Source organism: Delftia sp. JD2 (genome assembly GCF_001682645.1).
Taxonomy (GTDB): Bacteria; Pseudomonadota; Gammaproteobacteria; order Burkholderiales; family Burkholderiaceae_C; genus Comamonas; species Comamonas acidovorans.
The window spans coordinates 1-54,019 of the sequence record NZ_LFJT01000043.1 but is presented as its reverse complement, the minus strand read 5'-3'; the positions used below and the strand labels follow the sequence as shown (position 1 = coordinate 54,019).

The 54,019-nt window shown below is 66.9% G+C and carries 57 protein-coding genes (1 of these 57 cut by a window edge); 28 read left to right on the top strand and 29 right to left on the bottom strand.

Annotated features, from left to right (window positions below; genetic code table 11):
* The 3 genes from ACM14_RS30850 to ACM14_RS21035 form a co-directional block, all read right to left on the bottom strand.
* Window positions 1-892: the beginning of a hypothetical protein gene (locus ACM14_RS30850; protein ID WP_254662112.1), read on the bottom strand. The gene continues 899 nt to the left of window position 1, outside the view; the window shows 892 of its 1,791 coding nt (coding positions 1-892); it begins with the start codon at window positions 890-892; its stop codon lies off the left edge, out of view.
* Window positions 893-930: 38 nt separating this feature from the next.
* A complete protein-coding gene (locus ACM14_RS21040; protein WP_065347220.1) occupies window positions 931-1,527 on the bottom strand; it encodes a hypothetical protein in 597 nt (198 codons plus the stop codon).
* A gap of 233 nt (window positions 1,528-1,760) precedes the next feature.
* Complete coding sequence (locus tag ACM14_RS21035; RefSeq protein ID WP_065347219.1) at window positions 1,761-2,069, bottom strand: helix-turn-helix domain-containing protein; 309 nt, start codon at window positions 2,067-2,069, stop codon at window positions 1,761-1,763.
* 143 nt (window positions 2,070-2,212) lie between these two features.
* Here ACM14_RS21035 and ACM14_RS21030 point away from each other — a divergent pair, with 143 nt between their 5' ends.
* Window positions 2,213-2,584: a hypothetical protein gene (locus ACM14_RS21030; RefSeq protein WP_065347218.1), complete on the top strand. Its 372-nt coding sequence runs from the start codon at window positions 2,213-2,215 to the stop codon at window positions 2,582-2,584.
* Window positions 2,585-2,629: 45 nt separating this feature from the next.
* Here ACM14_RS21030 and ACM14_RS21025 read toward each other — a convergent pair whose 3' ends face one another.
* Genes ACM14_RS21025 through fepB form a run of 3 tightly spaced genes read right to left on the bottom strand, consistent with a single transcriptional unit; the run spans window position 2,630 to window position 5,745 of the window.
* The gene (locus ACM14_RS21025; protein ID WP_065347217.1) at window positions 2,630-3,670 is read right to left on the bottom strand and encodes an iron chelate uptake ABC transporter family permease subunit; all 1,041 of its coding nucleotides are present in this window, start codon (window positions 3,668-3,670) and stop codon (window positions 2,630-2,632) included.
* Entirely contained in the window at window positions 3,667-4,731 is a 1,065-nt protein-coding gene (locus ACM14_RS21020; protein ID WP_065347216.1) for an iron ABC transporter permease, read from the bottom strand. Before ACM14_RS21020 ends, ACM14_RS21025 begins: the two co-directional genes overlap by 4 nt.
* Before the next feature lie 3 nt (window positions 4,732-4,734).
* Entirely contained in the window at window positions 4,735-5,745 is a 1,011-nt protein-coding gene (gene fepB, locus ACM14_RS21015) for a Fe2+-enterobactin ABC transporter substrate-binding protein (protein ID WP_065347215.1), read from the bottom strand.
* Between the two features lie 119 nt (window positions 5,746-5,864).
* Between fepB and ACM14_RS21010 the strand changes: the two genes are divergently transcribed.
* Window positions 5,865-6,680: an ABC transporter ATP-binding protein gene (locus ACM14_RS21010; RefSeq protein ID WP_065347214.1), complete on the top strand. Its 816-nt coding sequence runs from the start codon at window positions 5,865-5,867 to the stop codon at window positions 6,678-6,680.
* A gap of 30 nt (window positions 6,681-6,710) precedes the next feature.
* Here ACM14_RS21010 and ACM14_RS21005 read toward each other — a convergent pair whose 3' ends face one another.
* Window positions 6,711-7,502, bottom strand: a complete 792-nt coding sequence (locus ACM14_RS21005) for an IclR family transcriptional regulator (protein ID WP_012204987.1) — start codon at window positions 7,500-7,502, stop codon at window positions 6,711-6,713.
* Window positions 7,503-7,860: 358 nt separating this feature from the next.
* Between ACM14_RS21005 and ACM14_RS21000 the strand changes: the two genes are divergently transcribed.
* Both ACM14_RS21000 and ACM14_RS20995 read left to right on the top strand, forming a co-directional pair.
* Complete coding sequence (locus ACM14_RS21000) at window positions 7,861-9,810, top strand: TonB-dependent receptor (protein WP_254662110.1); 1,950 nt, start codon at window positions 7,861-7,863, stop codon at window positions 9,808-9,810.
* A 19-nt stretch (window positions 9,811-9,829) separates the two neighbouring features.
* Window positions 9,830-11,140, top strand: a complete 1,311-nt coding sequence (locus ACM14_RS20995; protein WP_065347212.1) for an NtaA/DmoA family FMN-dependent monooxygenase — start codon at window positions 9,830-9,832, stop codon at window positions 11,138-11,140.
* A gap of 27 nt (window positions 11,141-11,167) precedes the next feature.
* Here ACM14_RS20995 and ACM14_RS20990 read toward each other — a convergent pair whose 3' ends face one another.
* The 4 genes from ACM14_RS20990 to ACM14_RS20975 all read right to left on the bottom strand — a co-directional run bounded on the left by ACM14_RS20990 (window position 11,168) and on the right by ACM14_RS20975 (window position 14,806).
* Window positions 11,168-11,863, bottom strand: a complete 696-nt coding sequence (locus tag ACM14_RS20990; RefSeq protein ID WP_012204984.1) for a response regulator — start codon at window positions 11,861-11,863, stop codon at window positions 11,168-11,170.
* A complete protein-coding gene (locus ACM14_RS20985) occupies window positions 11,860-13,485 on the bottom strand; it encodes an ATP-binding protein (protein WP_065347211.1) in 1,626 nt (541 codons plus the stop codon). The genes ACM14_RS20990 and ACM14_RS20985 overlap by 4 nt, the downstream gene beginning before the upstream one ends.
* A gap of 12 nt (window positions 13,486-13,497) precedes the next feature.
* Window positions 13,498-14,424 carry an intradiol ring-cleavage dioxygenase gene (locus tag ACM14_RS20980; RefSeq protein ID WP_065347210.1) on the bottom strand — a complete coding sequence of 309 codons (927 nt, stop codon included), beginning with the start codon at window positions 14,422-14,424 and terminating at the stop codon, window positions 13,498-13,500.
* Window positions 14,425-14,506: 82 nt separating this feature from the next.
* On the bottom strand, window positions 14,507-14,806 hold the full coding sequence (locus ACM14_RS20975) for a hypothetical protein (protein ID WP_065347224.1): 300 nt from the start codon (window positions 14,804-14,806) through the stop codon (window positions 14,507-14,509).
* A 128-nt stretch (window positions 14,807-14,934) separates the two neighbouring features.
* Between ACM14_RS20975 and ACM14_RS20970 the strand changes: the two genes are divergently transcribed.
* On the top strand, window positions 14,935-15,378 hold the full coding sequence (locus tag ACM14_RS20970) for a hypothetical protein (protein WP_065347209.1): 444 nt from the start codon (window positions 14,935-14,937) through the stop codon (window positions 15,376-15,378).
* Here the strand turns inward: ACM14_RS20970 and ACM14_RS20965 are convergent.
* The 5 genes from ACM14_RS20965 to ACM14_RS20945 all read right to left on the bottom strand — a co-directional run bounded on the left by ACM14_RS20965 (window position 15,353) and on the right by ACM14_RS20945 (window position 20,122).
* Entirely contained in the window at window positions 15,353-16,411 is a 1,059-nt protein-coding gene (locus ACM14_RS20965; protein WP_254662109.1) for an Ldh family oxidoreductase, read from the bottom strand. The two genes, ACM14_RS20970 and ACM14_RS20965, sit on opposite strands and share 26 nt — an antisense overlap.
* The gene (locus ACM14_RS20960) at window positions 16,404-16,928 is read right to left on the bottom strand and encodes a gamma carbonic anhydrase family protein (RefSeq protein ID WP_065347208.1); all 525 of its coding nucleotides are present in this window, start codon (window positions 16,926-16,928) and stop codon (window positions 16,404-16,406) included. The genes ACM14_RS20965 and ACM14_RS20960 overlap by 8 nt, the downstream gene beginning before the upstream one ends.
* 4 nt (window positions 16,929-16,932) lie before the next feature.
* Entirely contained in the window at window positions 16,933-17,916 is a 984-nt protein-coding gene (locus tag ACM14_RS20955) for a tripartite tricarboxylate transporter substrate binding protein (RefSeq protein WP_065347207.1), read from the bottom strand.
* 77 nt (window positions 17,917-17,993) lie between these two features.
* On the bottom strand, window positions 17,994-19,139 hold the full coding sequence (locus ACM14_RS20950; protein ID WP_017407219.1) for a CoA transferase: 1,146 nt from the start codon (window positions 19,137-19,139) through the stop codon (window positions 17,994-17,996).
* Between the two features lie 29 nt (window positions 19,140-19,168).
* Complete coding sequence (locus ACM14_RS20945) at window positions 19,169-20,122, bottom strand: hydroxymethylglutaryl-CoA lyase (RefSeq protein WP_065347206.1); 954 nt, start codon at window positions 20,120-20,122, stop codon at window positions 19,169-19,171.
* 114 nt (window positions 20,123-20,236) lie between these two features.
* Between ACM14_RS20945 and ACM14_RS20940 the strand changes: the two genes are divergently transcribed.
* The 4 genes from ACM14_RS20940 to ACM14_RS20925 all read left to right on the top strand — a co-directional run bounded on the left by ACM14_RS20940 (window position 20,237) and on the right by ACM14_RS20925 (window position 23,076).
* The gene (locus tag ACM14_RS20940; RefSeq protein ID WP_012204975.1) at window positions 20,237-21,160 is read left to right on the top strand and encodes a LysR family transcriptional regulator; all 924 of its coding nucleotides are present in this window, start codon (window positions 20,237-20,239) and stop codon (window positions 21,158-21,160) included.
* A gap of 78 nt (window positions 21,161-21,238) precedes the next feature.
* On the top strand, window positions 21,239-21,883 hold the full coding sequence (locus ACM14_RS20935) for a cytochrome b/b6 domain-containing protein (protein WP_172642962.1): 645 nt from the start codon (window positions 21,239-21,241) through the stop codon (window positions 21,881-21,883).
* Window positions 21,880-22,671 (top strand): molybdopterin-dependent oxidoreductase, encoded by a 792-nt coding sequence (locus tag ACM14_RS20930; protein ID WP_043822678.1) that lies wholly within the window; start codon window positions 21,880-21,882, stop codon window positions 22,669-22,671. The genes ACM14_RS20935 and ACM14_RS20930 overlap by 4 nt, the downstream gene beginning before the upstream one ends.
* Window positions 22,672-22,776: 105 nt before the next feature.
* Entirely contained in the window at window positions 22,777-23,076 is a 300-nt protein-coding gene (locus ACM14_RS20925; RefSeq protein ID WP_065347205.1) for a pentapeptide MXKDX repeat protein, read from the top strand.
* A gap of 161 nt (window positions 23,077-23,237) precedes the next feature.
* Here the strand turns inward: ACM14_RS20925 and infA are convergent, their stop codons facing one another.
* Together infA and ACM14_RS20910 are read right to left on the bottom strand one after the other, a co-directional pair.
* A complete protein-coding gene (gene infA / locus ACM14_RS20920) occupies window positions 23,238-23,501 on the bottom strand; it encodes a translation initiation factor IF-1 (protein ID WP_012204971.1) in 264 nt (87 codons plus the stop codon).
* Between the two features lie 499 nt (window positions 23,502-24,000).
* On the bottom strand, window positions 24,001-25,389 hold the full coding sequence (locus ACM14_RS20910; protein ID WP_065347203.1) for a GntP family permease: 1,389 nt from the start codon (window positions 25,387-25,389) through the stop codon (window positions 24,001-24,003).
* 215 nt (window positions 25,390-25,604) lie between these two features.
* Between ACM14_RS20910 and ACM14_RS20905 the strand changes: the two genes are divergently transcribed.
* The 9 genes from ACM14_RS20905 to ACM14_RS20865 all read left to right on the top strand — a co-directional run bounded on the left by ACM14_RS20905 (window position 25,605) and on the right by ACM14_RS20865 (window position 33,474).
* Window positions 25,605-26,144, top strand: a complete 540-nt coding sequence (locus ACM14_RS20905) for a GNAT family N-acetyltransferase (protein WP_065347202.1) — start codon at window positions 25,605-25,607, stop codon at window positions 26,142-26,144.
* A gap of 25 nt (window positions 26,145-26,169) precedes the next feature.
* A complete protein-coding gene (locus ACM14_RS20900; RefSeq protein ID WP_065347201.1) occupies window positions 26,170-26,958 on the top strand; it encodes a nucleotidyltransferase domain-containing protein in 789 nt (262 codons plus the stop codon).
* Window positions 26,959-27,085: 127 nt separating this feature from the next.
* Complete coding sequence (locus ACM14_RS20895; protein WP_065347200.1) at window positions 27,086-28,075, top strand: LacI family DNA-binding transcriptional regulator; 990 nt, start codon at window positions 27,086-27,088, stop codon at window positions 28,073-28,075.
* A gap of 79 nt (window positions 28,076-28,154) precedes the next feature.
* Window positions 28,155-29,192, top strand: a complete 1,038-nt coding sequence (locus ACM14_RS20890; protein ID WP_012204963.1) for an ABC transporter substrate-binding protein — start codon at window positions 28,155-28,157, stop codon at window positions 29,190-29,192.
* Window positions 29,189-30,046 carry an ABC transporter permease gene (locus ACM14_RS20885; protein ID WP_065347199.1) on the top strand — a complete coding sequence of 286 codons (858 nt, stop codon included), beginning with the start codon at window positions 29,189-29,191 and terminating at the stop codon, window positions 30,044-30,046. Before ACM14_RS20890 ends, ACM14_RS20885 begins: the two co-directional genes overlap by 4 nt.
* A gap of 119 nt (window positions 30,047-30,165) precedes the next feature.
* Window positions 30,166-30,933: an ABC transporter permease gene (locus ACM14_RS20880; protein ID WP_065347198.1), complete on the top strand. Its 768-nt coding sequence runs from the start codon at window positions 30,166-30,168 to the stop codon at window positions 30,931-30,933.
* Window positions 30,923-31,984 (top strand): ABC transporter ATP-binding protein, encoded by a 1,062-nt coding sequence (locus ACM14_RS20875; RefSeq protein WP_065347197.1) that lies wholly within the window; start codon window positions 30,923-30,925, stop codon window positions 31,982-31,984. Before ACM14_RS20880 ends, ACM14_RS20875 begins: the two co-directional genes overlap by 11 nt.
* The gene (locus tag ACM14_RS20870; RefSeq protein ID WP_065347196.1) at window positions 31,971-32,831 is read left to right on the top strand and encodes a phosphodiesterase; all 861 of its coding nucleotides are present in this window, start codon (window positions 31,971-31,973) and stop codon (window positions 32,829-32,831) included. The genes ACM14_RS20875 and ACM14_RS20870 overlap by 14 nt, the downstream gene beginning before the upstream one ends.
* Before the next feature lie 52 nt (window positions 32,832-32,883).
* Window positions 32,884-33,474, top strand: coding sequence for an HD family hydrolase (locus tag ACM14_RS20865; RefSeq protein ID WP_065347195.1), 591 nt, complete (start codon window positions 32,884-32,886; stop codon window positions 33,472-33,474).
* Between the two features lie 25 nt (window positions 33,475-33,499).
* Here the strand turns inward: ACM14_RS20865 and ACM14_RS20860 are convergent, their stop codons facing one another.
* Window positions 33,500-34,729 carry a DUF11 domain-containing protein gene (locus ACM14_RS20860; RefSeq protein WP_065347194.1) on the bottom strand — a complete coding sequence of 410 codons (1,230 nt, stop codon included), beginning with the start codon at window positions 34,727-34,729 and terminating at the stop codon, window positions 33,500-33,502.
* A 332-nt stretch (window positions 34,730-35,061) separates the two neighbouring features.
* Window positions 35,062-35,547 carry a winged helix-turn-helix transcriptional regulator gene (locus tag ACM14_RS20855; RefSeq protein ID WP_013802900.1) on the bottom strand — a complete coding sequence of 162 codons (486 nt, stop codon included), beginning with the start codon at window positions 35,545-35,547 and terminating at the stop codon, window positions 35,062-35,064.
* A 114-nt stretch (window positions 35,548-35,661) separates the two neighbouring features.
* Here ACM14_RS20855 and ACM14_RS20850 point away from each other — a divergent pair, with 114 nt between their 5' ends.
* Window positions 35,662-36,960: a D-amino acid dehydrogenase gene (locus ACM14_RS20850; RefSeq protein WP_065347193.1), complete on the top strand. Its 1,299-nt coding sequence runs from the start codon at window positions 35,662-35,664 to the stop codon at window positions 36,958-36,960.
* A 56-nt stretch (window positions 36,961-37,016) separates the two neighbouring features.
* On the opposite strand, the gene ACM14_RS20845 is transcribed toward ACM14_RS20850, so the two are convergent.
* On the bottom strand, window positions 37,017-37,913 hold the full coding sequence (locus tag ACM14_RS20845; protein WP_065347192.1) for a LysR family transcriptional regulator: 897 nt from the start codon (window positions 37,911-37,913) through the stop codon (window positions 37,017-37,019).
* A 150-nt stretch (window positions 37,914-38,063) separates the two neighbouring features.
* Here ACM14_RS20845 and ACM14_RS20840 point away from each other — a divergent pair, with 150 nt between their 5' ends.
* Window positions 38,064-39,386 (top strand): arylsulfatase, encoded by a 1,323-nt coding sequence (locus tag ACM14_RS20840; protein WP_063327938.1) that lies wholly within the window; start codon window positions 38,064-38,066, stop codon window positions 39,384-39,386.
* Window positions 39,383-40,405 carry a tripartite tricarboxylate transporter substrate binding protein gene (locus tag ACM14_RS20835; protein WP_065347191.1) on the top strand — a complete coding sequence of 341 codons (1,023 nt, stop codon included), beginning with the start codon at window positions 39,383-39,385 and terminating at the stop codon, window positions 40,403-40,405. The genes ACM14_RS20840 and ACM14_RS20835 overlap by 4 nt, the downstream gene beginning before the upstream one ends.
* Before the next feature lie 48 nt (window positions 40,406-40,453).
* On the opposite strand, the gene ACM14_RS20830 is transcribed toward ACM14_RS20835, so the two are convergent.
* The 3 genes from ACM14_RS20830 to nikR all read right to left on the bottom strand — a co-directional run bounded on the left by ACM14_RS20830 (window position 40,454) and on the right by nikR (window position 43,809).
* On the bottom strand, window positions 40,454-41,170 hold the full coding sequence (locus tag ACM14_RS20830) for a DUF4198 domain-containing protein (protein WP_065347190.1): 717 nt from the start codon (window positions 41,168-41,170) through the stop codon (window positions 40,454-40,456).
* Window positions 41,171-41,180: 10 nt separating this feature from the next.
* On the bottom strand, window positions 41,181-43,205 hold the full coding sequence (locus tag ACM14_RS20825) for a TonB-dependent receptor (protein ID WP_254662108.1): 2,025 nt from the start codon (window positions 43,203-43,205) through the stop codon (window positions 41,181-41,183).
* A gap of 127 nt (window positions 43,206-43,332) precedes the next feature.
* Window positions 43,333-43,809: a nickel-responsive transcriptional regulator NikR gene (nikR, locus tag ACM14_RS20820; protein ID WP_065347188.1), complete on the bottom strand. Its 477-nt coding sequence runs from the start codon at window positions 43,807-43,809 to the stop codon at window positions 43,333-43,335.
* Between the two features lie 246 nt (window positions 43,810-44,055).
* Between nikR and ACM14_RS20815 the strand changes: the two genes are divergently transcribed.
* Window positions 44,056-44,415, top strand: a complete 360-nt coding sequence (locus ACM14_RS20815) for a hypothetical protein (RefSeq protein WP_043825588.1) — start codon at window positions 44,056-44,058, stop codon at window positions 44,413-44,415.
* Here ACM14_RS20815 and ACM14_RS20810 read toward each other — a convergent pair.
* A complete protein-coding gene (locus ACM14_RS20810) occupies window positions 44,408-45,961 on the bottom strand; it encodes an MFS transporter (protein WP_065347187.1) in 1,554 nt (517 codons plus the stop codon). The two genes, ACM14_RS20815 and ACM14_RS20810, sit on opposite strands and share 8 nt — an antisense overlap.
* Window positions 45,962-46,100: 139 nt before the next feature.
* Here ACM14_RS20810 and ACM14_RS20805 point away from each other — a divergent pair, with 139 nt between their 5' ends.
* Window positions 46,101-46,988 (top strand): LysR family transcriptional regulator, encoded by an 888-nt coding sequence (locus ACM14_RS20805; RefSeq protein ID WP_065347222.1) that lies wholly within the window; start codon window positions 46,101-46,103, stop codon window positions 46,986-46,988.
* 19 nt (window positions 46,989-47,007) lie between these two features.
* Here ACM14_RS20805 and ACM14_RS20800 read toward each other — a convergent pair whose 3' ends face one another.
* Entirely contained in the window at window positions 47,008-47,508 is a 501-nt protein-coding gene (locus ACM14_RS20800; protein ID WP_065347186.1) for a DUF2938 domain-containing protein, read from the bottom strand.
* Between the two features lie 114 nt (window positions 47,509-47,622).
* On the opposite strand from ACM14_RS20800, the gene ACM14_RS20795 reads away from it, so the two are divergent.
* Window positions 47,623-48,294, top strand: coding sequence for a metalloregulator ArsR/SmtB family transcription factor (locus tag ACM14_RS20795; RefSeq protein ID WP_065347185.1), 672 nt, complete (start codon window positions 47,623-47,625; stop codon window positions 48,292-48,294).
* Here ACM14_RS20795 and ACM14_RS20790 read toward each other — a convergent pair.
* From ACM14_RS20790 to ACM14_RS20780, 3 genes are all read right to left on the bottom strand, one after another.
* Window positions 48,291-48,869, bottom strand: coding sequence for a TetR/AcrR family transcriptional regulator (locus ACM14_RS20790; RefSeq protein WP_065347184.1), 579 nt, complete (start codon window positions 48,867-48,869; stop codon window positions 48,291-48,293). The two genes, ACM14_RS20795 and ACM14_RS20790, sit on opposite strands and share 4 nt — an antisense overlap.
* Window positions 48,862-49,461 carry a dihydrofolate reductase family protein gene (locus ACM14_RS20785; protein ID WP_065347183.1) on the bottom strand — a complete coding sequence of 200 codons (600 nt, stop codon included), beginning with the start codon at window positions 49,459-49,461 and terminating at the stop codon, window positions 48,862-48,864. The genes ACM14_RS20790 and ACM14_RS20785 overlap by 8 nt, the downstream gene beginning before the upstream one ends.
* Before the next feature lie 74 nt (window positions 49,462-49,535).
* A complete protein-coding gene (locus ACM14_RS20780) occupies window positions 49,536-50,387 on the bottom strand; it encodes an EamA family transporter (protein ID WP_065347182.1) in 852 nt (283 codons plus the stop codon).
* A gap of 109 nt (window positions 50,388-50,496) precedes the next feature.
* On the opposite strand from ACM14_RS20780, the gene ACM14_RS20775 reads away from it, so the two are divergent.
* From ACM14_RS20775 to ACM14_RS20765, 4 genes are all read left to right on the top strand, one after another.
* Complete coding sequence (locus ACM14_RS20775) at window positions 50,497-51,039, top strand: MarR family winged helix-turn-helix transcriptional regulator (RefSeq protein WP_065347181.1); 543 nt, start codon at window positions 50,497-50,499, stop codon at window positions 51,037-51,039.
* Between the two features lie 96 nt (window positions 51,040-51,135).
* Window positions 51,136-51,375 carry a hypothetical protein gene (locus ACM14_RS31755; protein WP_139093478.1) on the top strand — a complete coding sequence of 80 codons (240 nt, stop codon included), beginning with the start codon at window positions 51,136-51,138 and terminating at the stop codon, window positions 51,373-51,375.
* Between the two features lie 353 nt (window positions 51,376-51,728).
* Entirely contained in the window at window positions 51,729-52,220 is a 492-nt protein-coding gene (locus tag ACM14_RS20770) for a response regulator transcription factor (protein WP_065347180.1), read from the top strand.
* A gap of 449 nt (window positions 52,221-52,669) precedes the next feature.
* Entirely contained in the window at window positions 52,670-53,983 is a 1,314-nt protein-coding gene (locus ACM14_RS20765) for a hypothetical protein (RefSeq protein ID WP_065347179.1), read from the top strand.
* The last annotated feature ends 36 nt before the right edge of the window (window positions 53,984-54,019 follow it).

Genomic DNA, 54,019 nt, shown 5'->3' with positions numbered 1-54,019 from the left:
CGGACTCCCCACGCTGACCAAGCACCATCAATAAAGCCACAACCTCCACCGCGGCATAAATCTGTTGGACGCTTTGCAAAGCTCGTCCTTCGGAGGGCACTTGACTCCAAGGAAGTGACAGATCTTGATCGAGGAGCCGCTCGGTAAGGAGCTGTACATCGCGCACATGCTTGGCTCCCGCTTGCGCCAATTGATTTGCAAGAATAATGGTTGCCGCATGACTAGACTGATCAGCCATCCGAGCAAACCATGTACGTCGAAGCGCTTCTCGTGCTACTGGATTACAAGCACGAAGTTCGAATTTCTCATGACAGCGTTTAACAGAGGCAATCCCAGCCAGTGCCAAAGCCAGCGCCTCGCTGAGCATCAGAAACCGAATGGCGTTTACGCATTCGATCGCGCTCAGGGGCTTCATCTGGCCCGAACGCTTCAATTGAAAGTGGTCGTAAAGCCGTTCCAACTGACACTGCACGCTGATGTGTGTGACGTATCTTGCACTATCCATGGAAATGGATTGAGGGGAAACTCCCAAAAATTCACGCTGGCATACTTGATTTAAATCATCTTCAACTGCAATATGCAACGAGAACTCATCTTGGAGCTTGATCCGCAGTGACGACATAAACGGCTTCAAGGCATCCTTAGCCTCATCAAATAGGCAGCCAAGCGCGAGGAGATCTTCGAAGTCATTCCTCATAAACAGGTGCTTTCGCAACTTGGATGAGATGCTCACCCCTGCTGCGAATTCAAAAGGTGACTTCAGTAAGCTGTGAATGGGTCTTAATAGACTCGCTGGTGTATCAAAAAACATTGTTTGATTCAGATAAAGTGAGTAGCTGTCACCTGACCAGCGTTTTAGAACTTCTGTTCTTAGTCGGATAGTGACAGCCATAGATCGGCGTATGGCGGACCTTCATCGCTAAATCGCAACTACCGTTGCTCGACCGGCACTCGCCCATGCGCACGGAGCTGATTCCACAAGCGCTCGTTGAACTCATAGAGCTCATCTCGTGCTTCGCTGATGAAGTCTACATCTCCCTGTACCCGCGTTAAGTCATAGCGTTTATAGCGGTGGCTGATGCCAGTGCGTTTGGACTGCAGCTTGACGCGCACGTATCCGCCAAGCTTCATTCCGATCCAGTCTGCGTGCGCGTACTCATTGCGACGATTCGCGCACTCTGTGAGCAGCGTGTCTACCTTGCGTAAATCCTCATGGGTAACTGCCAGGCCGCCATACTCGATCATCTGGCCATACAGATCGAGGAGCGCTCGTGCCTTCGCAGAGAACAGCATGCCGGCCAGGAAGACATCCATTCGCTCGTCTTGTGTGGCATCTCGAAGGATGGCTTCACGGATGAAACCCGAGACCTCATCTTCCAGCGAGTTGAAGTAGATGATGATCCAGCCAATTTCAGGCGCGAGATCAGACAAGTAGTCCGAGAGTCCGCTTTCATCCACGGTATCCAGCGCATCAGCTTGGCGCAGGTTCAAGTAAAGCGGCGCTGTGGAATCGTCATGTTTCTGCATCGCATAAGTCTACGCGCAGACAAACCTCTCTACCCTTTCCGCACCCGTCTCAGTGTCGAGAAAACGCTGCTGTCGAAAGCTTGGGAAAGCAAAAAAACGCCAGGAGGGTTTCGCCATTTTTCGCCGTGCCACTCACGGGGCACCAGTGTGCGTTTTAGGTCCTGGGCGAATGACTCCTTTGAAGCGAGCGCGATGCCTGCTTTGCAAGCCGCCTTCCAGGCAACCCGCCCCCTCTACCCCTTCAACACTTCGCTAACCCTCTTGCGCACCGCCCTACTCGCCTGCCCATAACTGAGCAACAACTCCGCCACCTCATCATCCGTATCCGAATAGAAAAACGCCATCGGAACCTTGAGCACTTCCGCCAACTTGCGCACAGTCAGCAAGTCCGGTTTGTGTTTCCCCAGCTCATAGCGATTGATTCGCGCACTCGCCACAAACGGATCGATTCCCGCTTCAATTCCCAGCATTTTTTGGGACAGGTCTGCTGCAAGCCGAGCTTGCTTGAGCCTCGCGCCCCATTGTTCATCTGCGTCTGACATCTCGTGCTTTCCAAAAGCTACGAGACTCGTAGTTATGCTGTATTCTCGATACTACGAGTTGCGTAGTTTTCTAGCCTGCAGCCACGAATCGCTACGGACCGTCCTCGCCGCAGCACGGCGCTTCGACACAGGAGCAGCAACCCATGAAGCACATCCCCCCATCCCCTCCCCCCGAAAACACCCACGCCCAGAAGCTCGCAACAGCGCTGTATGAAATGGACCGCTTCGTGCAGCAAGGCTGTGCCGAGGTTTCCGCCTTGGCCCAGCTGGCGCTGGCATGGCTGGAGATCCCGGAGGGCCATCAGCGGCTGGACGTGGTGGCGCAGGCGCTGGTGACCATTCGCAACAGCGCTGAATCGCTGGCGGAGTTCGCGGGCAGTGAAGCCCGGGTGATGAACTGCGAGTACGAGGACCAGGCGGAGGTGCGCCGCAGCGAGGCGGCCAAGGTGGCTGCCGAAGAGGCCGGGCATGTGTACACCGTGGCGGGGCCTGGGGTGGCGCGCGGCGTCAGGTAGTCCCGCAGGTACTGGGTCTGCGCCCGTTGCACCCTGCACGGCCGTCTATCCCTTGCGTGTGCGAAACAGCAGCCACAGCAGATACACCCCGCCCAGCAGCCCCGTCACCAGCCCGATGGGCAGATGCAGGCGCACGGGTGCCCACTGGCTGAGCATGTCGGCCGCCAGCAGCAGAACGGCGCCCATGGCTGCCGCCGTGAACAGGGGCACGTCGGGCGACAGGCCCAGGCGCCTGGCCACCTGGGGCGCGGCCAGCGCGATGAAGGCGATGGGCCCCGCCGCTGCCGTGGCGATGGCGGTCAGGGCCACTGCAGCCATCACCATAGTGAGCCGCGTGCGCGGCACGTTGACGCCGAGCTGGGTGGCGGCATCGTCGCCCAGCTCCAGCAGGTTGATGCGGCGGGCGCACCACAGCACGACGGGCACGATGGCGATGAAGCCCAGCGCGGCGGGCACGACATGCGCCCAGGTCCGCGCGCTGAGCGAGCCGGCCAGCCAGCGCTGCGCGGCGACGGCCCGGTCCAGGTCCCCCATGACCAGCAAGATGGTGTTCAGGCCCGAGAGCGTGGCCCCCACGCCTATGCCCACCAGCACCAGCCGGTAGCCGCCGGCAGCACGCCGCCCTCCGGACAGCGCAAGCACGACCGCCGCCGTGGCCATGCCCGACAGCACGGCGGCCAGCGATGTCCACAGCGGCCCGGCGTCACCCAGCACGATGAGCGCAATCGCCCCGCTGGCCGCGCCGGTGGTGAAGCCGATCACGTCCGGCGAGCCCAGCGCGTTGCGGGAGATGGACTGGAAGATGGCACCCGCCATGCCAAGAGACGCGCCCACGAAGACGGCCGTGAGGACACGCGGCAGCCGCACCCGCTGCACGATGCGCTCTGCTGCGGGGTTGGAGCCCGTGCCCAGCAGGCTGTCGAGCACTTCGGCGGGGCTGAGGGACAGGGTTCCCGTGCCCAGCAGCAGCACACCCAACACCAGGGCCAGCACGACCAGCGCCATGCCCACGGCCAGCGGCCTGGGCCGCCAGAGAAACGAACAGGCTCCCCAGCGCACAACCGATGCGTTCACGGAGGTCTTCATAGCCTGCTCAACCGGTATCTGCACGCCACCCAGACAAAGAACGGCCCGCCGATCAGGCAGGCGACGATGCCCGCAGCCACTTCGGCAGGTGCCGCGACGACGCGGCCCAGCACATCGGCACCCAGCAGCAGCACCGCCGCGTAGAGCGCGGACAGCGGCAGTATCCAGCGGTAGTCCGGCCCGCACGAGAGGCGTGCCAGATGCGGTGCCACCAAGCCGACGAAGGCGATGGGCCCCACGGCCGCCGTGGCCGCCCCGGCCAGCAGCATGACCGCAAGGCAGGCCAGTTGCGCGGTGGCGCGCACATTGACACCCAGCGCCAGGCCCACGTCATGCCCCAGCGCCATGGCGTTGAGCTGGCCGACGATGGCCCAGGCCGCCGCCAGCCCTGCCGCCACGGCAGCCGCCAGCACGGCGGCGCTGGCATAGCCGCTGCCCTCCAGGGAGCCGGCCGCCCAGTGGCGGAAGCCGTCGAAGACTTCCGGGGGCGCGTTGAGCAGGATAATGCCGGCGCTGGAGGTGAGCATGACCGACAGGCCGGCCCCGGCCAGGACCAGGCGCACCGGGTGCGCGCCCGCGCCCCGGAACTGGCCGAACGCGAAGACGGCAGCGCCCGCCAGCCCCGCGCCGGCAAAGGCGCACCAGACGTACTGGAGCACGGACGTCAGGCCGAAGGCCGTCATGCCGATGAGCACGGCCAGCGCCGCACCCGCGTTGACGCCCAGCAGGCCCGGCTCCGCCAGGGGATTGCGGGTGACGGCCTGCATGAGCGCGCCAGCCACGCCCAGCGCCATGCCGGCCAGGATGGCCACCACGGTGCGGGGCATGCGCAGCAGGCTGACGATCAGGTGCTGGTCATCACGCAGGTCCGGAGCCCGCAGCGCGCCGAGGATGTCGGCCAGCGCAATGTCGCGCGAGCCGACGGTGATGCCGAGCACGGCGATGATGGCCAGCGCCAGCAGCCCGCCTGCAAGGCCCAGCCAACGCCTGCAGAGCAGGGAGGAGCGCGAACAGGAGCGCTGGGCAGGCCGAGCCACCGCGCCTTGGAGCCGTGCACGCATGGCTCAGCGGAAATGGCTTGCCACGGCGTCGACCATCTGCTGCCCCGAGTAGTAGTCGATGCGAAACGAGGTCGGTCCCAGCGGATAGACGCGCCGGCCGGCAACGGCGGGCAGGTTGGCCAGCAGCGGATCGTCCAGGAAGGCCTGCACGTCGCCCTGCGAGGCGCCGAGCAGGAAGACGGAGTCGCCGGTGATGGCGGCCGAGAGATTCTCGCGGGAGATGAATTCGAAGTCCGAGGCGCGTGTGACCTGGGCGGCCAGCGCGGGCGGCAGGCCCTCCACCTTGAAGCCCAGTGCGGCCAGCAGCCGCGCATGGGGGCTGGCGGCGCGGGCTATGGAGTAGCTGCCGGCCAGGTTGTAGGCGACGATGCTGGCGGGCTGGGCCGGCGGCGTGATGGAGGCGGCGGTCTGCGCCACATGGGCATCGAAGCGGGCAATGGCTGCGGCGGCCTGCTTCGCATGGCCCGTGATGCGGCCCAGCTCGGTGGCGATGTCCTGCCAGGACTGGCTGGAGTAGTCGACCACGACCATGGGCACGCCCTGCGCCTGCAGTTCGGTGCGGTGCTGGGCCACGCTGTCGGCCCCGGTGGCGGAGGCCACCAGCAGGTCGGGGCTGGCGCCGATGGCGGCCTCGATGTCGAATTGCAGGTTGCGGTAGAGCACCTGCACGCCGCGCTTATCGGCAACGGCGGCCCATTGCGAGAAAAAGCCCTTGTCGTCGGTCATGCGGCTGGGCGTGGTCGCGGCGGTCGCGACGACCGGCGCATCGATGGCCAGCAGGATGCCGGTCACGCTGGGCGAGGTGGATACGATGCGCCGGGGCAGCGTTGCATGGTCTGCGTGTGCTGCAGCCGGCGTATCCGATGTACCCGATGTATGCGACGCAGGCGATGTATCCGATGTGTGCGGTGCGGCGCCCGCCACGGGAACGGCGGCACGTGGAAACCATGCGAAACAGGCCAGCACGGCCAGTGCGGCGGCCGCGCCCAGGGCGGCAAGTTGGAGTCTGTTCATCTCGATCCGAAGCGACGGGGCCGGGCGCCAGGGCGGCGTCTTCAGCGTATTCCGTATTGTAGAATTCATTCCACATTGCAAACACCGAAGGACCTATCGATTGTGGGAAATGACCGGCCATGACGCAGCGCCTGAGTGCTGATGCGGTAACGCTGCGCTACGGCGAGCGCACGATTTCGCAGGGCCTGTCCCTTGCCATTCCCGATGGCTCCTTCACCGTCATCGTGGGGCCGAATGCCTGCGGCAAGTCCACCCTGCTGCGCGCGCTGTCGCGGCTGCTGGTGCCGGTGGCCGGGCAGGTCATCCTCGATGGCCGGCACATCTCGCAATTTCCCGCCAAGGAGGTGGCGCGGCGCCTGGGCCTGCTGCCGCAAAGCGCGATGGCGCCCGATGGCATCACGGTGGTGGACCTGGTGGCGCGGGGGCGCTACCCCCATCAATCCTTCCTGAGGCAGTGGACGGACGCGGATGAGCAGGCCGTGGCCGAGGCCATGCAGGCCACCGATGTGGCAGCGCTGTCCGACCGCCTGCTGGACGAGCTGTCAGGCGGCCAGCGCCAGCGGGTGTGGATTGCGATGGTGCTGGCGCAGCAGACGCCGATCCTGCTGCTGGACGAGCCCACGACGTTCCTGGACATCGCCCACCAGATCGAGCTGATGGAGCTGCTGGCGGATCTCAACGATGCCGGCCGCACGGTGGTTGCGGTGCTGCACGACCTCAACCAGGCGTGCCGCTATGCCTCGCACCTGATCGCCATGCGCGACGGGCGCATTGCCGCGCAGGGCGCGCCCGGGGCGATCTTCACGGAGCAGTTGGTGCAGGAGGTGTTCGGCCTGCCGGCCGTGATCATGGCAGACCCTGTGTCGGGGACGCCGCTGGTGGTGCCCAGGGGGCGCAGGGCCGTGAATGCCATGGAGCGTGCCGCAGGGAACTGAGGCGCCCGGGCATTCTTCCCGGCGCGGCTTTCAAGGCGAATCTGCGCTGAAGGCCCGCCCGCCCGTGGACTGGTTGATCAGGCTGGCCTCGCGGAACAGCGCGACCCGGTCTTGCGGCGACTTGAGCTGGCCCAGGTCCGAGACGGTGGTGACCGCGCAGACGATTTCATGCTGCGCATCGAACACCGGCGCCGCCTGGCCCGTGACGTTGGACAGCAGGTGGCTGGTCATCTCGGACCAGCAGCGCTCGCGCACTTCGTCGAGCACGGCCTTGGCCGGCGGCTTGCCACGGAAATGGGCGGGCTGCTGGCGCCGTGCGGCGTCGATGGTGGCCTTGGGCAGGAAGGCCTGGAACACCAGGCCGCAGGCGGTGTTGTCTATGGGCAGGATGTCGCCCAGCGCCAGCGGGTTGATCGAGAAGTAGGCGCTGCGGTACCAGCGCACCAGGGTGGGCCCCCGGTCGGTCCAGATGGCGACGCCGCCGCTGAGCGCATGGCTGTGCGTCAGCGCCTTCATGCGCTGCGCCGCAATCTCCACCGCATCAACACGCTTGAGCGCGCCAATGCCGATGCTCAGCGCCGCGCTGCCCAGGTCATACAGGCCGCTGGCGGGGTCCTGCTTGGCCAGGCCTTCCTTGACGAGGCTTTGCAGGTAGCGGTGGGCCGTGGAGCCCCCCGTTCCCGTTCGCCGGGCCACCTCGCCCAGCGCCAGTTCGCTTTCGGCATTGGCCAGGACCATGAGAAACCGGGTGGCGATGGAGACGGACTGGATGGTGCCGGAGCGCTTCTCGCCGGCTGTCGTCTGAGGTGTTGTTGTTTTCAAGGGCTGGGCTTTCTTGCCTGTACCAGGCGCATCGCAGGTGGGGGCGCAGGCGCCGCCGGTGTCGATGATACCGGCTCTGCCGAAGGCTCTGCACAGGTGCGCGCACACCATTTCGCCGCTGTTTTTTTCTTCCGCATGTGGGAATGCATTCCCTACTGTGGAATTTCAATGCATGATGGCGACCTTTGAAAAATACGAATCATTCTCATCAAAGGAAGATGCTGTGAAGCTGTGTTTCCATCGCAGGCTCCCGTCCCGGGCGGGCGCCATCGCACTCTCTACCCTGATGGCGCCGGCCGGCGCCTTCGCACAGGGCGCGTCGGGTTCCGGGGGGGAATCCAACGCGCTTGAAGCGGTCGTGGTCAGCGGAGAAAAGGTCAGGCGCGAACTCAAGGACACGGCCTCCTCCGTGTCGGTCAAGGCCGGCAAGGACCTGGCCCGGCAGGAGTCCGGCAATGCCTCGGTCCACGAGGTGCTGCACGATGTGCCCAACGTGGTCTACACCGACACGGTGGGTGCGCCCATCATCCGCGGGCAGGACACGCAGGGCCCGAACAACGGCCAGAACGTCTTCTGGGGCGGCACGGTGCCGCGCGCCACCATCAACCTGGATGGGCACTACCTCAACTACAACGAGATGTTCTTCGGCGCGACCTCGGTCTGGGATGTGGAGAGCATCGAGGTGTTCCGCGGCCCGCAGACCACCTCGCAGGGTGCCAATGCCATTGCGGGCGCCATCGTCGTGAACACCAAGGACCCCAGCTTCAAGCGCGAAGGGGCCTACCAGCTGGAGGCGGGCGACTACCACTCGCGGCGTGCGTCCATCGCCGTCTCCGGCCCCGTGGGCGAGGAGCTGGCCGCGCGGCTGGCCGTGGACTACTCTGGGCGCGATACCTTCATCGACTACACCAATCCGCAGTTCCAGCGGGGCCAGGCCGATCAGGATTTCCGCGCGCTGAACGCACGCATGAAGTTCCTGTGGCTGCCCAGCAGCGTTCCCGGCCTGGAGGCCAAGTTCACCTATTCCCACAGCGACAGCAACCGCCCCAGCCAGGAGGCAGCGTCCGCTCCGTTCAGCGCGCTGGAGCACTGGACCACGACCATGCCCAGCTGGAAGCAGAAGACCGACACCGGCATCCTCGACCTCAGCTACGAGCTGGGCAACGGCGTGCGGCTGGTCAACCAGTCCCAGTATTCGCGCTCGTCCGTGCAGCGCTATACCGGCATTCCCGGCGAGGGCGATGCCGATATCCGCCAGAACAATGTCTCCAATGAGTTCCGCGCCCTGGTGGGCAGCGACAAGGACCGACTGAGCGGCTTCGGCGGCGTCTACTACGCGCGCACCGGCACGGACGAAAGCCTGCTGCTGCGCGGCCTGTCCGCCTTCGACGACACGAAGAAGAACCTGGGCGTCTTCGGCGAGCTGAACTGGCGCCTGGCCGACCGCTGGACCCTGACCAGCGGCCTGCGCTACCAGCAGGACGAGGTGGTGCGCACCGGCACTTCGGTGCTGGCACCCACCGCCCTCGACTACACGAAAACCTTCTCGGCGCTGCTGCCCAAGCTGTCCCTGGCCTATGCCGCCACACCGCGCTGGACCGTGGGCGCGCTGGTCAGCCGGGGCTACAACCCGGGCGGTGTGTCGCTGAACCTCACCAGCCGGCAATGGGCGTATTTCAAGAAGGAGTCGATCTGGAACTACGAGCTGTTCAGCCGCGCCAGCCTGCTCGATGACCGGCTGATGCTCAACACCAACCTGTTCTACATGGACATGCGGGACGCGCAGTACAACATCCCCGTGGTCATCTCCCCGGGCGTGGCCCAGTCCTACACCATCAACGCGGAGAAGGCCCATGCCTACGGCTTCGAGCTGGGCGCCGACTACCGCGCGCTGGACAACCTGCGGATCAAGGCCGGCGTGGGCGTGCTGCGAACCCGCATCGAGGAGATGGGCAGCAACCCCGGCTACGAGCACAACCGATTCGCCCGCTCGCCCGGCTACAACCTGAGCCTGGGCGTGAGCTGGGACGCCAGCCCCCGGTTCAATGTCTCCGGCCAGGTGCGCCACCTGGACGGCTACTACTCCGATACCGCCAACACGCGCGCCTATGCGGTCGGCTCCAACACCATCGCCGACCTGCGCATGACCTATGCCTACAGCGCGCGCGTGCAGCTGTACGGCTATATCAAGAACGTCTTCGACAGGCGCGCACCGACGTATCTGCAGCAAAACCGCGGTATCGGCGGCATCGAGGCCAGCATGACCGCGCCGCGCATGATCGGCGTGGGCGTGCGCGGAACGTTCTGAGATGGGAGTGACAGCAGACATGACAACCCGCAAACCCCTGCACATCGGCCTTTCGCTGGCCCCCACCTGGCTGAGCGGCGACGCCTGGCGGCGGCCCGGCAGCAATATCGAAGGGCTGTACTCCAGCGACTTCGCCCTGGACCTGGCCCGGCGCGCCGAGGCCGCGCACCTGGACTTCGTCTTCCGCCCGGACGTGAGCTTTCTGCCCATGGAGGCGCTGGAGACGGGCGCGGGCTTCGCCAGCCTGGACCCCACGGTGCTGATGGCCGCGCTGGCGCGCGAGACCTCGCGCATCGGCCTGGTGTCCACGGTATCGACCACGTTTTTCCCGCCCTATGCGGTGGCGCGCCAGCTGCAGTCGCTGCACTGGATCAGCAACGGCCGCGCCGGGTGGAACATCGTCACGGCCCTGCAGGGCCACGAGAACTTCGGGCTGCAGGCCATGCCCGATGCCGATGAACGCTACGCGCGGGCCGCAGAGTTCACCGACGTGGTGCGCCGGCTGTGGGCCAGCTTTCCCAACGAGGCCTTGAAGATCGACCGGGACAGCGGCCGCTACGCCGATGCCTCGCTGGTCCACCCCATAGACCACGAGGGACCGCACCTGAAGGTGCGCGGCCCCCTGAACCTGCCGGCTTTCGGCGGCCCGCGCATTCCGCTGGTGCAGGCGGGCGCGTCCAGCACAGGGCGCGACTTTGCCGCATCGGTGGCAGACATTGTTTTCGCCCCCACGCCGGACCTGGACGCGGCGCTGGAGCTGCGCCGGGACCTGTCTCGGCGCGCACAGCGCCATGGGCGGCAGGCGCAGGATGTGCGCCTGCTGCCCGGCCTGAGCCTGTACCTGGCCGACACCCGCGAGCAGGCCCGGGAGATGTTCCAGCAGACGCACGGCCGGGTGGACAGGGGCCGCAAGCTGGCATCGATCAAGGCCATGGTCGGCCTGGACCTGACGGACTGGCCCGCAGACCGGCCTATCACCGCAGCCGACCTTCCGCCGCCCGTGGCAACCCCGTCCAGCCGCACGCATGCGGGCCTGCTCAGGCGCCTGATGGAACGCGAGTCATTGCGCATCGACGAGCTGCTGCAGCGGCCGGAAATCCTCTCCGCCGCGCACTGGCAAGTGGTCGGCACGGTGGACGATGCCGTGGCGCAGATCACCGAGTGGAGCGCTGCCGGCGCCATCGACGGCTTTCTGGCCGCGCCCGGCGGCTCCGTCGAGTCCCTGCATTGCGTGCTGGAGCAACTGGTGCCACGCCTGGTGGAGGCAGGTCTGTTCCGCTCCCACTACACGGGCACCACGTTCATGGAGCACCTCGACGAGTCGAGGTAGGGGCTGCGCCCTGCCCTCGCCTGGCCTTCACTGCGCCCGCGTGTCGGACCCGCCATCGGGCTCGAACGCAAAGCCCACGCCATAGACGGAGCGAATCCACTCATGGCGGTCGTCCGCCGCCTTGAGTTTCTTGCGCAGGTTCTTGATGTGGCTGTCGATGGCGCGCTCGTTCACGTCCAGCGTGTCGGCGCAGGCCAGCTCCAGCAGCTGCGCGCGGGAGTACAGGCGGCCGGGCTGACGCATCAGGGCCTGCAGCAAGGTCAGCTCCCGCTTGGTCAGCGGCAGCACACTGCCGTTGAGCATGGCGCGGCCCTGCTCGGGCAGCAGCGTCAGGCGTTGCTGCGCGGGGCCGGGGCCGGCACTGCGGCGCAGCACGGCCTTGACGCGGGCCACGACTTCGCGCGGGGCGAAGGGTTTGCAGATGTAGTCGTCCGCGCCCAGCTCCAGGCCCAGCAGGCGGTCCATTTCCTCGACACGCGCGGTGAGCAGGATGACGGGGCTGGCGCTGTGGGGGCGGAACTGGCGCAGGATGTCCAGGCCGTCCAGCCCCGGCAGCATGATGTCCAGCACGGTGAGGTCGGGCGGGGAGCGCAGCATGCGGTCCAGTGCCTCGCGCCCGTGGCGGATGTGCTCGACTTCGTAGCCTGCATGGCGCAGGTAGTCGATGACGATGGCGGCCATGTCGGTCTCGTCTTCGACCAGGAGGATGCGGGCAGGCTTCATGGCGCGGGATTTTCCAGCAAGGGCAGCCACAGCGTGATGCGCAGGCCGCCCAGCAGCGAGGCAGCCGCCTCGATGCTGCCGCCATGGGCCTGGACGATGGTGCGGCAGATGGCCAGCCCCAGGCCGGAGCCGCCCAGGCCGTCGCCGTCGCGCACGCGGGAGGCATCCACGCGGTAGAGGCGGTCGAACAGGCGCGGCAGGTGCGGGCTGGCCACGCCGGGAGCCGTGTCGTCCCAGCACAGCTGCAGCATGCTGCGGTCCTGCATCTGGACGATTTCGGCGGACACCTGCAGCCGCCCGCCCGCAGCCGTGTAGCGCAGGCTGTTCTCCAGCAGGTTGGCAAACACCTGGTGCAGCCGGTGCGGGTCGCCCTGCACCAGCGGCGGCGGAACGCGCGCGGCCAACTGGTCCACGGTGGAGCGGTCCAGGCCGATGCCCACCTGCTCGAAGCCGGGCCGCGCGCCGTCCAGCGCCTCACCCAGCAGGGTCAGCACATGCACGGGCACATGGCCCGAGCCGTGCAGGGCCTGCGGGTCGTCCAGGCTCACGCGCAGGTCGCTGACCAGCCGTATCAGCCGCATGATCTGCCGGTGCAGGCGCAGCGCCATGCGGTCGTCCATGGGCAGCACGCCGTCCTGCACGGCCTCGACCTCGGCGCGCATGGTGGACAGGGGCGTGCGCAGCTCATGCGCAACGTCGGCCAGCCAGCGCTGGCGCGAAGCTTCCATGGTGGCCAGCTGCACGGCCATGTCGTTGAAGGTTTCCGCAAGGCGAGCCAGCTCCGCATCGCCCTTGATGGCCACGCGCGTGTCCAGCCGCCCGGCCGCAATGCCGCGCAGGCCGTCGACAAAGGCGGTCAGCGGCTCCAGCCAGCGCCGCGTGAGCCAGGCCGACAGCAGCAGCGCCAACAGCAGGCCGGCCAGCCCGGTCCAGGCCACGAAGTCCATCTGCTGCGCGAGGAAGGCGCGGTCCAGGTCGCGCTGCATGCCCTGCCCGGTCTGCACGGGGGACAGCACGATCTCGCCAATGGCCTGCCCGTTGGCGGCGCGCAGAACGCGGTGCGCCGCACCGGGCTGCGGCGCCATGCCGGAGATGAGCTGGCCCTGGGCATCCAGCAGGCCCACGCGCGCCCACGGGCCGCCGAACGGGCGGTCTGGCGGCGGGCCAGGGCGGTCTGTACGGTCGGAGCGCTCTGAGCGATCGGCAGGCTCTCCGCCTTCCGGCCCAGGTGGCGGCGGAAACTCCGGGCCCGGCCCCGGACCGTGGCTTCCCTCAAAGCCAGGCCTCGGCTCCGGCATGGGCATGGGCATGGGGGGCCGTGGCCCGGGCTCGCCCGCAGGAAAGCCCCGGCCCATGCCTGCGCCCGGGCGCACCATGTCGCGCCAGAAACCGGGGTTGGCGCGCGCCGCATCCCAGCCGCCGTTTTGCTCATGGTGCTGGACCAGCCGCTCGGCCAGCCCGTCCATGCCGGTCAGCTCCACCTCGGCCATGTAGGGCCCCAAGCCCCTCTGCAGCCCCAGGCGCGAGAAGCCGAGAAACACCAGCAGCAGGGCCACCAGCAGCACGGCCAGGGCGAAGAAGGCCTTGTGCTGCAGCTTCAGGCGCGGGAGGCGGAGGCTCATTCAGTTGCTGCGTCAGACGGCAATGCCGATGGATATCGTGGCGGTGTGGCCATTGGTGGTGTCTCCGGTGAAGGTGGGCGTCTGCCAGGCGATCTGCTCGCTGGTGTTGTCGCCGAAGACATTGTCCGATGTCACGCTGACCCGCGACAGGTTGGAGACGCTGGCGCTGTAGCCGCTGACACCGGCATAGACGGCGCTGGCCACGTCCTTGGGCATGGCCATCTGCGAGGTCAGCAGCTTGTTGGTGTAGCTGCCGGCCGTGTTGAGGCTGCGGAACACCTCAAAGTGCATGTGCGGCCAACGCCCGTCATAGCAGCCCGGGAAGATGGTCACAAAGGTGCATTCGCCATTGCTGTCCGTCGCCTGCACGCCGCGCAGGAAGTTCTGATTCAGCAGGTCGGTGGAGTACAGCGAATACTCGCCCTCGCGGGTGCAATGCCACAGGTAGATGGCATAGCCTTCCAGCGGGCTGCAGTTGGTGCTGACGTTGACCAGGGTGATCCTGAGCGTCAGCGGCAGGCCTGCAGCCGTGCCGCTCATGCCGCCAAAGCTGCTGCGCAGGTCGCTGCGCACCACGCCGCTTTGCGACAGCACGTTGACCAGGCTGCCGCGCGAGCCGTTGGAGCCGTCGGCGGGGTAAGGGCCCTCGGTTTCCGTGGGATCGACCATGCAGGTGGTGGTCGTGGTTCCCGTACCTGTGCCTGTGCCTGTGCCCGTGTCGGTGCCCGTTCCTGTCCCGGTTCCGGTGCCCGTGCCGGTTCCTGTCGAATCACTGGAATCACCACCGCCGCCACAGGCGGACAGAAGCGCCACGGCGCCGCCAGAGGCCATCAGGCCCAGCATGCGGCGCCGGTCGAACAGGCGGCGCGCCATGACTTGCAGATCGTGCTGAAGGCCCACGTCGTGGGCAAGATCATGGGCATCGTGAGAATGGTTCATGGGGATGGCTTTTCATGAGGGCCTGTGCGCAGGCCCGTGGGGTTGCAGACAGCCCGGCGGCGTGGCCCGCCGGGCCACGCGATCACTGCTGCGGATGGGGCGGCGGCCCGCCTGCGCCGGGTCCGCCGGCTGGCATGGCCACCAGCTGCCCGTTCAGGCTGCGGCAGGTGCCGGCCAGCGTCTTGCCATCGCGCATGGTCAGCGTCACGCTGTCGCCCTCGGCCTTGCCCTGGCAGGCCGTATAGGCCTCGGGCGGCGGCGACGGCGGATTGCCGTGCCCCCCGTGGCCCTGCGCATGGCTGCAGGCCGCCGCGAAGGCCGCCACAGCCAGCACAAGGGCCGGGCGAATGCGTGAAGCGTTGGTTTGCGAGAAATCAATCATGGTCTTTTCCTGGAGTTGCACAGGAATTCTTGCGACCGATCTGGGGGGAAATTGGGAGAAGTGGGGACGAGCTGGTACAAGCTCACAGAGCGAGTGAGTCAACAAGCTCTGCATCGCACAACAGAACCATGAAACCAACAAGATTCCTGCTGCTGGCCGCCCTGCTCGGCCCACCCGCTCTTGCTGCGGATCTGACCGTGATCGAAATGCATGCGGCAAGCGGCAATGATCGGCCGTACAGCCTGGATGGCCAGCGGGTCAGTCCGGCTCAGTTGAGAAACACACTCTCCAAGAAGCTGACCGCAGCCCCCGATGCCAAAAGCACGGCACGCATTGCCGTGCTGGTCGATCCCGATGTGAAGGTCGGCGCCCTCTCCGAGCTTCGCGGCCTGGTGATGAAAGTGGGATTCGGCATGCCGCGCTATTTCATGACGACGCGGGTGAATGACAAGCTCTCCGAGATCCAGGTGAACTACAGCCCGGTCTTCCCGAGAAGCGGGCTGGAGGCGGCGATGTCGTCCGGCCAACCGGCTGCAGATCCGTCGCTCACAACGCCAGCGCCACCCCGCTGAGCCGTGCCAGCGCCTGCAACTCATTGATCAGCGCAGACGACAGAGGGATGCCTTCGCCGCGGCGCTGGAGCTCGCATTCATGCTGGCGCAGTCCGGGATAGCGGCCTTGGGTGCCCTGGGCCGCGAGCAGGCCGGTGATCCAGTTGGCCATGTAGTTGTCAAATCCCCGGGGTGACGGTGCGGCCAGGGCTGGGTTGATGACCAGCAGAAAGGCGCAGGCGTTGGCGGTGGAACCTTCCGCCGATCCGGGTACAGCGGGCTGAAACAGGCCGCCGCCCAGCGCGCCCGCCAGGCATTCGACCACCATGGCCAGGCCCAGGCCCTTGTGGCCGGCCATGGGCTGCATGGCGCCCTGCAGTGCGGCGTGGGGATCGGTGGTGGGATGGCCGTGTGCGTCCAGCGCCCAATGCGGCGGGATTTGCGCATGGCCGTCGCGGGCGGCAGCCATGACGGCGCCGCGTGCGACCACACTCAGGGCCATGTCGAAGACCAGTGGCGGCCGTCCGGCCACGGGCGCGGCGAAGGCGATGGGGTTGTTGCCCAGCGCAGGCCGCGTGGCACCGGGCATGGCCATGATGGGCGGCGTGCGCTGGCACAGCAGGGCCATGCAGCCCTGTTCCACGGCGGGCAGCAGCAGCACGCCCAGGGCGCCGAGGTGGCCGCAGGCCTCGATGTGGCAGGCCACCACGGCCTGGCTTGCGGCCCTGTCCAGGCAGGCTTGCAGCGCCAGCTCCAGCACGGGCTGGCCCAGGGCATGGTCGCCATGGCAGCGCAGCAGGCCGTTGCGCTCCTGCAGGCTGGGCTTGGCCCGTGTATGGATGGTGCCTTCGCGGATGCGCTGCACATAGGGCGGAAGTCTTGCCACGCCATGCGTGTCCACGCCGCGCAGGCTGGTGCGCACCAATGCCTGGGCGGTGGCCTGCGCGTGGCATGCGCTCACATCAAAGGCCTGGAGCACGCCAGCAGCCCAGGCTTGCAGCGCTGCGGCGGGCATGCGCACGGCGTCGGTCTGCGGGTTCAGGGAATCAGTCAATGCGCTGCAGCTCCTGACGAAAGGACATTGCACGCTCCACGTAGCTGGCGGCGCTTTGCAGCAGGCCCGCGACTTCTTCGTCACTGAGCGTACGCACCAGCTTGGCGGGGGCGCCAAGAATCAGCGAGCGCGGAGGGAACTGCTTGCCTTCGGTGACGATGGCGCCGGCACCCACCAGGCTGTGCGCGCCGATGACGGCACCGTTGAGCACCACGGCCTGTATGCCGATGAGCGAGCCCTCCCCCACGCTGCAGCCATGCAGCATGGCCTGGTGGCCCACGGTGACATGGGCAGCCAGGGTGAGCGCGAAGCCGGGATCGGCATGCAGCACGGCGCCTTCCTGCACGTTGCTGCCCTCGCCTATGCGCACGGGTTCGTTGTCTCCGCGCGCCACGGCGCCGGGCCAGAGGCTGGCGCCCTCGCCCAGTGTGACGTCGCCGATGAGCGTGGCCTCGGCCGCCACATAGGCGGATGCGGGCAGCTGCGGTGCCTTGTTCCGATAACGATAGAGGGCCATGCGCTTACTCCAGCGTGACATTGGCTTTTTTGACCAGGCGCGCAAAGCGTTCCTGCTCGGAGCGCAGGAACTGGGCTGCCGCCTCGGGGCTGTTGAGCACGGTGTATTCGTCGCGCCGTGCAAAGCCGGCCTTGACCTCGGGGTCGGCAAAGGCAGAGGCGATGCCGTCGTGCAGGCGCCGCACCTGGGCGGGCGGCATGCCCTTGGGGCCGATGGCGGCCACCCAGCCGGCGATGTCCACGCCGGGAAAGCCCTGCTCTGCCACAGTGGGCACATCGGGCAGCGATGCCACGCGCTCGCGGCCCATGATGCCGATGGCGCGCAGCGCGCCGGATTTCAGGTGCGCCTGCGCCGTGCCCACGGCGATCACGCCGAAGTCCACCTGCCCGCTGAGCAGGTCCACCACCATCTGGCCGACGCCCTTGTAGGGAATGTGGCGTGCCGTGGTGCCGGCCGCATCCAGAAAGACTTCGGCCGCGAGGTGGAAGATGGTGCCGTTGCCGGACGAGGCGTAGTTGAGATCGCCGGGCCGCGCCTTCATGAGCGCCTGCAGTTCGCGCGCATTGCGCGCCGCCACCTTGGGGTGGACGACCAGCACGAAGGGCGAGCCGCCGACGATGGACAGCGGCGTGATGTCGGCCAGGCTGTCGTAGGGCAGCTTCTTGAAGACGCTGGGGTTGACGGCGTGGTTGTTGGAGATGAAGGCGATGGTGTTGCCATCGGCCGGCGCCTTGACCAGCATCTGCGTTCCCGTGATGCCGCCCGCACCCGGCAGGTTCTCCATGACCACGGGCTGGCCGCCCAGCGAGCGCACCAGCGCAGTCTGGGCCGAGCGCACGATGGTGTCGGCGCCCGAGCCTGCCCCCACGGGCAGGATGACGCGCAGCGGCGTGCCATTTTGGGCGCGCACGCCCAGGGCAGCGGCCCCCAGCGATGCGCCGGCCAGGGCCAGCAGGGTGCGGCGGCGGGTGGGATGGGACGAGTGCATGGGGTTGTCTCCTTTTTGTGTTGTCTCATGCGCGCCGGGGTGGTTTTTCTGCGGCCTTCGGCGCCCGGGGTTGGCTGTCAGGTCCGTGATGCAAGGGCTCCGAGGATTTCTTCGGTGTGCTCGCCAATCCCGGCCAGCGGCATGCGCACGCCGGGACGGTGGCCGTTCATGAGCAGGGGCAGCAGCACCACGTCGGTCTGGCCGCCGTCTTCGGTCTGCATGGAAGCCAGGCCGCCGCTTTGGCGCAGGTGCGGGTCGTCCACCAGTTGCTCGGGCCGCGTGATGGGCGCGTAGGGAATGCCTGCGGCCTCCAGCTGCGGCGCGAGCCGGGCCGATTCATGGCTGGCCAGGATGGCGCCCAGCTCGGCCAGCAGTTGGGGGCGCACGGCCACACGGGCGGCGTTGTCGGCATATTCGGGGCGCTGCAGCAGGTCGGCACGGTCCAGCACGCGGCACAGGGTGGCGAACTGCTTGTCGCTGACGGCGCCGATGAACAGCTGCTCGCCACCGGCCAGGGTGAACACGTCGTAGACGCTCCAGGCCGATACGCGCGAAGGCATGGGCGGCGGTGCCTCTCCCGTCATCAGGTACTGCTGCATGTGCTGGGAGGACAGGAAGACGCAGTTCTCGAACAGCGCGCTTTGCACCTCCTGGCCGCGCCCGGTGCGCTCACGCTCGCGCAGGGCGGCGAGCACGCCGATGGCGCCGAACATGCCGCCCATGATGTCGTTGACGCTGGTGCCCGCGCGCAGCGGCCGGCCCACGGGTCCGGTCATGTACGACAGGCCGCCCATCATCTGCACCACCTCGTCCAGCGCCAGGCGCTTCTCGTAGGGGCCGGGCAGAAAGCCCTTGTGGCTGACGTAGATGAGACCGGGCGCGCGCTGCGACAGCGTGGCGTAGTCCAGGCCCAGGGACTGCATGAGGCCGGGGCGGAAGTTCTCCAGCACCACGTCGCTGCCAGCGGCCAGTTCAGCAGCGGTGGCGCGGCCCGCTTCGGTGGTGATGTCCAGCACCACGCTTTTCTTGTTGCGGTTGAAGCTGCGGAAAAAGCCGATGCCCAGGCCAGGCAGCGTGCGCGTTTTGTCGCCGCCCGGTGGCTCGACCTTGATGACTTCGGCGCCCAGGTCGGCCAGGATCATGCCGCAGGTGGGGCCCATGACCATGTGGGTGAATTCGATGACGCGGATGCCGGACAGCGGCAGCAGGGGTTCGGTGGCCATACAGGTGTGCTCGTGGGAAGGTAAGGGGTTCATGCAGCGGCGGGGGCTGCGTCGGCGGTGACGCTGCGCGGCAAGCCCGCGCGCCACAGCGCGCCATGCAGGCTTTCGCCGTCCAGCCAGGCGGCCACCTTGGCGCGCAGGCGCAGCAGGGCCTCGATGTCCAGGCCCGTGTCGATGTCCATGGTGTCCAGCATGAAGGCCAGGTCTTCGGTGGAGGCATTGCCGCTGGCGCCGGGCGCATGGGGGCAGCCACCAATGCCGGCCAGCGTGGCGTCAAAGCGCGTGACGCCGGTCTGCAGGGCCGCATGCACATTGGCCAGCGCCAGGCCGCGCGTGTCGTGGAAGTGGCCGCACCAAAAGCGTTCGCCCGCAATGCGCCTCGCCTGCTCGAACAGCGATTGCACCTGGCCCGGCCCGCCATGGCCCACGGTGTCGGCCATGCTGACGCGGTCGGCCCCCGCGTCCAGCAGGGCCTGCATGCAGCGCAGCACCTCGGCCGGCTCCACCCTGCCCTGCAGCGTGCAGCCGAAGGCCGTGCCAATGCCGCCTTCGATCAGCATCTTCGAACCTGCGGCATCGCGTGCGGCACGCATGCGGGCCACCTCGGCCACGACCTCATCGGGCGTCTTGCGCAGGTTGGCCAGGCTGTGGGCATGGCTGGCCGACAGCGGCACCAGCATCAGGTCGGCCCCGCTGGCAAGGGCGCTTTCGGCTCCGCGCAGATTGGGCACCAGCACGGAGACGAACAGGCCCGGCAGCGTTCGGGCATAGGCCACCAGCTCGGCCGTGTCGGCCAGTTGCGGCAGCAGGCGTGCGGGGACGAAGGAGCCGACTTCGATCTCGCGCTGGCCGGCAGCGTAGGCATCGCGTATCCATTCCTTCTTGCGCTCGGTGGACAGCACGGTCTGGATGCTTTGCAGGCCATCGCGCAGGCCAACCTCGCGGATGACGGCGGACTGCGGAGCACGGATGGGTTCTGGCATGGGAAGGTTCGCGTGGGGTGGTTTGTCTTGAATGGCACTTTAGACATTCCCACCAGCGTGCAGAAGCGATAATTTTTCGGCTCAGAGTTTCCCAAATGGAAATCCATAACCACCATGAAAGATCTGGACCTGACCACGCTGCGGCTCTTTGTCGCCGCCTGCGACCTGGGCAATATTGCCCGCGCGGGCGAGCAGCAGCACATCGGCTCATCGGCCATCAGCAAGCGCATGGCACTGCTGGAAGAGCAGGTGCAGGCCCCGCTGCTGGAGCGCCACCGCCGGGGCGTGGTGCCCACCGCAGCCGGGCTGATGCTGCTGGAGCACGCACGCGCCATGCTGGCCAGCGCCGACCGCGCGGCCCGCGACATGGCGGCCTACCAGCATGGCGTGAAGGGACAGGTGCGGATACTGGCCTCGGTCTCGTCGATTGCCGAGTCGCTGCCCGATGACATTGCGGCCTTTCTGCAAAAGCCCGAGCACGCGCAGATCCGCGTGGATATCGAGGAGCTGACCAGCAGCGAAATCATCCGGTCCATCCGCGAAGGCCTGGCCCTGGTGGGCGTGTGCTGGAACGCGGCCGATCTGGAGGGCCTGCAGACCCTGCCCTACCGCTGCGACACCCTGGCCGTGGCCGTGCCGGCCGGCCACCCGCTGGCCTTGCGCGACAGCTGCAGCTTCAGCGAAACGCTGGATTGCGAGCATGTGGGCCTGCCAGCCTCCACGGCCGTCTACACCATGCTGGCGCGGGCGGCCGCCATCATCGGCCGGCCCATCAATTACCGCGCCGTGGTCAGCTCCTTCGACGCCACGATCCGCTGCGTGCGCGCCGGCCTGGGCGTGGCCATCATGCCCAGGGAGATCCTGGGCATGGCGGGCTCCGGTCAGGGCGGGCAAGGTGTGCAAGGCGTGAACATGGTGCCGCTCACCGATGCCTGGGCGCGGCGGCAGTTCGCCATCTGCTTCAGGGACGGCAGCCGGCTATCGCCTGCGGCGCGCACGCTGGTGGACTATCTGGCCGGGTGCGCCCAGGCGGGCTGAGCAGGTCTTGGGAGTTATCACGATTAATTGAAGTTTGCGTGATACATCCGCTACGGGGTCCCTCCAACAATGGGACCCATGAACACCGCCCTCATCACCCCCCAACCGGCACAGCCCCAGGATGGCCAGCGCATCCACCCGCTGTGGCTGCGCCTCACGCATTGGCTCAATGCGCTGGCCGTGGTCATCCTGGTGACCAGCGGCTGGCGCATCTACAACGCGGCGCCGTTCTTTGATTTCAGCTTTCCGGGCTCGATCACGCTGGGCGGCTGGCTGGGCGGGGCGCTGCAATGGCATTTCGCGGCCATGTGGCTGTTGGTGTTCAACGGATTGCTGTACCTGTTGCTCAACATCGCCAGCGGCCGGTGGCTGCGCAAGTTCTTTCCCGTCAGCGTGCAGGGCGTGCGCCAGGACCTGGTGGCCGCCCTCAAGGGCCGGCTCTCGCACGCCGACCCGGCCCGCTACAACCATGTGCAAAAGCTGGCCTACCTATTCGTGGTGCTGGACCTAGTGGTGATCGTGCTGTCGGGCCTGGTGCTCTGGAAGTCCGTGCAGTTCCCGCTGCTGCGCGAGTTGCTGGGCGGCTATGAATCCGCACGGCGCGTGCACTTCTTCGGCATGTCCGCGCTGGTGGCCTTCGTGGTCGTGCACCTGGCAATGGTCGCCCTGGTGCCCCGGACCTTCCTGACCATGATCCACGGCCGTGCGCCCAAGTCCCCATGAAAATCTTCAAAGCCCCTTCCCTGCCCGGCGTCGATGGCGCGGCCGTGGTGCACGAGGCACGCTCGCTGATCGCCCGCAAGCTCGACCAGCCCGCACGCCGCGCCTTCTTGCAGCGCTCGCTGACGCTGGGCGGCCTGTCCCTGCTCACGGGCTGCAGCATCAGCGATGACAGCCACGTCGAGGCCGCGCTCAGCCAGGTATCGCGCTTCAACGACCGCGTGCAGGGCCTGCTCTTCAGCCCCACGCGGCTGGCGCCCACCTATTCAGCAGCCGAGATCACGCGCCCCTTCCCCTTCAATGCCTACTACGGCGAGGACGAGGTGCGCGAGGTGGACGGGGCCAGCTGGCGCCTGGAGGTGACCGGCATGGTCGCCGACCGCCATGCCTGGACCCTGGCCGAGCTGCGCGCCATGCCGCAGGACGAACAGATCACGCGCCATATCTGCGTGGAAGGCTGGAGCGCCATAGGCCGCTGGGGCGGCGTGCGCTTTGCCGATTTCCTGCGCCACATAGGCGCCGACACCAGTGCCAAGTACGTCGGCTTCAAGTGCGTGGACGACTACTTCACCAGCATCGACATGGCCACGGCCCTGCATCCGCAGACGCTGATGGCATTGACTTACGACGGGCAGCCCCTGCCGCCCAAATATGGCTTTCCGATGAAGCTGCGCATGCCCACCAAGCTGGGCTACAAGAACCCGAAGCACATCCAGGCCATGTTCGTCACCAACACCTACTCCGGCGGCTACTGGGAAGACCAGGGCTACAACTGGTTCGGAGGCAGCTGAGCGGCCTTCCAAGCCGCTGGGCCGCCAACGAAGGTGCGAGGCCGGGCCCATCCAAAGCCGGCCGATTTGCAATCCCGCAAACCGCTAATCCAAAGGAAGACTCAAATGACCAAGCTCACCACCACCCTGCTCGCCACCTGCCTCGCCCTGGCCGGTGCCACCACGGCATTCGCTGCGGATGAGATGGCGAAGGACGGCATGTCCAACGGAGCCATGTCCAAGGATTCGATGTCCAAGGATGGAATGAAGAAGGACTCCATGGCCAAGGACGGCATGAAGAAAGACTCCATGTCCAAGGACGGGATGAAGAAGGACTCGATGTCCAAGGACGGCATGCACAAAGATGGCATGTCCAAGGATGGAATGAAGAAGGATTCCATGGGCAAGGACGCCATGTCCAAATAAGCAGACGGACTCGCCTGATCCGTCTGGTGCCCTCCAGGCGGTCGGGCCGTCGGGGCTGCTTGGAAAGCTGACTGGGGCTGCCGATCAGGCAACCAGGCACAGAGCCCGGTCCTGCCTGCGCCCCGAATGCCCGCTCTGCAACAGAAGCGGGCCGGCGGGCTTCAGCGGCGCTGCGGAGGACGCGGGCCCGGTGCGCCGGAGCGTTGCTCGATGTGGCGGAACGTGAGGCGACCCTTGTTCAGGTCATAGGGCGACATTTCAAGCGTCACCTTGTCGCCGGCCAGCACGCGGATGCGGTGCTTGCGCATTTTTCCGCCGGTATAGGCGATGAGCTGGTGGCCGTTTTCCAGCGTTACGCGGAAGCGGGAATCAGGCAGCACTTCGTCTACCCGGCCTTGCATTTCGATCAGTTCTTCTTTAGCCAATGGGACTCCTGTGAGTACATGTTGAAAGGGTTGCGTCGCCGCAAGTTGCTGGTGCAGCACCATGCTGCGGCCTTGGGCCAGCGCAGGATGACCGCTGCACGCAGGCAGCGGAGCATCGAAAAAGGGAAAAGAGGACCCTGCAGGTGGCAGGGAGAGTGCGGACCCGGGAGGTGGGTTGGATTCGCGTGGTGCTCGCCGTTGAGAGTGACAGTTGCGGACCTCGTCACAGACTTTGTGACAGTGGGCGGCTAACGGCAGCCCGGAGACCGCGAAGGTGTCAGACGGGCACTGAGGAGGCGAACAACAAGGACAGCACCTCCATCAGTATAGGTGAATTGCCGGCCGCGCGTTGAAGCGGCGCCGGGTACCGCACCTGTACGGGGCGGCATTTTCCCTGTCGCGACTGGGGCAATTCGCAGTCGAACCGGAAGTAGTGCCCTCTCTTGGTGGTTGCCGCGGCATCGAAGCGGCCGCCGGCGGCCCGCCTCATGCCTTTCACCTATCCCAGCTTGGGCAGCAGATTGAACAGCAGCACCATCAGCAGGCCCACAAAGGACACGATGGACTGGACCACGGTAATCGTCTTGGTGGCCTCGCCCATGCTCATGCCGAACGACTCCTTCACCATCCAGAAGCCCGCGTGGTTGGCGTAGTTGAAGAACAGCGAGCCGCAGCCAATGGCCAGCGCCAGCAGCGGCACGTTCAGCGCAGGATCGGAGGCCGCCAGCGGCGCCAGCAGGCCCGCCGCTCCCACGATGCCCACGGTGGCCGAGCCGGTGGACACCGACAGCAGCATGGCGATCATCCAGCCCAGCACCAGCGGAGGCAGGGCGAACTGCTGGGTCATGTGGACGATGGCATCGCCCACCTTGGCGCTGGTCAGGATCTGCTGGAACGCACCGCCGCCCGCAATGATGAGCATGATGCCGGCGATGGGCTTGAGGCTCTGGCCCAGCGCGTCGCGCAGCTTCTCGGCATCGGCGCCGCGCAGATAGCCGAGGGTGATGGAGGCAAACACCACGCCCAGCAGCATGGCCACCAGCGGATTGCCCAGGAAGGCCGCCGCATGCAGCAGGCCCGAATCCTTGGGCAGCAGCACCTCGGCCAGCGCATGCACCAGCATCAGCAGCGCGGGCAGCAAGGCGCACAGCACGCCCATGCCGATGCTGGGCGCACTGCCCTCCCCGCCTTCCTTCTTGCCTGATGTGAACTGCTCCAGCAGGGCTGCATCGGGGCGCGTGCTCATGCGCGGCGTGATGAAGGCGCCGTACAGCGGGCCACCCAGCACCATGGCGGGAATCACGGCCAGAAAGCCGTACAGCATGGTCGGGCCGACCGTGGTGTGCAGCGTGGCAATGGCGGTGAGCGGGCCCGGGTGCGGCGGCACCATGCCGTGCATGGCGGCCAGCGCGGCGATCACGGGCACGCCCACATAGACATAGGCCGATCCCTTGAAGCGCTCATTGCTTTCCAGCTTGCGCGCCACGCTGAAGATCAGCGGCAGCATGACCACCAGCCCCACCTCGAAGAACATGGGGATGCCGATCACGAAGGCCACCAGGGTCATGGCCCAGGGAATCATGCGCTCGGACGTGCGCTGCAGGATGGCACTGGCCAGCCGCTCGGTGGTGCCGGAGTCCGCCAGGATCTTGCCCAGCATGGCGCCCAGGGCAATCACCACGCCCACCGCGCCCAGCGTCTTGCCGGCCCCGTTGGTGAGGTTCTTGACGATCTCGCCCGGCGCCATGCCCGTGGCAAAGCCCACGCCGATGGAAACCACCAGCAGCGCCAGCAAGGGATGAAGACGGATGCGCGAGACGATCAGCGCGACGAGGACCAGCACACTGGCCAGCGCGATGAGCAGCAGTTGGGTATCGAATGAAGACATAGGAAGCTTGGAGTTGTGATTCTTGGCGTTGGACCCCGCCTGCGCGCTTGCGGCATGCGGCATGCCGCAAGCGGTGGGCGGTTTCCAATCGCTACAAATCGTATGCCTGGGCCTGTCGGCGGGTTGTAGGTTTCAGGCTTGTTCACAGAGTTCGCGCTGGCGCCGGTCCACAATCGTGCCTGCCGGGCAAGCCCGGTGCTGCCATCCCGGAACCCATGCGCATACACCATCCCCCCGTACCGGAGCTGCCCGGAATCTCCCTTCGCCAGATCGAACGCTCGGACATCGGCGCCTGGTACGCCTACCTGAGGCTGCCCGCCGTCACCGAGCACACCAGTTGGAACCTCGCCTCAGGCGACGACCTGCTGCCGCTGTTCGATGCGTTCGAGTCCCCGTCCGCCGACTCCCAGCGCCGCCTGGCCGTCGTCGATGCCCGCAGTGGCCGGATGGTGGGCTGCATCGGCTTTCACACCATCTCCGGCGTGAACCGCACCGCCGAAATCGCCTACGACCTCGCCCCGGAGTACTGGGGACGCGGCATAGCCAAGGCCCTGTGCGCGACAGTGACCCGATGGGCCTTTCAGGAATACGGCTTCATCCGCATCCAGGCTGCGGTGCTGGAGTCGAACCAGGCCTCGGCCAAGGTCGTGCAGGCCTGCGGGTACCGGCATGAGGGGCTGCTGCGTTCGTTCAGGCTGGTTCGCGGAATGCCCAGGGACTATGCGCTCTATGCGCGGCTTGCGGCAGACGAATGAGCGGGCGATAAGCCCAGGCATCCCCATGCACTCCTGCAGCGATCCTCACGCGCCCCGCACTCTGGACCTCATCCCCAACGATCCTGTCCAGCCCGAGTTCCAGCGCCTGGTGGCAGATGCGCGCGCAGCCATCGCCAGCGACCTTGGTGAGGCGCTGGACAGCCTCTACCTGTATGGCAGCGTGGCGCGCGGCTGCGCAAGGGCAGGCTTCTCGGACCTGGACCTGACGATCGTGCTGGCCCGCCCCCTCTCCAGGCAGGAGAGCGCCCGGTTGGAACAATCGCGCCAGGACCTGCAACTACGTCACAAAGAAGTCGTGAAGATCGATTTCGACCTGGGCACTCGGCAAGAGGTGCTGGACCCGGCCCATCTCTACAGCTGGGGCTACTGGCTCAAGCATGAGTGCCGCTGCATCCATGGAGAAGACCTGGCGCAGCAGTTTGAGGCGTTCGAGCCGTCCAGGGCGATTGCACAGGCCGTCAATGGCGACTACGTGCAGGTGCTGAACGACTACCTGCAGCGCATTTCCGGAACCAGGGACGACACGGAGGCCCTGCGTCTGCAACGCGAAGCCGCACGCAAGCTGATCCGGGCCACCAATGTGCTGCGCCCCTGCTCAGGGGGCTTCTGGCCGCGCAAGCTGGAGGAGTTCGCCGATTGCTTTGCGCAGCTCCATCCGGAAATGGCGCAGTCCATGGCTTTCTTTCTGGCGCAGGCAAGGACGCCCGAGGCACCCAGAGCTCGTTTCAACGCAGAGCTTTCGGCCTTCATCAGCTGGATTCGGCGCCAGCGGGCTGCATCTACGGCAGTCTAGGTACCGGGCAACGCCAGGGCCCCAAGCCGCCAGACGCCTAGCTGCCACAAAAGCTTCAAATCTCCGTCACCGCACCGTCACGCGCAGCGGGTGCAATGTAAACGTTTTCAAGAAATCGTTTACATCCATGAGCATCACCGAGGTTGCACGCCGCGCGGGACTGTCCGTCGCCACTGTTTCGCGGGTTTTCAATTCGCCGGAGGTGGTCAATGCGCAAACGCGCAGCACGGTGCTGCGCGTGGCGCAGGAAGTGGGCTATGTGGCCAATGCCAGCGCCCGCACGCTGCGCACGCGCAGCAGCAAGGTGCTGGGCGTGGTGCTGCCCACGCTCACCAATCCGGTGTTTGCCGAGTGCCTGCAGGGCATTGCCTCGCAGGCGGCGCTGCGCGGCTATGCGATTTCGCCCTGCACCACCGAATACGACCACGCCGGTGAAGACGCGGCCACCACGCGGCTGCTGGCCAGCGGGGTGGATGCGCTGGTGCTGGTGGTCTCCAACCCTGGCGATTCGGCGGCGCTGGCGCGTGTGCGCCAGGCCGGCAAGCCCTATGTGCTGGCCTATCACCACACCCATGAGCATGCCTGCGTGGGCGTGGACAACACGGGTGCCGTCAGGGAGCTGGTGCTGCGCCTGGCTGCGGCAGGCCACAGCCGCATCGGCATGGTCACGGGCCAGTTGCGCGCGTCCGACCGCGCCCAGCAGCGTTGCCGTGGCTATGCGCTGGGCATGCAGGCCGCAGGCCTGTCGCCGCTGCCCGTCTGGGAGGTGCCCTTTGCCGCCACCGCCGTGCAGATGCTGCAGCAGCACCTGAGCGAGCAGGCTCCGCCCACGGCCATTGTCTGCAGCAACGATCTGCTGGCGATACGCACCATCCGCGCGGCATCGCTGGCCGGGTTCCGCGTGCCTGCGGACCTCAGCGTGGTCGGCTTTGACGGGATTGCCATGGCGGGCGATCTCACGCCTTCGCTGGCCTCGATTTCCCAGCCCAACCACGACATCGGCTCGGCCTGCGTGCGCCTGCTGTGCGATGCGCTGGCGGGCAAGAAAAACCTGGCCGCGCAAGACAGCCTGTGCCTGCCGCATGGCTGGCGCAGCGGCGAGTCCTGCCGGCTCTGAAACCAACAACAGCGGCCCGCGCAAGCCAAGGCCGCGCCCTTCCCTTCCCAACGCTCCCCCACCTCTTCGAGTACGCACCATGAAACTGACTGCCCTCCCCTTCAAGCTCTCCTTCAAGCCCTCCTTCAAGCGCCTGGCCCTGCTGGCCGCCACCACCGCCGTCTGCGGCACGGCGCTGGCCCAGAGCGCCATCTGCTACAACTGCCCGCCCGAATGGGCCGACTGGGGCACGCAGATCAAGGCCATCAAGGCCGATACCGGCATCACCGTGCCGCCCGACAACAAGAACTCCGGCCAGTCGCTGGCCCAGCTGGTGGCCGAGAAGGCCAGCCCCGTGGCCGACGTGACCTACCTGGGCGTGACCTTCGCCATCCAGGCGCAGAAAGACGGTGTGGTCGCCGCCTACAAGCCCGCCAACTGGGACCAGATTCCCGCCGGCCTCAAGGACCCCAAGGGCGAGTGGGTGACCATCCACTCGGGCACGCTGGGCTTCATGGTCAACAAGGCGGCGCTGGGCGGCAAGCCCGTGCCGCAGTCCTGGGCAGACCTGCTCAAGCCCGAATACAAGGGCCTGGTGGGCTACCTGGACCCGGCCTCGGCCTTCGTGGGCTATGTGGGCGCCGTGGCCGTGAATCAGGCCATGGGCGGCACGCTGGACAACTTCCAGCCCGCCATCGACTACTTCAAGAAGCTGCAGAAGAACGAGCCCATCGTGCCCAAGCAGACCTCGTATGCGCGCCTGCTGTCGGGCGAGATCGGCATCCTGCTGGACTACGACTTCAACGCCTACCGCGCCCGCTACAAGGACAAGGCCGACGTGGACTTCGTGATCCCCAAGGAAGGCACCGTGGTCATGCCCTATGTGATGAGCCTGGTGAACAAGGCGCCGCACACGGACAACGGCAAGAAGGTGCTGGACTATGTGCTGTCCGACAAGGGCCAGTCCATCTGGGCCAACGCCTACCTGCGCCCGGTGCGCGACGTGGCCCTGCCCAAGGAGGTGGCCGGCCATTTCCTGCCCGCCAGCGAGTACGCACGCGCCACCTCGGTGGACTACCAGAAGATGGCCGATGTGCAAAAGGGCTTCTCCACGCGCTACCTGCGTGAAGTGCGTTGAGCCAGGCGGACTGCATCGTGGGCATTCCCTCCCAAGCGCCAGGCGACTGGCGCGCCCGCGCGCTGCTGCTGGCCTGCAGCGCGCCGGCCGTGGCCTTCTTCGCCGCGTTCTGGCTGCTGCCGGCCGGCCTGCTGCTGGCGCTGCCGGCGCGTGAAGGCTGGCGCACCTACTTCGCCACGCTGACCGACGCGCTGTACCTGCAAAGCCTGCTGCAGACGCTGGCCCTGTCGCTGGCCGTGACCCTGGCCACGCTGATGATCGGCGCGGTGATGGGCATTGCGCTGGCGCGCCACCGCTTCACGGGGCGCGGCCTGCTGCTGTCGCTGCTGACGCTGCCGCTGTCGTTTCCGGGCGTGATCATCGGCTTTTTCATCATCCTGCTGGGCGGGCGCCAGGGCGCGCTGGCCGACCTGTCGGTGGCCCTGGGCGGCGAGCGGATCACCTTCGCCTACGGGCTGCTGGGCCTGTTTCTGGGCTACCTGTATTTCTCGCTGCCGCGCGCCATTGCCTCCTACACGGCAGCGGCCGAGGCGCTGGACCCGCACCTGGAAGAGGCCGCGCGCTCGCTGGGCGGCAATGGCTGGAGCGTGGCGCGCGATGTGTGGTGGCCCCAGCTGCTGCCCACCACGCTGGCCTGCGGTGCCATCGTGTTCGCCACGTCGGTCGGCGCCTTCGGCACGGCCTTCACGCTGTCGAGCAAGTTCGAGGTACTGCCCATCACCATCTACAACGAGTTCACCAACTACGCCAACTTCGCCCTGGCCGCCAGCCTGTCGATCAGCCTGGGGCTGATCACCTGGCTGGTGCTGTGGCTGTCGCGGCGCTGGGCGGGTCCGGCCGCCACAGGAGTCTGACCATGCGGACCACACAAAAAAATAGCCCCCACGCTGCCCTTGCAGCGCAAGGTCCGCTGCCCCCCGAAGGGGCCGCTTTTTGCCTTGGGGCGGCCCGGCGGCCAAAAATGCCGCCGCTGATGTGGCTGGTGACGGCCACCGTCACCCTGTTCATGCTGGCGCCCATGCTGCTGTCGGTGCTGGCCGGGCTGGTGCAGAACTACGGCCAGGGCCTGGCCAGCGGCTTGACCACGCGCTGGCTGGCCGAGGTCTGGGCCGGCTACGGCAATACCGTGCTGATGTCGCTGCTGCTGGCCTGCGCCTGCGTGGCCATGACCTTGGTGCTGGGCGTGCCCTGCGCCTATGCGCTGGCGCGCAGCCGCTCGCCCTGGGCCCGGCATTTCGAGGAGCTGCTGACGCTGCCCGTGGCCATTCCGGGCCTGGCCAGCGCCCTGGCCCTGCTGCTGGCCTATGGCAGCGTGGCCGCCTTCCGCCAGAGCTTTGCCTTCATCCTGGTGGGCCATGTGGTGTTCACCCTGCCCTTCATGGTGCGCATGGTGGGCTCGGCGCTGCGCCGCCAGGAGCTGGTGGCGCTGGAGGAGGCTGCGCGCAGCCTGGGCGCCTCGTTCACGCAGCGCTTCCTGGGCGTGCTGGTGCCTGCCGTGCTGCCCGCCATCGTGGCCGCCTGCCTGATGGTGTTCACCCTGTCCATGGGCGAGTTCAACCTGACCTGGATGCTGCATACGCCGCTGACGCGCACCCTGCCCGTGGGCCTGGCCGACAGCTATGCGTCCATGCGCATCGAGGTGGGCTCGGCCTACACCCTCATCTTCCTCATCGTCATCCTGCCCGTGATGTGGCTGCTGCAGGCGCTGGGGCATTTCATCGAGAAGAATTATGGAAAGTAACAGCGTCGCCATCGACATCCGGCAGTGCGCCAAGACCTATGCCGACGGCACCCGCGGCCTGCAGGCCACCGACCTGCGCGTGGAGCCCGGCGAGGTGCTGGCCCTGCTCGGCCCCTCGGGCTGCGGCAAGACCACGCTGCTGCGCATCATCGCGGGGCTGGAGACTCCGGACGCGGGCAGCCGCATCGCCTTCGGCGACACCGACGTCACCCGCGTGCCCATAGAAAAGCGCCAGGTGGGCATGGTGTTCCAGCACTACGCGCTGTTCCCGCAGATGAGCGTGCAGGCCAACATTGGCTACGGCCTGCGCATACGCGGCGTGTCCGAGCAGGAGCAGCGCCGCGTGGTGGGCGAACTGGTGGATCTGGTGCGCCTGAACGGCCTGGAGCACAAGCGCCCGGCCGAACTGTCCGGCGGCCAGCGCCAGCGCGTAGCCCTGGCCCGCGCCGTGGCATCGCGCCCGCGCGTGCTGTTGCTGGACGAGCCGCTGACCGCGCTGGACGCCAAGCTCAAGGAAACCCTGCGCGACGAGCTGGCCCAATTGCTGCGCCAGCTGCGCATCACCGCCGTCCACGTCACGCACGACCAGCAGGAGGCCATGGCCATTGCCGACCGCATGGCCGTCATGCAGGCAGGCCGCATCCTGCAGGTGGGCGACGGTGAGAGCCTGTACCGCCGACCGGCCCATCCCTTTGTCGCCACCTTCCTGGGGCGCGTGAACCAGGTCGAACGCAGCGAAGACGATGCGCGCAGCAACCGGCTGGCGCTGGCCGGCATGGAGCTGGCCTGCCCGGCCGAATGCACGGGCGCGGCCCGGCTGCTGCTGCGCCCTGAAGACATCGAGGTCTGCGCCGCCGGCACGCCGGGCGCCGTGCCGGCATCGGTGACGCGCCGCGTCTTCCTGGGCGACCGCCTGCAGCTCACGCTGGAACTGGCGGGCCACACGCCGCTGATGGCCGACGTGGCCCGCGACCACGCCGCGCAATCGGGCGACCGCGTGGCCCTGCGCATCGCCCCTCACCAATGGATGCCCAACCATGCCCACGCCTGAAACCCTGCGCCCCTCCATGACCACCTTCCTGGCCCAGCTCACCGACCTGCACATCCGCGAACCCGGTCGCCTGACCTACCGCCGCATCGATACCGCCCAATACCTGGAGCGCACGGTGCAAAGCGTGCTCGCCCTGCCGCAGCAGCCGCACGCCGTCGTGATCACGGGCGACCTGACCGACTTCGGCCGGCCCGCCGAATACGCCCACCTGCGCAGCCTGCTGGCGCCGCTGGGCACACTTCCCATCTACCTGCTGCCCGGCAACCACGATGACCGCGACGCGCTGCGCACCGCCTTTCCCGAGCACACCTGGCTGCGCAGCGAAGGCTTCATCCAGTACGCCGTGGACATTGGCGATCTGCGGCTGATCGCGCTGGACACCGTGGTGCCCGGCCACAGCGAGGGCGCGTTGTGCGAGGAGCGCCTGCAATGGCTGGAGCTGCAACTGGCCGCCAGCGAAGGCCGCCCCGTGGTCATCGCCATGCACCACCCGCCCTTCGAGACCCTGATAGGCCACATGGACAAGATCGGCCTGCTGCAGGGTGCACAGGCACTCGAAGACCTGGTGCGCCGCCACCCCAACGTGCAGCGCGTCATCTGCGGCCACCTGCACCGCAGCATCCAGGTCGCCTTCGGCGGCACCGTGGCCATGACCTCGCCTGCGCCCGCCCACCAGGTCTGCCTGGACCTGGCACCCGACGCCGCATCGGCCTGGACGCTGGAGCCGCCCGGCTTCATGCTGCACGCCCTGCCGCACGGCGGCCGACTGGTCAGCCATGCCGTGGCCAGCGGGCAATTCGACGGGCCGCACCCGTTCTGGGATGCGGACGGGCGGTTGATCGACTGAGCCCGAGGATGCACAAACCCCGCCCCGGCGAAAGCCGGGGAGAATATCCACCATGGATACAGCCAACATCAAGGGCCGCCTGGACTTCCTGCGCGAGGCCGAAAAACTCAAGAGCGTGCTGCGCAGCGCCCACACCTCCACAGGCCGCACCGAAAGCACGGCAGAGCACAGCTGGCGCCTGTGCCTGATGGCCATCGCCTTCGAGGACCAGTTCGCACAGCTGGACATGCTCAAGCTGCTCAAGCTGTGCGTGATCCACGACCTGGGCGAGGCCATCCACGGCGACATCCCCGCCGTGGAAAAGAACCAGCACCCCGACAAGAGCGCGCAGGAAAAGGCCGACCTGCTGCACTTGACCCGCTCGCTGCAGCCCGAGCACCGCGACGCCATCATGGCCCTGTGGCAGGAGTACGAAGACGCCGCCACCCCCGAGGCCCGCGCCGTCAAGGCCCTGGACAAGCTGGAGACCATCCTGCAGCACAACCAGGGGATCAACCCGCAGGATTTCGACTACGGCTTCAACCTGGGCTACGGCAGGAAGTACACGGGCGCCGATCCTCTGTTCGCCCAGGTGCGCAGCCTGCTCGACGAGGACACGCGCCAGAAAATGGGCGCCGCCGCGCAGGACGCCAGCGCGACCTAGCTGCGCCAGCGCCCCTGTGGCCGCGTCAGCGGCCCGCGCCGACCCGCTGGCGCCGCCCCAGCCCCATCCATCCGATGGCTGCAGCCAGCAGGCTCAGGACCGCAAGGGCTGTGTGCTGCAGCGTCGGCACGGGGGTCACCTGGCCACCGCCGGGGAAAGCTGCCACCGTATTGATGGACGCGGAAGCCATGCACGGCACCGTTCCCACGACCTGCCCTGCTTGCATGCACTGCACCGACGGGTCCCCGGCATTCACGGTGGCCACATTGGTAATGGTTGCGGGCGCCGGGTTGGACACGCTGGCCATCACGGTGAAAACCAGCGAGTCTCCTGCCGCGAACACGGGCACCGTGACTGCCAGCGATCCGGAGCCTGACGCCACGGGACATGGCGTGCTGGCGCCGGGCGTACAGATCCAGGTGGCGCGCTCCAGGCCGGCAGGCAGGCTGTCGGCAATCTGCGCCTGGGTGGCGGGCACGGTCCCCGTATTCCTGACGGTGATGGTGTAGCGCACCTCCTGCCCCGCCTGCACCTGGCCTGCGGGCGAGATGCTGTGGGTCAACGACAGGGCAGGATGCACGGCCTCCCTGTGCCAGGACATGACGTTCTGGTTTTGCACGGGCGCCCCGGTCCACGCAACGGACACGCCGTTGCCGGGTATCTCGTAGGTCCCCAAACAAGTGTCGCTTTCCCCCGAATAACTGACCTGCTGGGATGTTTCCGAGAACAAGGAAGCGCACATCGCGTTGTTCATGGCACCCACCTGTTCCGTGGCCATTTCAAACCGGCTCAGCATATCCACATCATTGGGAGATCCACCCGGGCCAATTTGATTGATGGAGCGGTGCGGATTGTTTCCCGTCAGCCAGCGTTGAAGGTGGATTCTGTTTCTCACGATATTGGACCCACTGTCCGTGGAAACCCTGAATATGAATGCGCGCACATCCGGATCGGAACTGCTGTAGGTGTTCAATCCGTCCGAGAAACTATAGGAAGTCACCAGCGCCCTTATTTCGCTCTCGTCCAGACTGGGCTGCAAGGGTGCGGCCGTTTCAAACCAGCCGGCCAGGCGGGCGGTCCTCGGAAAATCCTGGCATGAGCCGTGAGACCCCAGGGGACAAGCCGTGCGATCCTGGAAATCCGAGTAGGAGGTTCTCATCTCTCCGTAGTAACGCGTCACTTGCGCGCTGGCGGGGGGGCAGGCCGAGAGTGCTGCGCCGGCCATCAAGGCAGCCATGAGGGCGTGATTTTTCATAGAACTCCCAGTAATAGATAGATTTGCGCTATCAAGGTATCACTGGTATTGAAATTTAAAAATCACCAATCCCCTACAGCCACCATCCAATGACAAATATTTGCAATCCCGCCATTGGAATGGAACTCCAAGTTGTCGTCCTGCCTACTTTTCAACGGAGAACGCCGATGAATGCGGAACTGCATAACAACCCATCTGCCGCCCAATATCTTTTTTGATTGGAATGCACAATACCCAATTTGAATCGAATCTATTGTGACAAACGTTTCAAATAGTAAATGACAGTGATGAATGGCGGTAGATCCGAACCTGGAACGCCGAGGACGGCGCCCTCACCGGTCCACAGGCAACGCCAGCGTCTCCTTGACCTCTTCCATCACCACATAGCTGTGCGACTCGGCCGGCACGGGCAGTTTCTTGAGGATGTCGCCCAGCAGGCGGCGGTACTCGCGCATGCCGCCCAGGCGGGCTTTGACCAGATAGTCGAAGCTGCCTGAGACCAGGAAGCACTCCAGCACGTCGGGCACGTGCAGCAGTTCCTGGCGCACCTTGTCGAAGACCTCGCCCGACTTGGACGACAGCTTGATCTCCACGAACACCAGCAGCGTCTTGCCCAGCGCCTCGGGCGACAGATGGGCGTGGTAGCCGGTGATCACGCCATCACGCTCCAGGCGACGCACGCGCTCCGAGCAGGGCGTGGCCGAGAGGCTGACCTGCTCGGCGAGATCGGTCATGGAGATGCGGCCGTCCCGCTGCAGGATGTCGAGGATCTTGCGATCGGTGCGGTCGAGCACGCGGTTTTCACTTTTGGCGGCCATGGCGGCGATTCCCGGGGCTTATCAATCACTGGAGAGTAGCAATATTTCAGTGGTTTCCACTGCCTCATCGTCAATAGACTTTGATTTCATCTTGTTGACCTGGCGGTGAATCGTATGAAAGTCCTTGTTCTTGGCGGCGGTGTCATCGGCGTGACCAGTGCGTACTACCTGGCGCGGGCCGGTGCCGAGGTCACGGTGCTGGACCGGCAGGATGCGCCCGCGTCCGAAACCAGCTTTGCCAACGCAGGCCAGGTCTCGCCCGGCTACTCCACGCCCTGGGCGGCGCCCGGCATTCCGCTCAAGGCCCTGAAGTGGATACTGCAGGAACACGCGCCGCTGGCCGTGCGCCTGGACGGCAGCCTGTTCCAGCTGCGCTGGATGGCGCAGATGCTGCGCAACTGCTCTGCCCAGCGCTATGCCGTCAACAAGGAACGCATGATGCGCGTGGCCGAGTACAGCCGCAGCTGCCTGCAGCAGTTGCGCGCCGACACCGGCATCGCCTACGAGCAGCGCACGGGCGGCACCTTGCAACTGTTCCGCACCCAGGCCCAGCTGGACGCCGTGGAGCGCGACGTGGCCGTGCTGCGCGAATGCGCCGTGCCCTTCGAGCTGCTGGACCGCGACCAGCTGGCCCAGGTGGAGCCCGCCCTGGCCCAGGCGCGCGACCGGCTGACGGGCGGCCTGCGCCTGCCCAAGGACGAGACCGGCGACTGCCACCGCTTCACCAACGAGCTGGCCCGCATCGCCAGCGGGCTGGGCGTGGAGTTGCGCTTCAACCAGAACGTGGATGGCCTGGTGGTCGAAGGCGGCCGCATTGCCGGCGTGCGCGTGAATGGCGAGCTGCTGACCGCCGACCGCTACGTGATGGCCTTCGGCAGCTACTCGCGCCAGGCGCTGGAGCCGCTGGGGCTGGACCTGCCCGTCTACCCCGTCAAGGGCTATTCGCTCACCGTGCCGCTGGGCAACCCGGCGCTGGCGCCGCAGTCCACGGTGCTGGACGAGACCTACAAGATTGCCGTCACCCGCTTTGACGACCGCATCCGCGTGGGCGGCATGGCCGAGCTGGGCGGGTTCGACCTGCGCCTGGACCCGCGCCGCCGCGCCACGCTGGAACTGGTGGTCAACGACCTGTTCCCGGGCGGCGATGTGGCGCGCGCCAGCTTCTGGACCGGGCTGCGGCCCATGACGCCGGACGGCACGCCCATCATCGGCGCCACGCGCTACTCCAACCTGTTCCTGAACACCGGCCACGGCACGCTGGGCTGGACCATGGCCTGCGGCTCGGGCCGGCTGATCGCCGACCTGATCACCGGCCGCAGCCCGGAAATCAGCACGGACGGCCTGGCCCTGGACCGCTACACGCACCGGCCGGCCCGGCACCTGGGGGGCAGTTCCACCCCCGTCTCCGCCTGAGCGCAAGACATCTTGAACACTTGAGGCGGCCTGCCCCGGCCCTGCTGAACGGGCCGCTACCCCAGCGTCAGGTCCCGCAGCGCGGACATCAGCGGCGACCAATGGGCCTTGGGGTGGCTGATGAGGAGCCAGCTGCGGCGCGTGCGCAGCTCGGGGATGGGCAGGGACTGCAGGCGCTCGGGATTGCTGCGCAGCACATGGCTGGGCACGTAGCACAGCAGGTCGGTCTGGCCCACGATGTCGATGGTGGCCTCGGTGTTGTGCTGGATCTCCAGGGCCACGGTGGGCGCGCCCAGGCCCTGGGCCGCGAAGGCCTCGTCCACCACCTTGCGCACGGCGGCGCCCGGTGCCGGCAAGGCCCAGGAGTAGCCCTGCAAATTCCCGAACCTCAGGCCCTGCTCCAGCGCCAGCTGGAACAGCGGGTGGCGCGGCCGTGCGGCGGCCCATAGCTCGTCCTCGCCGATGACCACCTGGGCGCAGCGCGTGGCATGGCCCGGGTAGGACGGCACCACGGCCAGGTCCAGGCTGCCGTCGAGCAGCGCGCGCTCCAGGTCGTCGGACTTGCCCACGGTCAGCCGCACGCGCAGGCCGGGGCGACGGCGCAGCAGCTCGGCCACGGCCCGGGTGGCGCGGCTTTCCGAGGTGGCCTGCGTGAAGCCCAGGCGGATCAGGCCCACATGCTGGGCCTGGATGTCGCTGGCGGCGCGCATTGTCTCCTCATGCCGCAAGACCAGTTGACGCGCGGGCTCCATGAACAGCTGGCCGCTGCTGGTCAGCGCCACGCCATGCGTTCCGCGCGTGAACAGGGCTGCTCCCACGCCCTGCTCCACGCGGCGCACGATCTTGGAGACGGCCGGCTGGGTCAGTTGCAGGGCAGCGGCCGCACGCCCGAAATGGCCATGCTCGGCCACGGCCAGAAAGCAGGCCAGCTCGTTATAGGCAAATCCCGTCATGCCATTCCTTGTCAACGAAGAAAAACGAGAAAGCTTGCTACCTTGCCGAGCAAAGCCATTCCAGATATGCATTGATTTTCGCTGGTTTGGTTATCACCAAGACAGGGCTTGTGGCTAGAGTTTTGGCATGGAAACTATTTGAGCCACATCATGAACCCACCAAACATCGTGCTCATCGTCGCGGACAACCTGGGCTGGGGCGAGCTGGGCTGCTACGGCGGCGGTGCGCTGCGCGGCGCGCCCACTCCGCGCATCGACCAGCTGGCCTGCGAGGGACTGCTGCTGCAGAACTTCAACGTGGAAAGCGACTGCGTGCCCACGCGCTCGGCCCTGATGACGGGGCGCCATCCCATCCGCACGGGTGCCCTGCAATCGGTGCCGGCCGGGCTGCCACAGGGCCTGACGCGCGGCGAGACCACGCTGGCCCAACTGCTGTCCGCCCAGGGATATGCCACGGCGCATTTCGGCAAATGGCATCTGGGGGACATTCCGGGCCGTTATCCCTCGGACCGGGGTTTCGACGAGTGGTACGGCATTCCCCGCACCACGGACGAAAGCCAGTTCACCGCGACCACGGGCTACGATCCCCTGGTGGCGCCCCTGCCCCACATCATGGAAGGCCGCGCGGGCGCGCCCTCGGACGATGTCAAGGTCTATGACCTGGAATCGCGGCGCAACATCGATGCCGAGCTGGTGGAGCGCTCGCTGGACTTCATGCGCCGCAACCACGCCCGGGACCGCCGCTTCTTCCTGTACCTGCCCCTGGTGCACCTGCACTTTCCCACGCTGCCGCATGCGGATTTCGCGGGCCGCACCGGCCAGGGCGACTTTGCCGACTCCATGGTGGAGATGGACCACCGCGTGGGCCAGATCTCGGACGAGATCGACCGGCTCGGCCTGCGCGAGGACACCCTGTTCATCTTCTGCAGCGACAACGGCCCCGAGTTCCGCCAGCCCTACCGCGGCACGGCCGGCCCCTGGCGCGGCACCTACCACACGGCCATGGAGGGCAGCCTGCGCGTGCCCTTCATCGCACGCTGGCCGGGCCGCATCCAGGCCGGGCGCACCAGCAATGAAATCATGCACGTGACCGACATCTTCTCCACCCTGGCGGCGGTGGCGGGCGCTGCCGTGCCGCAGGACCGGCCCATCGACGGCCTGGACCAGACGGCATTCCTGCTGGGCGAGCCCCGGTCCGCGCGCGAGGGCTTTCTCTTCTACATCAAGGACCAGCTGCGGGCCGCGAAGTGGCGCGACTGGAAGCTGCATTTCTACTGGGAGCCCGAGGTCAACGAGAGCAAGGGCAAGCTGGAGTCCCCCTACCTGTTCAACATCGTGCGCGATCCCAAGGAGGAGCATGACGTGCTGATTTTCAACACCTGGGTGCTCAACCCCATGCTGACCATGGTCCAGCGCTTCAACGAAAGCTGCAAGGCACACCCCAACACCGCGCCCGGCGCCCCCGACCAATGACCTGCGCACCCCTACCCGCCCCGCAGGCCAGCGGCCGCCTGCCGACCACCCGCCGCCATGCACTGCGCCCCCTGGCCGCCGCAGCCCTGCTGGCCCTTGCACTGCCCACGGCCCGCGCGGCCGATTCCCCGGCGCACGCCCCGCAGGGCAAGCCCATCACCTGGATCGTGGGCTTTGCGCCCGGCGGCAGCCTGGACGTGCTGACCCGCCATGTGGCCCGGCAACTGGAGGCCAGGGCCGGTGTCAGCGTGGTGGTGGAGAACCGGCCGGGCGCCTCGGGCGCGATCAGCCTGCAGGCGGCGGCCAAGGCGCCTGCCGATGGCCTGACCCTGGTCTCCGTTCCCGGTCCGCAGCTGTCCGGCCCACGCCAGCCCGAGGTGGGCCGCGAGCTGACCGCCGTGGCCGTGATGGCCCGGGGCGCCATGGTGCTGGTGGGCCCTGCCCCGGGTGCGGCCGGCAGCCTGGGCGAACTGGTAGCCGCCATGAAAGCCAAACCGGGCCAATGGAGCTACGCCAGTTCGGGCACGGGCACCTCCCAGCATCTGGCGGGCGAACTGCTCAACGCCCTGGCGGCCACCAGCATGGTGCATGTGCCGTACAAGGGCGGCGGCCAGGCCGTGACCGATGTGGTGGGCGGGCAGATCCCCCTGGCCATGCTGGGCGTGACGCCCGTGCTGCCGCACATCCAGTCGGGCCGGCTGAAGGCCTATGCCGTGACCAGCGCCACGCGCATAGACAGCCTGCCTGATGTACCGACCATGCGCGAGGCCGGCGTGCCCGGCTACGAGGCCACCCAGTGGTATGCCGTGGCCGTGCCCTCCGGCACGCCCCCCGAGCGGCTGGCCCAGCTCAACCAGTGGATCAACCAGGCCATACAGTCGCCCGAGCTGCGCCCCACGCTGCAGGCCGCCGGGGCCGTGGCCACGCCCATGTCCCTGCCCGAGATCCAGCGCTTCATGTCCCAGGACAACGCCAAGTGGAAGAAGCTGGCCGCAGACCGGCGCCTGGCGCTGGACTGACCCCACAGCGCCGGGCCACGCCAGGCCGGGCCGGGCCGCCAGCCCCGTTCAATGCGCCGAGAACCCCAGCAGGTACTCGTAGCTGAGGCTGGTGGTGCGCGCGTCGCCTGCCACGGGCAGGCGCACGATGGCGAGCAGCTGGTTCATGCCGGCACGCGGTGTGACGGTCACCAGGCCGTCGGCATCGGTTGCCAGTGGCGGGCCGCTTTCTCCCAGCGACACGCGCACGCCGGCCCGGGGCTGGCCGTTCAGCAGCACCTGGAATTGCTGGGGCTCGCCCGCGTGGGGCGAGCGGCGGGTCCTGGCGATGATCTCCAGGGTCTGGCCCAGCTTCTCGCGGGTGACCGGGCCCCATTCGAGGATGGTCTTGTGGAACTTGAGCGCATGCACGCCGCTGGTGGCGCCGGGGTTCTCGGTCATGGGCTTTTCGACCATCGGCCCCTCGCCCACGCGGCTGAAAAATCCGTTGTCGAAATGCGCGGCCAGCAGCGCGGCCTTGCGGGCCGGCGTGGCGCGGGCACCGCCGGGCACGGGCTGCACGGCCACGTCGATGCGGCGGCCGCGCGCGTCATAGGCCTCAACGCTCTTGAGCTTGCCGGCCGCAAAGTTCTCCAGCTTGCCCTCATGGCCGCCGAACTGCACGGTGTAGGCGCCGTCGGCATCGGGCTCCAGCCAGACGTTGTGGGCCTGGACCAGCGGCGCGCAGGCCAGCAGGACCACGAATGCGGCGGTTGCAACGGATGCGAAACAGGGGTTGGATTTCATTTTTTCCTCCTCAAAACTGTGTCTGCACGCCGACCTTGAGCGTGCGTGGCGCGCCGGGCGCGAACAGCGGCACGCCGCGGATGACCGAGGCCGACGTGGCATAGGCCTTGTCCCCCAGGTTGGAGACCACGGCGTAGATGCGGCTGCGCGCCGAAGGCAGGCGCCAGCTCAGGCCCAGGTCCCAGGTGGCGTAGCCGCCGTAGAACACGCTGTTGTCGGCAGTGACCGCATAGCGGCCCACGCGGCGCCAGGTGAGCGTGCCCTCCCACTGCGCCAGCGGGCGCCAGGCCAGGCCCACGGTGGCGGTCTGCCGGGGCACGCCGGCCACCTCATTGCCGACCAGGGCCGGGTTGCCGTTTTCGGTCACGCGCGAATGGGCGCTGCCCCAGGCCAGTTGCAGGTCCAGGTTCCTGCGCACCGCCCACAGCGCGCTGGCCTCCACGCCGGTGCGGCGCGTGGCGCCGAAGTTCTCGTACACGCCAGGCGCCACGTTGCGGATCTCGCCCGAGGACTGCAGCCGATAGGCCGCCACATCCAGCACCAGGCCCGGGATGGGCTTGATCTGCGCGCCCACTTCGGTCTGCCGAAAGATGTTGGGATCAAGCCGCGCGGCGCCCAGCGCGTACTTGGCGAAATCGCTGGCCAGCGCAAAGCCCTCGGACCAGCTGGCGCGCAGCAGCACGCCCGGCGCCACCTGCGAGCGCAGGCCCAGCTTGGGGCTGGCATGCGAGGTGCGCGCCAGCGGGCCGCAGGGGTCGCTGCCCGTCTCGGGGCCGTTGGGACGGCAGCCGCCCGTGAAGCGGTCCCAGCGCAGGCCGGCGGACAGCTGCAGCAGGCGGTGAACGGGCGCATCCACCTCGGCAAAGGCCGAGAGGGTGTTGAGCCTGGAATTGCGGTCGTCAATGGCTGCGCCCGTGCGCTCGCGCCATTGCAGGCCGTCGTAGAACTGGTAGTCGGTGGACTCGCGCACGGCCTCCAGCCCGGCCACCCAGTTGATCGGGGTCAGCGCCGTGACATGGCGGCCATTGAGGCTGGTGCCGGCGCCGTAGGCGGCGCGGTCATAGCTTTCCTCGCGCTGGCGCCACTGCAGCGCATCAATGGGCCGGCTGAACCAGCGCGTGAAGCTCTGCTGCGTGGTGTAGGCATAGCCCAGCCAGGTCAGCCGGGGCGAGAGCGCGTACTGCACATCGGCGCGCAGCGTGGCGAAGTTCTTGCGCGTGCCATCGTTCATGGCGCGCGGATCGATGCCATGCGGATCGCGTGCGAACTGCCCCGCCGTCAGGTACGAAGGCGAGTCGCCCTCGCCGTGGTGCAGCCGTGCCGACAGCGCCACTTCCAGCTGCGGCGTGAGCCGCTTGCTCCAGCGCAGCGCCGCCGTGCTGCGCTGGAACTGCGACTGCGCGCGAAATCCATCGGTGCGGTAGTGCTGGGCCGCCAGGTTCAGGAATTCGCCCTCCCCCGGCTTCAGCCCCAGCGCCGCCTGAGCGTCCAGCGTGCCGTGCGAGGCCAGGCTCACGTCGGCCTCGCGGTAGGGGGTGTAGTCGCCCTGCTTGCGCGTCTCTATCGCCATCAGCCCCGCGCGGTTGAAGTTGCCGTACAGCGCGGACACGGGACCCTTGTAGATGCTGATGCGCTCCATCTCCAGCGGCACGATCACGCCCAAGTCTACATAGCCGTCGGCATGCGACATGGCCTCGTTCAGTGGAATGCCGTCCAGCACCACGCCCACGTCGCCGCCGTGCCCGCCCCCGCCGAAGCCGCGCATGACGATGGCATCGCCCACACCGGACAGCTGGTAGTTCTGCACATTCATGCCCGGCACCTGGCGCAGCAGCTCCTGCGGATGGCTGGCGTGGGCGTTGGCGATGTCCTCGGCCTCGATCACCGTGGTGGTGTAGGCGGCCGAGGCGCCGCGCGCGGTCTGGCCCTTGACCTCGACGGGCTGCAGGCTGGGCGAGGCATCCGTCGCCTGCTGTGCACCAGCCTGGGGAATGGCGGCCAGGCCCAGCAGGCCGGCCGCCGCAATCTGGTGCAAGGCGCAGGGCCGAGAAGGAAATTTCAGAGGATGTGTCATGCGGGTCCAGGAGTTGTATGAAGAAAAAAGCAAACTTCATACCGACCTGCGTGACAAAGGCTGGGCAAGGCGCCCGCCCTGGCTTCAATCAGTCGCCGTGGGCGTGTGAATGGGGATGTGAATGCGGATCAGGTTGCGCGTGCTCATGCCCGCCAGACTCCCCCCGGCGCGCCATCACCAGGTTGAGCTGGCCATGGTGCACGCCGCGCTCGGCCGTGATGGTGTCGGCAAATCGCCGCACGGCGCTGGCCGGTCCCCGCAGCATCACCGTCTCTATGCACTGCTCATGGTCCAGGTGCACGTGGGTGGTGGCCATGTGCAGTTCGTGGTGGTCATGCTGCAGGCTGGCCAGGCGCTCGGACAGGTCGCGCTCGTGGTGGTTGTAGACATAGGACAGGTTGGCCACGCACAGGCCGTCGGCGTCCTCGCGCTCGCGCACCTGGGCCAGGTGGGCGCGCAGCACGTCGCGGATGGCCTCGGAGCGGTTGTCGTAGCCGCGCGCGGCGATCCATGCGTCGAAATCACGGGCCAGGTCGTCGTCGATGGAGATGGTGAAGCGTTCCATGGGCAGCAGAAGTGGGGAAACAGGTGGCGGGAACAAAAAAGGTCGGCATCACGCAGGATGTGCCCGGCCATTGTCCGGCCATCCAGGCCGGTGCCCTGCATGCAACACTCGCGCCAATCACTGTCGGCGCAGGCTGGCAATAGCGACAAACCACCACGGTCATGCTTTGTTCACATTCGCGCAATATCCGGTTACCCTGATCGAGGTTGCGCAGTGCGCACCGTCGATCGCTGAAAGGGGCGCGGCATGCAGTATTCATTCGATCAGCTTCTGGACATGCTGCTGTCCCTGCTGGAGGCTGCGCCCGCCTGTTCCTCGCGCGAACAGTCCTTCGAGCAGCTGCGCACGCTGTGGCTTCAGACCCACAGCTATTTCGCGGCCCCCGAGACCGAGCTGCGCCGCATCAGTACACGCCGGCTGGAAGACTTTCACGGCTGGAAGGACCTGGACAAAGACCCCTGCTACCTGGACCACGATCCCGGCAACGGCAGCGCCCTGCGCATCTACCTGCACCGCGATGGCGGCATGGTGATACAGCGCCTGCAGGGCGATGGCCGGCAGATCCTGTTCTCGCGCCTGGGCGTGCAGTTGCAGCCTGCTAGCTGAGCCTGCGCCCGGCCTGCGGGGCCAGTTGCTCCGGGGAAGACACGGCCCGGCCATTGCGCTCCAGCAGCCACAGCACGGCCAGCGCCGTGACCACCGCCAGCCCCGCCAGCAGCAGCAACAGATCGTGGAAGGCCGCGCCGTACACCTGCGCAAGCAAGCCGTACTGCCCCGGCAGCGCCTGGGCGGCACGCGCCAGATCGGCCTGGGCCAGTTGCCCGGCCATCTCGCGCCGCAGGCCCGCATCGGGCGACAGCCCGCCAAGCCGCCCCTCCACCAGCACCGACAGCACGGCGCCCGCCACGGCCAGGGCCACGCCGTCCGCCGAGATGCGCACGGTGTTGAAGATGCCCGTGGCCATGCCCACGCGGTCTGGCGCCACGGTGCTCACGGCCAGCCCGTCCATCAGGCCCCAGGGCAGGCCAATGCCGGTGCCTATCAGCAGCAAGGGCAGCGCCAACGCCGGACCGGCGCCCTGCCCGAAGGCAGCCGCCAGCCACCACAGACCCGCCGCGGCCAGCAGCAGACCGGCCGCCGACAGCCGGCCCGGGCTGATCCAGCGCGACAACAGGCCCACCAGCAGGGCCGCCAGCAGCGGCACCACCAGCAAGGGCGCCGCCAGCCAGCCCATCATGCGGCCCGCCGCCAGCGGGCTCAGCCCCTCCACGCCAATGAAGCGCCCGGGCAGCATGACCACCAGAGAGATGAACAGAAACGCCGGTGACGCCGCCAGCAACTGCACACCCAGAAAGCGCGGCTGCGAGAACAGCGACAGATCCAGCAACGGACGGGCCACGCGCCGCTGCACCGCCACGAAGACCACGAACAGCACGGCGGACAGCGCCAGCGGCCCCAGCACCTCGGCATGGAGCCAGCCGCGCTCGGGCACCATCAGCACGCCGTAGGTGAAGCCGCCCAGGGCCAGGGTGAACAGGGCTGCGCCCAGCCAGTCGGGCCGGTCGGCAGACACGGCTTCATCGCGCCGCGCGCTGGCCATCACCATGGGCAGGCCCAGCAGCGCCACCAGCCCCGTCCCATGGAACACCCAGCGCCAGCCCAGGCTGTCCACCATTAGGCCCGACACCCAGGGGCCGAAGGCCAGGCCCAGGCCAAAGGTCGTGCCCAGCAGGCTGAAGGCCCGCATGCGCGCCGCGCCCTCGAACAGCGGCGCCAGCGAAGACATGGCCGCCGCAAAGGCCACCGCCCCGCCCAGCCCCTGCAGCAGGCGCAGCCCATCGGCCCAGCGCAGATCGGTTGCCAGGCCCACGCCAAAGCTCAGCAGGCCGAACCAGGCCAGCCCCAGCAGCCACAGGCGGCGCCGGCCATGGATGTCGGTCAGGCTGCCGGCCACCATCATGGCGCTGCCGTAGCTCAGGATGTAGGCATTCATGATCCAGCCCAGCTGGGAGGGCGTGCCGCCCAGCTCGGCATGGATGGAAGGCAGGGCCACGGCCGGGCCCGTGAAGCTCAGGGGAATCAGCAGCCCCGTCAGGCAGACGGCCAGCAGTTGCAGCCATTTGAGGGGGCTGCCGCGAGAGAGGGAAGACATGGTTTGTGCGCCATTTCAAGAAACGACCGCCAGCGTAGGCCCGTCTTCATCTGAGACAATCCATCTTCATTTCCGAACACTTGAGACACTCGAGTCTCAAATCATCTTCTTCACACACCTCTTCACACAGCGCATGGAAATAGACAGCCTGGGCAGCATCGGCCTCTTTGTGCGCGTGGCCGAGCGGCTGGGCTTCTCTGCCGTGGCGCGCGAGCTGGGGCTGTCGCCCTCGGCCGTGGGCAAGGCCGTGGCGCGGCTGGAGGAGCGCCTGGGCGTGCGCCTGTTCAACCGCAGCACGCGCACGCTGGCACTGACGGCCGAGGGCGAACGCTTTCTGGAGCGCTGCCGGCGCATCCTCTGCGAGGTCGAGGCCGCCCAGCAGGAACTGCGCCATGCGGGCGAGCGGCCCCAGGGCCGGCTCAAGGTCAGCCTGCCACGCCACTGCGGTTTGTTCGAGCAGGCGCTCTCGGACTTCCTGCTGGAGTACCCCGAGGTCGAACTGGACCTGAACTTCTCGGACCATCTGGTCGATGTGATCGGCGACGGCTTTGACGTGGCCATACGCGCCGCGCCGCTGCAGGACTCGGGCCTCAAGCACCGGCGGCTGGGCGGCTTCCGGCGCGTGCTGGTGGGCTCGCCCGCCTATTTCCAGCGCCATGGCAGGCCGGCGCAACCTGCCGACCTGGCCCGCCACCAATGCCTGCACTACCGCTATCCGGCCACCGGCCGGCTGGAGCGCTGGCCCTTGGGAAACGACGACGACACCGCCCCGCCCGCGCTGCCCTCCAGCGTGGTCTGCAACAGCGTGGAGATGCGCATCTTCCTGGCGCTGCGCGGCCAGGGCATTGCCTGCCTGCCGGATTTCACCGTGGCCCGCCAGCTGGAGCAGGGCCTGCTGCAGACCGTGCTCGACCCGTTCACCGCCAACGCCCAGGGCACGGTCTGGATGGTCTGGCCCACGGGCCGCGACCTCTCGCCCAAGGTCAGGGCCTTTCTCGAATTCATGGCGCACAGGCTGTTTGCCTGAACCGGGTCAGCGCATCCGCTCAGCCCCGCAGTTGCGAGACGGCCCAGGCCGCGATGAACAGGCCCAGGCCGAACACCGTGTGCGCCATCAGGCTGCGCAGCCGCGCCACGGCGGGTTTGGGTGTCTTGCGGGCAAACAGCCCCGCCCCCATGCACGGCTGCAGCGCCAGAAAGGGTGCGGCCACGGTGAACACGCCCCAGGCCAGGGCCGGCCACAGCGTGGGCGCCCGGGCCCAGCCCTCGCCCGCCAGGGCCAGCAGGGCCGCCGCAAAGGCGATGCCGATCGCATAGTGCGCCACCCAGCCCAGGGCCTTCTCACCCGCCACCGGCGCGGACCGGCCGATGCCGGCATGCACCAGCCGGCCGCGCGGCAGATGGCCCAGCCAGCGGCCCACCATGGCGTAGTTCAGCGAAGGCACGCCCCACAGACGCTGCAGCAGCAGCGCCCACACATCCATCACCAAGGTCGCGCCTGCGCCCGTCAGCACGGCGCGCAGCAGGAATTCCGGCACATCCAGCATGTCTCTTCACTCTCTTGCAGGTTTGCAGCGGCCTCCTTGGATGCCACCGCATGCACAATGAACAATACATTCAATTAATTGATTGAATGTTTGCGTGATGCTAGGCTATCCCCCATGAATCCGTCAAGCAGCCCTGTACCGATCGAGGCCTTCCCCGACCTGGCCGACCTGGCGCGCACCCTGGGCCATGCCCACCGCCTCACCTTGCTGAGCCATGCGGCCGAAGGCGAGCAGCCCGTGGAGCGCCTGGCCGAGCTGTGCGGGCTGTCCGTGGCCAACACCTCCCAGCACCTGCAGCACCTCAAGCGCGCGGGCATGGTGCTCACACGGCGCGAGGGCAAGCATGTGCTTTACCGGCTGGGCGACGGACCCATCACCGGCATCGTCGATGCGCTGCACGACTATCTGCAATTCCGCCACGCCGAGATCCGCGCCGTGGTCTCCGACAGCCTGCGCCAGCGTGACCGCCTGCAAGCCGTTGCGCTGGACGAGCTGCTGCAGCGCATGCAGATGGACGACACCATCGTGCTGGACGTGCGTCCGCCAGCGGAATTCGCCCAGGGCCACCTGCCCGGGGCCGTCAATATTCCCCTGGAAGCGCTGGAAGGCGAGCTGGACGCGCTGCCGCCCGACAAGGACATCGTGGCCTATTGCGGGGGCCAGTACTGCGTGCTCTCGGCCAATGCCGTCACGGCGCTGCGCGCCAGCGGCCGGGAGGCGCGGCGCTTCGAGGCAGGCTTCACCGGCTGGCAGCAGGCCGGCCTGCGCGTGGAGGCCGGCGCCTAGCGCAGCAGCCGCGCCAGCCCCTGCTCGAACCGGCCATGCAAGGACTGCGCGCCCTCGCCCGACAGGGCCAACGCCAGCGCATGGCCATGCGTGTAGTCGATCAGCAAGTCCAGCAGCACGGCGGCAGCGCCCTCGTTTTCGCCGGGCTCGCACTGCTGCACCTCGCCGCGCAGCCGCTGCGTGAAGGCGGCCAGCGAATCGGTGAACAGGGCCGGGTCGCCCAGAATGCACACCGTCAGCGCCGGATGGCGGCGCACACGCTCCATGTAGCCCACCAGCAGCGCCTGCACACGCTGCACGGGTGCAAGCCCGGGCGAAGGTTCGGCCAGCGGCTGGCCATGCACGCGCTCCACCAGGCTGCGCATCAATTCCTGCTGGTCACCCACATGGTGGATCACCGACATGGGCGTAATGCCCAGCTGCCGCGCCAGCGGCCGCAGGCCAAAGCCCTGCGCGCCCACGGCCTCCAGCAAGGCCAGCCCGGCATCCAGCACCTGATCGCGGCTGAGCGAGCGCCCGGCCGAGGGGCGCCCGCGCCGTGCAGCCTGTGCAGTCGATACAGCCGGCTCACTCATCGCCGCCACCGTTGCGCACCATGACCCGGCCGCCCGCCTCCACCCGGTAGCGCGTGCTCACCATGCCACTGGGATAGGCCTGGGAAGCCAGGCACGTCAACCGCAGATCGCAGCCAATATCGCCAAACAGCGGCCGCCCCGCGCCGATCAGCACGGGCACGCGGGTGATGGTCATCTCGCCCACCTCACCCGCCGCCAGAAACGCGCGGATCACGGTGCCGCCGTCGATATAGGCGCTGCTCCAGCCCTCGGCCCGCAGCTCGGCCACCAGTTGGGCAGGCTGGGCGGACGTGATGCGCAACTTGCCGCGCAGGTAGGCAGGCACATCGCCCGCACCCAGCGTGCGGCTCATCACCACCACGGGTTTTTCAAAGGGCCAGCCGTCGAAGCCCAGCACGCTTTCATAGGTGGAGCGGCCCATGACGATGCCGTCCACCGTCCTCATGAAGGCCGCGTAGCCGTAGTCCTCGCCGCCATCGCCCCCGGCCGGCAGCCAGTCCAGCGAACCATCGGGCCGGGCAATGAAACCATCCACCGAAGTGGCGATGAAGACCTTGCCGAATGCATTGCTGAGGGCTTTTGCGGGTGCCATGGCGATCTCTCCATCCAATTAAACATACACCGTATGATAAATAATCCGCAGCCCCTTGCCAACCGTTCCCATGCTCAGGCGCCGCGCGAAGCAGACCACTGCACCGCCAGCACGCTGGCCAGCACCACCAGCAGGCCCAGGAAAGACATGCCCGTCACGGACTGCGACAGCAGCGCCCAGCCCAGGACCACGGCGGTGAGCGGGCTCAACAGGCCCAATGACGACACGGCCACCGAAGGCAGGCGCCCGATGCCGCGAAACCACAGCACATAGGCCAGCAGCGCGCCGGCAAGACACAGGTAGGCATAGGCGCCCAGCTGGGTGGGCGACAGCGCGGGCAGCGGCGCATCCACCCACCAGGCCAGCGGCAGCAGCATCAGCCCGCCAAACAGCAGTTGCCAGCCCGTCAGCGCCAGCACCGGCAAGTCCACGCGCCAGCGCCGCGTAAGCCAGGTGCCGGCCGCCATGCACACCGCACCCGCCAATGCCGCCGCCATGCCCACGGGTTCGAACACCGTCTGCGGCGACAGCAGCAACACCGCCATGCCCGCAATGCCCGCCACGGCGGCCCACAACGTCAGCCGCGCGGGGACCCGCCCGTCCACGCCCCATGCCAGCGCCATCACCAGCAGCGGCTGCACGGCGCCCAGCACGGCCGCCAGCCCGCCCGGCAGCCGGTAGGCCGCCACGAACAGCAGCGCCTGGAACACGCCGATGTTCAGCGCGCCCAGCACCAGCAGCCGCCACCAGCCCGAGCCCACGGGCAGCCGCCGCGTGAACAGCACCAGCAGCAACCCGGCCGGCAGCACGCGGATCAGCGCAGCCGTGAACGGACGGTCTGGCGGCAGCAGTTCGGAAGTGACGATGTAGGTGGAGCCCCAGATGGCGGGCGCCAGCGCGGTCAGCAGGATGTCGCGCCAGGACATGGCGGGGCTGGCCGAGGGTGAGGCGGAAGAGGATGGCGAGGAGGACATGGCATTTATCTTCAATTCAAGACAAATCCATTATGCACGACTTATCTTAAAATCAAGACAAATGCCGAAACCCACCCTCCCCCGCCTGCCCGACCGGGTAGACACCATCCTCGAACAATGGGCGCGCGAACGCCCCGACCTGGACGCCAGCCCCATGGGCCCCATAGGCCGCATCAAGCGCTGCGCCGCCCTGCTGGAGCAACGGCTGGAAGAGTGCTTTGCCCGCTTCGGCATGACCATGTGGGAGTTCGACGTGCTGGCCACGCTGCGCCGCTCGGGCGCGCCCTTCTGCCTCACGCCCACGGCCCTGTTTTCCACGCTCATGGTCACCTCGGGCACCATGACCCACCGCATGAAAAGCCTGGAGACGCGCGGCCTGGTGCAGCGCCTGCCCAACCCGCAGGACGCGCGCAGCATGCTGGTGCAGCTCACGGACCAGGGGCTGGAGCTGATAGACCGCGCTGTGGAAGCGCATCTGGACAACGAGCGCGCCATGCTGGCGCCCATGCCCGTTGCCGAACTGGCCGCGCTGGACCAGCGGCTGTCCCTGCTGCTGCGCGTGCTGGAGGGCGGGCCTGACGAGGGCGCCCGCCCTGCCACCTGAACTGGCGTCTATCCAGGTCGTTGGGACTGGCGACGGCGTGGTGCTCACGCCCTTCGTCATGACCCGGGAACGCTTTTGGCAAAAGATGTGCTTCCCTTGAAGCACATCCCAGGCACCCAGCCGCTTCTCGATACGCCATGGCAGGAATTGCTTACCCGCATGTCTCAAGACCTGCGCAACAGCCCGCATCCTGGACTCGGCTGGGCAATGCCAGAAAATCCTGATCACGCAAGCGCGATCCACAGAAGACCATTGGCTTTCCCACAATCTGCTGCAAAAACCTTGGCGTCGAATTTTGTAGCCAGATGTAATGATTTCGCCAGAGATTTCCACTAAGATGTCCATTCCAACGGTGAAATGGCGATAACAGATTCTCAAACGACTTTGATACTCCCTCAACGCACCACACCATCTTGATAATGGTTTACTAATCTCCCGCCTTGGATACAAAAAGCTGCCACAGGCTGAATGCGCGCGATTTTCAATCGTCCAATGTTCAGGCTTTTTCCGGCTGATCCTTTACCGCACAATTTTCACACGAATGGCATGACGTCAGTTTACTCAGGCGGTAAACAGGCGGTTTAGCCAGTTATTCAATCTTTCAAACGGCACTGTGCAAAGCAGTCTCGCCGAGGCTTCGGCGTGGGATAGCCCTATGGCATCGGCACATAAAAAATGGGAGACATACCATGGATAGATCGGAAATAGCTTTGGCAAATAGCGAATGCCATCTCGATGCTGCGCATCCAACAGCAGATGAAGTCATCGCGTCTGCGCTCACCGCGCGCGAAATCGATGTACTCGAAGCGATGGCCAAAGGCCTCGGCTGCAGGGACATTGCGCACACGCTGGGCATCAGCGAACACACGGTACGCAAGCACCGCAGCAATATGTGCACGCGGTTGGGCCTGCGCAATGCCGTAGAACTCGTCACGCATGCCAGGCGGCAAGGCTGGTTGAGGGCTGCCCGCTCACCGCTCCCTCTGTCTCCCCGCGAGCAGGAGGTGATGGTGCACGTGCTGGCGGGCCAGACCAGCAAGGAGATCGCACGTTCGCTTTACCTCAGCGACTTGACCGTGCGCAAGCATCGCGAAAACATTCTGCGCAAACTGGGCCTGACAAGCACCGCCCAGTTGCAGACATTCGCGCCAACGGCAAATCGCAATGGCGGCAGCATCTGATATCCAGGCCAGCGCGCATCGCCTGTCCGTGCTCACCGAATACGACATTGGAAGTATTCCATCCTCCTGATGCAATTGGGCATGATGAGTCCAACGAATACTTATGACGGCTTCAGCAGGCGCCAGTGCATTCCAGGTTTGCGCGGTTGATATGGAATATCCGCGCGAGCCTTGAAAGGCTGCAAAGGCTCATATCCCTTCACCTCTTCGCCTCTACGGTCAGCGTCCGTCGAGGCATCTTCCCGGCGCCCACGTGTCGGATTCCTGCACGCAACTCAAAGGAGTATCCCGCCATGAACCACTCTTCGCGGTCACCACCTGAGATTTCTCCCGGGCACCCCGTGCCTTAGGCCCAATACCGGGCAATCATTCTCATTGGCAAAGAAAAGCGTTCATGACTTCAAACCTCATGTCGCTCCCTATTCATTCAATTTCAGGAATTGCACGCCATGTCAGATCAAGCCATGTTCAGCCAGTTGTACAACGCCCTTGTCGATAATCTCGGCACCCCGAATTTCCAGTTGCTTGGCACCCCCAAGGACTTCAGCTGGGGCACGGCTCCGACCGGGCAATGGGACGCGGCGGCCTATCAGGTCGTCAGCGGCATGCCGCAGTGGTCCGCGATCGGTCAGTACGGCAGCCTCGATGCAACGCTCTTCGACGCCGTTCGCCAGATCTTCGGTCACGTGACATTCAAGGTCAGCCCCGAGCAGCAGGCCGATCAGACAGCGCTGGCCAACCTGTGCGTCCAGAAAAGCAATGCGATCGTCAAGGCCAACAGCGACATGAACCAGGTCTACCTGAGTTCAAAGCAGAACGGCGGCTTGATATTCGCAGCCCGCTACCCTGACATCAACGCGTGGATCAGCAACGCGCCAGAGGCTACTGCCTACGTTGCCGCCATCCAGGCGGCCACCAACGCCTACAACCAGGCGGTCAAGATGAAGATGGAGCTGGAGCGGGCCAGCATGCCCAGCGATCTGCAGCGCGCCATCGACATGATGCAGACGCCGTCGGGCGACCCCGCCACGAACAACGCACCGGCAGGCTGGACCAAGGTGCCGGATGGCGCGGGCATCCTGCGCTGGCAGCCGGACTTCCACATCGACACGAACGGCGCGGACTGGCGTGCATCGCTCAGCAACGGCAGCGCAGGCGCGTTCTCGATCGCGATGAAATCTTCGCAATCGAGCAGCGACTTCAAGTCCTCGTTTGCCAAGGGCTCGACCAGCGTTGGCAACTTCTTCTGGAGCGTCAACGCATCGGGCGGCTGGAGCAAGTCCGACCTGTTCAACCAAGACTCGAGCTCGGCCGTGAAGATCAGCTGCGAGTCCTCCACGCGCGTGAAGGTGAATCCGGGCGACTGGTACCCGGGCGGCTTCATGAGCGAACTGGCCAAGGCACAGCAGGGGCCGAACGGCCAGGGCTACACCATCGTCGCCCCGTGGGTGGCCAACGGCGGCCCGGGATCGAGCTCCCTGTTCGGCCCGAACGGCATCGTCGCGGCAAGGGTGTCCGAGCTGCTGGTCGTCTACAAGCCTTCGTTCGAGATCACGATGAGCGCCAACACCTATCAGCAGAACAAGCAGGCCTTCGAGGCCAGCGCGGGTGTGCGCATCGGACCCTTCACCTTCGGTGGCACGGGCGGTCACCAGTCCGAGTACACCAAGAGCACCGCACAGGCCAATACCTTCAAGGGCAGCAGCACCTCGGTGAACCCGCAAATCATCGGCGTGATCGTCGACTTCCCGGGCATCCATTGACCTGAAGAACAGCGGGTGGGCGGGACTGGCGGGTCC

What these genes read in the sequence shown, in the direction of transcription:
- ACM14_RS20810 (WP_065347187.1), bottom strand. Translation starts at nt 45,961, where the DNA reads ATGTCTTCCCTCTCTCGCGGCAGCCCCCTCAAATGGCTGCAACTGCTG.
- nikR (WP_065347188.1), bottom strand. Translation starts at nt 43,809, where the DNA reads ATGGAACGCTTCACCATCTCCATCGACGACGACCTGGCCCGTGATTTC.
- ACM14_RS21030 (WP_065347218.1), top strand. Translation starts at nt 2,213, where the DNA reads ATGAAGCACATCCCCCCATCCCCTCCCCCCGAAAACACCCACGCCCAG.
- ACM14_RS20960 (WP_065347208.1), bottom strand. Translation starts at nt 16,928, where the DNA reads ATGGCCCTCTATCGTTATCGGAACAAGGCACCGCAGCTGCCCGCATCC.
- ACM14_RS20925 (WP_065347205.1), top strand. Translation starts at nt 22,777, where the DNA reads ATGACCAAGCTCACCACCACCCTGCTCGCCACCTGCCTCGCCCTGGCC.
- ACM14_RS20785 (WP_065347183.1), bottom strand. Translation starts at nt 49,461, where the DNA reads ATGGCACCCGCAAAAGCCCTCAGCAATGCATTCGGCAAGGTCTTCATC.
- ACM14_RS21010 (WP_065347214.1), top strand. Translation starts at nt 5,865, where the DNA reads ATGACGCAGCGCCTGAGTGCTGATGCGGTAACGCTGCGCTACGGCGAG.
- ACM14_RS20840 (WP_063327938.1), top strand. Translation starts at nt 38,064, where the DNA reads ATGAACCCACCAAACATCGTGCTCATCGTCGCGGACAACCTGGGCTGG.
- ACM14_RS20995 (WP_065347212.1), top strand. Translation starts at nt 9,830, where the DNA reads ATGACAACCCGCAAACCCCTGCACATCGGCCTTTCGCTGGCCCCCACC.
- ACM14_RS21035 (WP_065347219.1), bottom strand. Translation starts at nt 2,069, where the DNA reads ATGTCAGACGCAGATGAACAATGGGGCGCGAGGCTCAAGCAAGCTCGG.
- ACM14_RS20790 (WP_065347184.1), bottom strand. Translation starts at nt 48,869, where the DNA reads ATGAGTGAGCCGGCTGTATCGACTGCACAGGCTGCACGGCGCGGGCGC.
- ACM14_RS20890 (WP_012204963.1), top strand. Translation starts at nt 28,155, where the DNA reads ATGAAACTGACTGCCCTCCCCTTCAAGCTCTCCTTCAAGCCCTCCTTC.
- ACM14_RS20815 (WP_043825588.1), top strand. Translation starts at nt 44,056, where the DNA reads ATGCAGTATTCATTCGATCAGCTTCTGGACATGCTGCTGTCCCTGCTG.
- ACM14_RS20900 (WP_065347201.1), top strand. Translation starts at nt 26,170, where the DNA reads ATGCACTCCTGCAGCGATCCTCACGCGCCCCGCACTCTGGACCTCATC.
- ACM14_RS20765 (WP_065347179.1), top strand. Translation starts at nt 52,670, where the DNA reads ATGTCAGATCAAGCCATGTTCAGCCAGTTGTACAACGCCCTTGTCGAT.
- ACM14_RS20835 (WP_065347191.1), top strand. Translation starts at nt 39,383, where the DNA reads ATGACCTGCGCACCCCTACCCGCCCCGCAGGCCAGCGGCCGCCTGCCG.
- ACM14_RS20905 (WP_065347202.1), top strand. Translation starts at nt 25,605, where the DNA reads ATGCGCATACACCATCCCCCCGTACCGGAGCTGCCCGGAATCTCCCTT.
- ACM14_RS20945 (WP_065347206.1), bottom strand. Translation starts at nt 20,122, where the DNA reads ATGCCAGAACCCATCCGTGCTCCGCAGTCCGCCGTCATCCGCGAGGTT.
- ACM14_RS20935 (WP_172642962.1), top strand. Translation starts at nt 21,239, where the DNA reads ATGAACACCGCCCTCATCACCCCCCAACCGGCACAGCCCCAGGATGGC.
- ACM14_RS20865 (WP_065347195.1), top strand. Translation starts at nt 32,884, where the DNA reads ATGGATACAGCCAACATCAAGGGCCGCCTGGACTTCCTGCGCGAGGCC.
- fepB (WP_065347215.1), bottom strand. Translation starts at nt 5,745, where the DNA reads ATGAACAGACTCCAACTTGCCGCCCTGGGCGCGGCCGCCGCACTGGCC.
- ACM14_RS20795 (WP_065347185.1), top strand. Translation starts at nt 47,623, where the DNA reads ATGAATCCGTCAAGCAGCCCTGTACCGATCGAGGCCTTCCCCGACCTG.
- ACM14_RS20970 (WP_065347209.1), top strand. Translation starts at nt 14,935, where the DNA reads ATGAAACCAACAAGATTCCTGCTGCTGGCCGCCCTGCTCGGCCCACCC.
- ACM14_RS20910 (WP_065347203.1), bottom strand. Translation starts at nt 25,389, where the DNA reads ATGTCTTCATTCGATACCCAACTGCTGCTCATCGCGCTGGCCAGTGTG.
- ACM14_RS21040 (WP_065347220.1), bottom strand. Translation starts at nt 1,527, where the DNA reads ATGCAGAAACATGACGATTCCACAGCGCCGCTTTACTTGAACCTGCGC.
- ACM14_RS20930 (WP_043822678.1), top strand. Translation starts at nt 21,880, where the DNA reads ATGAAAATCTTCAAAGCCCCTTCCCTGCCCGGCGTCGATGGCGCGGCC.
- ACM14_RS20875 (WP_065347197.1), top strand. Translation starts at nt 30,923, where the DNA reads ATGGAAAGTAACAGCGTCGCCATCGACATCCGGCAGTGCGCCAAGACC.
- ACM14_RS21020 (WP_065347216.1), bottom strand. Translation starts at nt 4,731, where the DNA reads ATGCGTGCACGGCTCCAAGGCGCGGTGGCTCGGCCTGCCCAGCGCTCC.
- ACM14_RS20880 (WP_065347198.1), top strand. Translation starts at nt 30,166, where the DNA reads ATGTGGCTGGTGACGGCCACCGTCACCCTGTTCATGCTGGCGCCCATG.
- ACM14_RS20940 (WP_012204975.1), top strand. Translation starts at nt 20,237, where the DNA reads ATGAAAGATCTGGACCTGACCACGCTGCGGCTCTTTGTCGCCGCCTGC.
- ACM14_RS20870 (WP_065347196.1), top strand. Translation starts at nt 31,971, where the DNA reads ATGCCCACGCCTGAAACCCTGCGCCCCTCCATGACCACCTTCCTGGCC.
- ACM14_RS20985 (WP_065347211.1), bottom strand. Translation starts at nt 13,485, where the DNA reads ATGAGCCTCCGCCTCCCGCGCCTGAAGCTGCAGCACAAGGCCTTCTTC.
- ACM14_RS20990 (WP_012204984.1), bottom strand. Translation starts at nt 11,863, where the DNA reads ATGAAGCCTGCCCGCATCCTCCTGGTCGAAGACGAGACCGACATGGCC.
- ACM14_RS20830 (WP_065347190.1), bottom strand. Translation starts at nt 41,170, where the DNA reads ATGAAATCCAACCCCTGTTTCGCATCCGTTGCAACCGCCGCATTCGTG.
- ACM14_RS20980 (WP_065347210.1), bottom strand. Translation starts at nt 14,424, where the DNA reads ATGAACCATTCTCACGATGCCCATGATCTTGCCCACGACGTGGGCCTT.
- ACM14_RS20775 (WP_065347181.1), top strand. Translation starts at nt 50,497, where the DNA reads ATGCCGAAACCCACCCTCCCCCGCCTGCCCGACCGGGTAGACACCATC.
- ACM14_RS20800 (WP_065347186.1), bottom strand. Translation starts at nt 47,508, where the DNA reads ATGCTGGATGTGCCGGAATTCCTGCTGCGCGCCGTGCTGACGGGCGCA.
- ACM14_RS20780 (WP_065347182.1), bottom strand. Translation starts at nt 50,387, where the DNA reads ATGTCCTGGCGCGACATCCTGCTGACCGCGCTGGCGCCCGCCATCTGG.
- ACM14_RS20850 (WP_065347193.1), top strand. Translation starts at nt 35,662, where the DNA reads ATGAAAGTCCTTGTTCTTGGCGGCGGTGTCATCGGCGTGACCAGTGCG.
- ACM14_RS20770 (WP_065347180.1), top strand. Translation starts at nt 51,729, where the DNA reads ATGGATAGATCGGAAATAGCTTTGGCAAATAGCGAATGCCATCTCGAT.
- ACM14_RS20895 (WP_065347200.1), top strand. Translation starts at nt 27,086, where the DNA reads ATGAGCATCACCGAGGTTGCACGCCGCGCGGGACTGTCCGTCGCCACT.
- ACM14_RS20955 (WP_065347207.1), bottom strand. Translation starts at nt 17,916, where the DNA reads ATGCACTCGTCCCATCCCACCCGCCGCCGCACCCTGCTGGCCCTGGCC.
- ACM14_RS20845 (WP_065347192.1), bottom strand. Translation starts at nt 37,913, where the DNA reads ATGACGGGATTTGCCTATAACGAGCTGGCCTGCTTTCTGGCCGTGGCC.
- ACM14_RS20950 (WP_017407219.1), bottom strand. Translation starts at nt 19,139, where the DNA reads ATGGCCACCGAACCCCTGCTGCCGCTGTCCGGCATCCGCGTCATCGAA.
- ACM14_RS21025 (WP_065347217.1), bottom strand. Translation starts at nt 3,670, where the DNA reads ATGAAGACCTCCGTGAACGCATCGGTTGTGCGCTGGGGAGCCTGTTCG.
- ACM14_RS20860 (WP_065347194.1), bottom strand. Translation starts at nt 34,729, where the DNA reads ATGAAAAATCACGCCCTCATGGCTGCCTTGATGGCCGGCGCAGCACTC.
- ACM14_RS20975 (WP_065347224.1), bottom strand. Translation starts at nt 14,806, where the DNA reads ATGATTGATTTCTCGCAAACCAACGCTTCACGCATTCGCCCGGCCCTT.
- ACM14_RS20855 (WP_013802900.1), bottom strand. Translation starts at nt 35,547, where the DNA reads ATGGCCGCCAAAAGTGAAAACCGCGTGCTCGACCGCACCGATCGCAAG.